The organism is Crossiella sp. S99.2, assembly GCF_023094165.1.
In the GTDB taxonomy this organism is placed as follows: Bacteria; Actinomycetota; Actinomycetes; order Mycobacteriales; family Pseudonocardiaceae; genus Crossiella.
In genome coordinates, this window is record NZ_JALMDK010000005.1 from 572,371 (window position 1) to 630,041 (window position 57,671).

The window sequence follows — 57,671 nt, forward strand, 5'->3', positions numbered from 1 at the left end:
CGGGTGCGCAGTACCCGGGCCATTGGCGCGTCCGGGGATCACCAGCGCAGGCCGAGTTCCCAGTAGGGGGATTCGAAGCTGGCCGTGGCGGTCAGCGTGTAGTAGCTGGCGGGCAGCACGCAGGTCCAGGACCGCGGCGGGTCGTTGGCGTAGGCGCCGCCCTTGCAGTTGCCGATGGTGAAGCTGAACCAGGTCTCCTGGGCACCCGGCCGCAGGATCGCGTCGATGTCGATGGAGATGGTGCCGCCCGGGAAGAAACCGGAAGGCAGGCTGCAGCTCCGGGACGCGCTCGGCTCGCAGCGCTTGGTCGGGTTCGCGGCACTGGCCGTGCCTGCTCCGACGAGCACCCCGGCCAGGACTGTCGCGGCCACCGTGGCGGTGGACAAGAGCTTCTTCATCGGCTCCCCAGTGATCTTGGGCCCCGCACGGTGCGGAGATCGCCGGGATCGTAGGCAGGAGAACCTGGGCGATGCCGCCCTTTCAGCCTGGGCTGAAGCGGCCCCCTACTTTCGGACAGCACAAAGCCCGGGTGCCAGCACGCACCCGGGCTCCCACACCCCCACATCCCCTACCGGCCAAAGACCTCCCGCACCCCGGCGATCACCGCGGTGACCTCCTCCTCGGACATGTGCGGCCCGATCGGCAGGCTCAGCACCCGCTCGGCCACCTGCTCGGCCACCGGCAGCTCCCCCCAGGAGCCGGCCGCGTACGCGGGCGAGCGGTGCACCGGCACCGGGTAGTGGATCAACGTGCCGATCCCCAGCCCGGTCAGTCGTTCCTGCACCGCGTCCCGCTCGGCACACCGCACCACGAACAGGTGCCACACCGGCTCGGCCCACTCGGGCACCACCGGCAGCACGAGGCCGTCGATCCCGGCCAGTTCACGCAGGTAGCGGTCGGCGATCTCCCGCCGCCGGGCGTTCCACCGGTCCAGCGCGGGCAGCTTCACCCGCAGCATGGCCGCCTGCAGCTCGTCCAGGCGGGAGTTGGTGGCCTGGATCTCGTGCTGGTACTTCACCCGCGACCCGTAGTTGCGCAGCAGCCGCAGCTTGTCCGCCAGCTCGGCCGAGGAGGTCACCACCGCTCCGCCGTCGCCCAGCGCCCCCAGGTTCTTGCCCGGGTAGAAGCTGAACGCGGCCGCGATGGACCCCGCCCCGACCCGGCGACCCTTGTACCGGGCCCCGTGTGCCTGCGCCGCGTCCTCGATCACGTGCAACCCGTGCTCAGCCGCGATCGCTTCGAGCGCGTCCAGGTCGGCGGGCTGCCCGTACAGGTGCACCGGCATGATCGCCTTGGTGCGCGGGGTGATCGCGGCCTCGACCTGCTTGGGGTCGATCAGCAGGGTGTCCTCGTCCGGCTCCACCGGCACCGGGGTGGCGCCGGCGGCCGAGACCGCGAGCCAGCTCGCGATGAAGGTCGCGCTGGGCACGATGACCTCGTCGCCGGGACCGATGTCCAGGGCCCGCAGGATGAGTTCCAGGGCGTCGCAGCCGCTGCCCACGGCCACGCAGTGCCCGGCCTCGCAGTAGGCGGCGAACTCGGCCTCGAAGGCGGCGAGTTCGGGGCCGAGCAGGAACCAGCCGGAGTCGACGACCCGGCGGTAGGCGGCATCCAGTTCGGCGCGCAGTTCCTCGTGCGGCGCCTTCAGGTCGAGAAAGGGAACAGGCATCAGAGTTTCCTGGCGTCGCGCTGGAAGTCGGCGTACTCGCGGTAGTAGTCGGCCTCGTCGTAGTGCGTTGAGGCGAGTACCAGACCGACCGCGCCGGGGGAGAAGTTAATCAGGTTCCGCCACACCATCGGACCGACGTAGAGACCACGACTGGGATTGTCCAGGTGGAAACGGTCCCGGTACTGGCCGTCGTCGACGGTGATGTCGAACTTGCCGTGCACCGCGATGATCAGCTGCTCCAGGTTGCGGTGCCCGTGCGCGCCACGGATCGTGGTCGCGGGCAGGTCATACAGGTAGTACACGCGCTTGATGTCGAATTTGATCTCCTTGCCCGCCTCGACCACGCACAGGTTGCCGCGCGGGTCGTTGTGCTCGGGCAGGTCGACCATCCGGCAGGGCTCGACCTTGCCGACGAGAATTCCTTCATCATTTCGGTAGGCGGGCATGAAAAACCCCCAGGGTCTTCGCCGCACAATGCGACGGCGAATGAACGGCGAATTGGTTCGGGAAAATCGTATGCTCGCGAACACCCCTACTTTTAACCCCTAGAAGCCCCTAAGAACTCATTCGCCGTTCCACTTTCGCAGGGGTGTCTTGGCTCATGATCGAGTCGAGAGGTGCTGGTCGTCCGCAACCCGGACCGCGGGTGGGGCATGTGGGCATTGCCCACTTACCCCCAGACGGTAGGTTGACGGTGGAGAGGAGGGCGTGATGACCATGCTTGACGACTTCCGGCCGGTCGCGGAAGTCACCGCGGACGAACGGGCACGCGTTCCGGTGGGCAAGGCGGGTGCGCGCAAGAACGACCGCTACGCCGTCGCGGTGAACAGCGAGGGCGCGATCCTGCTGACTCCGTTGGCCAGCATTCCGAAGCGGGAACTGCTGGTCTGGGAAAACGATGAGCTGAGGGCCTCGTTGTTCCGGGGGCTCGCTGACGCTGCTGAAGCCAAGGCGCGGTCGCTGGACTGGGTCACGGCCGATGCCGACGAAGCGTGACTGCCCCACCGTTCCAGCTGTTGTACACCGCTGAAGCCGAGCAGGTTCTGGTTGATCTGCTTGCCAAAAAGCAGTACAAGGCAAAGCTGAAGAAGGTCCGCAAGGCACTCCGGCTGCTCGCGCAGGCGAGCCCGCGACGTCCTGGCCTGCACTCGCACGACTACAAGTCGATCCCCGGACCCGGTGGCGCCACGCTGTGGGAGTCCTATGTGGAGAACAGGACTCCCTCAGCCTGGCGCATCTGGTGGATCTACGGACCTGACGACGGTCAGATCACCATCGTCACGATCGGCCCGCATCCCTGATCATTGGCGACTACGCGCTGACCGCCGTGTCCGGACTGTGCAACCCGGACGGCAGATCAGCCCGCCTGGTCACGTTCAGCTTCTTGTACACCCGGGTCAGATGCTGCTCCACCGTGCTGATCGTGATGCACAGCTTGCTCGCGATCTGCCGGTTGGTGTGCCCCTGCGCGGCCAGCGCCGCCACCCGCTGCTCGGCGTCGGACAGCGCGGTCACCTTGTCCGCGTCCACCTCCACCGGCGCGGGCGGGGCCTCGGCCTCGACGCCTGCCTGACCCGGCACCAGTTCCTCGCACAACGGCGCCGCCTGGCATTCCCGCGCCAGGTGCCAGGCCCGGCGCAAGGTCATCCGCGCCTGGGTGGAGTCCACCTCGACCTGGGCCTGGCTCAACTCGCCCAGCGCCCTGGCCAGCTGCAACCGGTCGCCGCCCGCCCTGGACAGCTCGACGGCCTCGGTGAGCAGGGCCAGTCGCCGGTGCGGTTCGCTGATCGCGGCCAGCAGCCGCAGCGTGACGCCGCGGATCCGCGGCCGGTTGGTGCAGTCCATCGCGAGCTGCACTTCCAGCAACGCGCGCGCCTCGTGCTGCTTGCCCAGCCGGATCAGCACCTCGGCGGCGTCGCTGCGCCAGGGCACGAACGAGGGCCGGTCCATGCCCCATTCGGCCATCAGCTCCCCGCACAGCCGGAAGTCGCCCAGCGCCGCGTACAACCGGTCCGCGGCCAGGTGGCACCGGCCGCGCGCGGACAGATATTGCAGCCCGAAGGTCGATTCCAGCATGGCGTCCGGGGTGGGCAGGTTGAGCAGTTCCTCGGCCTCGGCCAGCTTGCCCAGCTCGGTCAGCGCCACGATCAGGCACCCCAGGGGACCCCCTACCGCGACCCCCCAGGTGTGCGGGGTGGTGTGCCGCAGCGCGGTGCGGGCGTGCTGTTCGGCGCCGGGCAGATCGCCCTGGCGCAGGGCCAGCGCGGCCCGCACGGAGGCGAACATGGCGTGCCAGCCCGGCGCGTTGCGCTCGGCCGACTCGGCCAGCAGCGCGTCCGCCCAGGGCAGCGCCCGGTCCAGCCGGTCGGCGAAGTAGAGCACCATCAGCGCGGAGACCAGCGCGTCGAAGGTCTTCTCGGACAGCCGGGAGCCCTGCAGCACCTGCTCGGCGTCCATGATCGCGGTCTCCTCCGGACCGACCGCGATCACCTTGCGCAGCGCCAGCCCGGTCTGCAGCCGCGGATCGCGCACCGCGCCGGACTCCGGGGCCAGTTCGGCCGCGGGCAGCTGGGACAGCAGCGGCGGGTGCATGCTGAACATCCACTCGCGGGTGATCGCCAGCTCCAGCGCGGTCTGCTTGTCGGTCTGCCCGACCGTCTCGCTGAGCTGGACCAACGCCTGCGCTGCTTCGGCGTTACGGCCGTGCAGCAGCAGGCAGCGCACCGAGGTCAGCGCGTCCCTGGTGTTCAGCGTGCCCTTGCGCAACGCCTCGGTCAGCTCGGCCAGGTGCCGGGCCACCACCGCCGGGTTCGCCCGCCGGGCCAGCCCGACCAGCATCATCCGGATGGTCGCCCTGGTCTGGTCGTCGGTGCTGCTGCGGTGGGCCAGCTCCAGGCACTCCACCGCGTACTCGACCCGGTCCTCGGTGAGCGCGTGCTCGCCCGCGGTCCACAGCACCTGCACCGCCCACTGCCCGCCGATCCGCCCGGCCGCCAGGAGGTGCTCGGCGATCGGCGGCGGCGGCGCGCCTTCCAGGTGCAGTCGTTCCGCGGCCCGCAGGTGCAGCTCGGCCCGGGAGTCCGGGGACACGTCGGCCAGCACCGCGGCGCCCACCGCGGGGTGGCGGAACCCGCCGCGCCGGGCCAGTCCGGCCTCGACCAGCGTGTCCACGCCCTGAGTCACTGCCTCAGGGGTCAGGTCCAGCAGCCCGCTCAGTGGCTCGGCCTCGGTGCTGCCCAGTACCGCGACGCCCTGCGCCACCCGCAGCAGCAGCGGGTTGCCGCGGTGCAGGCAGGCCAGCACGGCCTGACCGAACGCCTCGCCGACGGACAGTCCGCCGTGCGCCGGCGCGGAATGCTGATCTTCCACCAAAGCCCGTACCAGCAACGGATTCCCGCCGGTCAGCTCATGGCAGTCGGCGGCCAGGTGCGCCGCGCCCGCCAGTTGCTGCTCCAGCATCTCGGCCACTCCGCGCACCGACAGCGGGGTCAGCCGGATCCGCCGGAAGTGCGGTTGCCGCAACAGTTCCGTGCGGAAGGCCGGGTGCGCCGGGCTCGCCCCGGTCAGTTCGGTGAACAGCACCAGCACCCGGTGCGAGCGCAGCCTGCGGGCCAGGTCCACCAGCACCCGCACCGAGGCCACGTCCGCGTGGTCCACATCGTCGACGGTGAGCACCAGCACCGACTCCGCCGACAGCGCCAGCAGGGTGTCGGCCAGGTCGTGCGCGATCCGCGCCTGGACCCGCTCGGTCACCTCGTTGTCCGGTTCGGTGCGGGTCGCGGTGGCCTGGCCCTCGTCCAGCAGGGCCAGCACCCTGGCCAGGGTCTCCGGCGCCAGTGCCGCTCCCCGCAGCAACTGACGCAACACACCCAGTGGCATGTTCCGCTCCGCGCGCGTCCCGGTGGCGGTCAGCACGAGGGCGCCCGCCCCGCGTGCGTGCTCGCCGAAGACGTGCAGCAACTCGGTTTTACCGCTGGCCACCGGTCCCGTGACCATCGCCACCCGGCCGTACGCCGCCGAGGCGTCGGCCAGTAATCGTCGCAGGAAGTCAAGCTGCCCGTCCCGCTCGGCCAAAGCCATGCAGGATTCACCCCATCCCCAGTCCCCAGTGATAGCCCGTTTGGGTGACGGGCTAGTCAGCCGGTACGCGGGACGAGAGCTGCGCCACTCCGCCCACGACCGAAATTCACCATAACAGGCAGTTTCTGCCAGGTTCGACCTTAAGCCCGTGACGTGAATCCCACGCTAAGTCGGCATCGAATATTCGGTACGTCAGGGCCACGTCAAGTGTGTCGGCGGCTGTCAGCTCGGCTGTGCGAAAACCCGGCAGAGCAGGGCGTCCGGGGTCCGCGCCGAACCCACCCGGCCGGTCCAGGCCACCCCGGCCAGGTGCTCGTCGTCGGCGCACTGCCCCTTGTGCCGCCCGTGCGCGAACTCCCCGCCGCCCGTACTGGCCCGGTTGTCGCCCCGATCGAACCAGACCGTCCGGTCCGACCCGCCCAGCGCGCGTCCGGCCGGCGCGCACAGCAGCGCGGAGACCGCCGCGCCGCGCACGCTGTAGCCGATCGCCAGCTGCTGCGGCGGGCACTGGAACTTGGTGTAGCCACCTGCCCAGTCCGCGGTCACGAACCGTTCGTCGGTGACCACCTGGTGCGTGTCCGGTGTCGGCAGGACGCCGCCGGTGTCGGTGCACAGGCCGCGGTTGCCGGTGTGGCTCAGCCCGATCAGCCGCTGCCCGTCCGGGCACACCGCCTTGCGCGCGCCCGAATCCCAGTCCGGCAGCCCGCGCATACGCGCCGACTGCACCAGGTCGCCGTGGTCGATGGCCAGCTGCCGCCATTGCGGCGCAACGGGAACCGGCCCGGTCTTGCCCGCCGCGGCGATCAGCCGCCGCCACGCGGGGGCCCGCCAGTCGTCGCCGTCGTCGAGGAACATCCGCCGCCCGGAGGCGTCCCAGTGCGCGAGGGCCCAGCCGTTGCCGCGCCGGTTCTCATGCCAGCCGACCAGCGGCCAGTAGGCGAAGTCCGCGTCTGCCTTGATCATCTCGTCTACGAAGTTCTCGAACCAGGCCCGTGGTTTGGCCCCGTTCTCCTCGCGTCCGCCCACGCCGAACTCGCTGATCCACACCGGCGCGGTGAAGTGCTGTCCCTGCTCGGTGACGAAGAATGCCTGCCGCCGCAGCACCTCGGCGAGTTCGGCCCGGCTCAGATCCTGGTACCTCGGGTCGCTGGTCTCGCCGATCCCGGTGGCGCCACTGTGATTCGGCCCGGTGTAGCCGTAGAAGTGCGCCGCGTACACCAACTTCCCGGACCGCACCAGGGTGTTGGACAGCAGCCGCATGGGTTCCAGCGTCGGCCGCCCGTGCGGGAACCCGTTGACCGGGATGCCGAACCAGTTGATCCCCTCGATCACGATCAGCAGATCCGGGTTGGCCTCGCTGAGGATCCGGTCCCCGGCCCGCTGCGCCGCGGCGTGCCAGTCCCGCGGATCGCCCAGTCCCCAGTTCGGATCGTCGAGGATGTTGCGCCGCACCTCGTTGTAGAGGTCCGCGCCCACCACCCGGGAGTTGGACCGGTAGCGGCGCGCCATGAACAGCCAGTCCTCCTCCCACTGCTGCGCCGTCTGCGCGGTGTTCCAGCGCTCGTTGCCGTCCACGCCGCAGCACCAGCGGGCGGTCGCGGTGTGATTGTTGAGGAACACGGCGAACTTCGCCGTGGTCAGCGCGGTCACCACTGCGTCATAGATCTGCAATGGGGTCTTCCCGCGCAACTCAGGGTTGGCCGCCACCGCCCGGTCGGGCACCGGCGCGCTCTCCCGGATCATCTGATTGGCGAAGGGCAGCCGGATGCTGTTGAGCCCCAACGCCTGGAAGCTGCCGATCAGCTCGGCCAGCGGCGCCCGGTCCAGCCCGAGCGGGATGCCCGAACTCATCTCACCGGCGTGGTGATTGGCCGGATCGTTGATGTCCCCGCTGCCGTTCCAGGTGCCGCTGGCGCCGTGCCAGTTCCCGGACCGCAGCCGGAAGCGGTTTCCGTCGGCGTCCACGATGTAGCGTCCGCGGGTGCTCAACGGCCCGCGCCACTCCTCGGCAACCGGTTTCCCGGCCGCTGGAACTGTCAGCAGCGAGGCCAGAACTGCCGCCACCACAAGTGCCGAACTGGGCAGATGCCACTTCATACGGTCATGGTGGCGATGCACACAGTGGCCGCGGAACCGACGAACGGTGGCCAGGTGTATGAATGAGTCTGGGGTGGGGACCCGCGCGAACGAGGGACTTGTGGTGATCTTCTGGGACCGGGTCGACAGCACGATCATCGGATACTGCGGGGCTGACCAGGTTGAATGGCTACGCCAGCGGCTGACCGAGTTCGCCGCCCTGATCGACTGGCGGACCGCCCAGTACACCACCGACTACCCCCTCGGCGCCGAACTCGGACTGCCCCTGCCCGCCGGCCCCAGCGGTGAGCCCGCCCTGGAGTTCCTGCTCCGGATGAACCTGGACGAGGACCTGCCCGAGGAAGCCAGACTGCTGTGGGAGCCCGATTTCCTGGCCTGGCTGCGCGAGGGCGTCGACCACGCCGTGCGGGTGCTGCCCGCCGACGGCTCGCCGATCGTGCTGCACGACAACCCGGAGACGTTGCGGCACTGGAACGCCGTGCTGTTCAACCTCCGGGTGGCCTACGCGGTGACCTGGGTCCCCGAGGTCCTGCTGCACGACGAACTGCCCGAGCCACCCGCCGACCTGCGCCCCCGCTACGACCACGCCCGCTGGCTCTGGGAAGCCGTGCACAGCCTCGCCAACTTCGCCGACGCCTAACCCGAGTGTTGGCCGTTCTCGTACACCGAGTTGGCCAAACTCGTACGCCACGTTGGCCCAAGTGGTACGCCGGGTTGGCCCAAGTCGTACGCGGTCAGTCCCGGCAGGTCAGCGGTAGGAGTTGATCAGCCGCTGCATGTGCCGACCGGCCGTCTCCAGTGGCTGCACATCCTGTTTCACCTGCGCTGACACCTCGGCCCCGCTCAACGCGTGCAGCACCGTGCCCGCCAGCTCGCGCGCGAGTCCCTCCGCGAACCCGTTCGACTTCAGCTTCTCGAAAATGATGCTTTCCCAATGGGCGAAGGTCTCGACACAGGCCTGCTGGATCTCCGGTATTTGCCCGGCGGTCTCCAGTGCGGTCGCGGTGACCGGGCAGCCCTCGGCCCAGCCGGTGTCCCGCAGGTAGACGCCGGTCTCCGCGGCCGCCTGGTAGACCGCCTCACCCGGATCCGGGTGCTTGGCCAGGATCGCGGTCAGCATCTCGGCGAACTCGGCGTCCGCGTGCCGGATCGCGGCCACCGCCAGTTCCTGCTTCCCGCCGGGGAAGAAGTGGTACACCGAGCCCAGCGTCGCACTCGCCTCGGTGGCGATCTGCTTGATGCCGGTGGCCGCGTAGCCCTGCCGCTGCATCAGCTTGGACGTGGTGTGCACGATCCGGTCCCGGGTGCCCAGTGCCTCAGTCACCAGCCCAGCTTACTAAGTAGAGCGTTCGTTCTAGTCTGTGCTACGGTCGCGTCACTAAGTAGAACGTTCGTTTTAGAGAGGGGTACACCTGTGGGGAAGGCAGTGACGATCATCGGACTCGGGCCGATGGGGCAGGCGATGGCCGCGACCTACCTGGACCGCGGCTACCAGGTGACCGTCTGGAACCGCACCGCGAGCAAGGCGGACGCGCTGGTGGCCAAGGGCGCGGTGCGCGCGGAGACGGTGGCCGAGGCACTGGGCGCCGGCGGGCCGATCATCCTCATCCTCACCGACGTCGAGATCATGTACACGATCCTGGAGCCCGCGGTCGCCGCGCTCAAGGGACGCACCCTGGTCAACCTCAGCTCGGACACCCCGGCGCGCTCGCGTACGGCGGCCGAGTGGGCCATCGGCCACGGCGCGGACTACCTCAGCGGCGGCGTGCAGGTCCCGCCCACCATGATCGGCTCCCCGGAGTCGGGCACCTATTACAGCGGCCCACGCGCGGTCTTCGAGACGCACCGGGAAACCCTGGAGGTCATCACCAGTGCTGACCACCGGGGCGAGGACCAGGGTCTGGCCGCGCTGTACTACCAGCTCGGCATGACCATCTTCTGGACGAACAACCTCGCCTACCTCCAGGCATTGGCGATGGCCGAGGCCAACGGCATCAGCGCGGCGGAGTTCCTGCCCTACGCGCAGCGGTCCGTCGCGATCGCGACCATGTTCATGCCGGAGACCGCCGAGGAGGTCGACACCAGCACGTACCCGGGCGAGTTCGCCAACATGCTGATGAACTCGGCCAGCACCGACCACGTGCTGCACACCGCGGCCGAGTCCGGAGTGGACACCACGCTGCCGGCCGCGGTGGCGGACGTCTTCCGCCGGACGGTGGCGGCGGGCCACGGCAAGGTGGGCTTCTCCAGCACCTTCGAGGTGCTACGCAAGCCGCGCGCCTAGTCGTACCGGGGGCTGCCCGGCGTACGCCTGGCAGATGACGCCCGAATCCACCTCGCTGTGGACTCGGGCGTACCCCCGGGCTGCCTAGCGTTGGCCGCGACGACAAGCGGAACGACTAGGGAGTGCACATGCGCATCACGCTAGAGGTCTTCGGATGGATCGCCCTGGTCAATGGGGTGGGTTCGCTGCTGAACCGGATGATGAACGGCCAGGACTGGGGCTTCCTGATGCGCCCGCTGGCCGAGTACCAGCCCGGTGCCGCCATCGCGTGCGCGGTCGCCGGGGTGGCCCTGCTGGCCATCAGTTTTTCGATGAAGGGCGCGGAAAAGGAACGCGCACGCGGTTAGTCGGCGGCGCTGAATTTCTTTCTCCTGAGTGGAGACGCCCATCAGTGACCTCGACCGTGACTGGGCTGTGTGCGAACCCGCCTGCATTGTTCGGCAAACCCGGATTCGCCAGTCCCACGATCACCTGACTAAGGCAGTAAACCCGCCGCGCGGGCCGCGAGCACGGCCTCGGCCCGATCGCTCACTTTGAGCTTGCCGAACAGCCGCTGCAAATAGGTCTTCACCGTCGGCTCGGTCACCGAAAGCCGCTGTGCGATTTCCGGCGTCCGATTCCCGGTGGCGACCAGCCGCAGCACCTGCAGCTCCCGCGCGGACAGCCGCGGCGTGCCCCCGCCGTCCTGGACCCGCGCCACCAGCTGGGGCAGCAGATCGGCGGAGATCGGCGTGCCACCCGTGCACGCGCCGCGCACCGCGCTGACCAGGTACTCGCTGCTGGAGGACTTCAGGATGAACCCCCGCGCCCCCGCTTCCAGGGCTCTGACCACCTGGTTACGCGCATTGGAGAAGACCAGCAGTGGCACGTCCGGCAGGGTCCGCGCCGCCCGCCGGATGACCTCGACCCCATCCCCACCCGGCCCCTCGGCCGCCACCTCGACCAGCAACACATCCGGCGCCTCGGCAGTCAGCCCGCCCAGGGCCTGCTCCCAGCCATCGGCCCAGCCGACCAGGTCGATATCCGCCTGATTCCGGAACACCGCGCGCAATCCCTCGGCCACGATCGGCTGCGGATCCACGAGGAAGACCCGGAACTCCGGAGAATGGGTATTCGGCGCTTGGCTGGCCGCTAAGGTGCTGTTCATCGCGTTCCCGGGGGTCGAATGGGACGAATGACAACTGCTGTCATCCGGTGCGGACTACAAGGGCTGTCGTCTTGGCGGCGGACATTTCTTTGTGTTCCGATCACGCGTGCTATTTTGTTTTCGCTTTTTCTGGGTGGAGCGCGCTGCTTCGTGCAGATTTTCCTGAGTGTATCACGATTGTTGAATTACTTAGTAGATGCTTCAAACTTTTAATTCCGCGTAATATAGACCCCCGCTTGAGCGATGTCTACCGCCCCTCCACCCGCTTCCGCCAGTTGGTGAGGTTGTGGCGGGTGATGAGAGTGTCGGGGTGGTCTGGCCCGAGGACGCGGGTGCGGTCGGCCAATACTGCTTCGTACTCGGTGATTGCGGTGGTGGGATCGCCTGCTTGGCCGCGCCAGTCAGCGAGGTTGTGGCGGGTCACGAGGGTGTTGGGGTGGTCTGGTCCGAGGACGCGAAGTACGTCAACGAGTAGTGCTTGAAGTTCGGATGTTGCAGTGGCCGGGTCGCCTGCTTCACCGCGAAAGTTGGCGAGGTTGTGGTGGGTGGTGAGTGTCTCGATGTGGTCTGATCCGAGGATGCGGGTGCGATCAGTAAGTACTGCTTGGAGTTCAGCGATCGCGGTGATGGGATCTCCTGCGCGGCAGTGCCAGATGGCGAGGTTGTGGCGGGTAGTGAGTGTCTCCCGGTGGTCTGGTCCGAGGACGCGAAGTACGTCAACGAGTAGTGCTTGAAGTTCGGATGTTGCAGTGGCCGGGTCGCCTGCTTCACCGCGAAAGTTGGCGAGGTTGTGGTGGGTGGTGAGTGTCTCGATGTGGTCTGATCCGAGGATGCGGGTGCGATCAGCAAGTACTGCTTGGAGTTCAGCGATCGCGGTGATGGGATCTCCTGCTTCATCGCGCCATATGGCGATGCTATGGCGGACACTGAGTGTGTCGGGATGGTCTGATCCGAGCTGTCTCTCAACAGCGGTCCGCAACTGCTCGAAGTAGGCAACGGCCTCGGTAGCTCGTCCCCACTCGCCGAGACTGTCGCCTGCTTGGAAAAGAACGACATGGCCTTCTGATTCCCAGAGGTGAGGCTCGGCGATGGCGTGCAGTGCCATGGTGTTCGCGCGAAGCACCTGGGACTGCGTGGTGTCCGTCTCGATCTCCGGCCACATCTCGGCCAGGGAGTCCGCTGCGCACTGGGCGAGTGACTTCAGCTGAGCGTCGAACAGGCTGTCGCGGGTTGTCCGTTGCACCAGTGCGTGCACCCGGACCGCTCGATGTGGCTTCCGGGCATCGTGGTTGATCAGACTCAGTCGATGCAGGCAGCCCAGCGCATCCCGTGCCCCGGCCGCGGTCACCGGGTGTTCCACGACCTTCGCCAGATACTCCCGAACCGCCTCGCTCACAAAGACATCGCCGGGAATCCCGTTCGGATCCAGCATGCTTGCCAGCTCTAGCAAGGGCTTCGCGAGTCCCGCCGGGTTGAGGTCGTTCGCCAGCTGCACTGACAACGACCAGGTGCGCGCCACCGGTTCCCGATGATCCTCCGGCAGGCAGTCCTGCTCTGGAGCCAGTGACTCCAGCGAGTTTCCCTGGTCCGCCAAGCGTTCCCGGTACTCGGCACAGGTGATGTCCCGATCCAGCACGTAGGCCGCCGCCTGAGCCAACGCCAGCGGCAGGTGCCCCAGATCGTTCGCCAGATACTCCGCCTCTGCCAACAGATGCGGGTGATCGGCGAGCTTGAACTCCAGGAATGCCAACGATTCCACCGGGCTGAACGTGTCGACGTCGACCACCCGCCGGTTCTTCCCGCGCATCACCGAGTCCCGGCGCCGAGTCGTCACCACCACCTGCCCGACCGAAGTCGTCGGCGGCCACAGATCCCGAAGATCCGCCGGAGACTGCACATCGTCGAGCACAACCAGCCAACGCCCGGTCATCGTCGCCAGGTAAGCCAGGAACCGCTTCGCCGGCGCCTCAGGATCCGGCGACTGGTAACCGGTCAAGTCCGCGATGATCGTTGCGTACTCCGCAAGGATCGCCTGCCGCGAAGTAGCAGTGATCCACACCAGCAGATCCACATCCCCAGCCACCGACTCCGCATAATTCGCCGCCAGCTGGGTCTTCCCCACCCCACCCAGTCCGGCCAACACACTCGTCCCACCAGCCGACCCCGTGAGCACCGCCGCCGCCCCCGCGGCCACCGTCGCCGCCAGTTCCTCCGCGACCGCCCGCTCCTGAAAGCAGTCCACCCGCGAAGGCACCACCCCGTACCGCCGCGGCCCACCCGCCTGCTGCGGGACCTGGTTGTAGTGCACGCCGCCATAGATGGCCCCCGCCTGCACGCCTTCCAGCCGCTCGGCCGAGTTGTGCGTGTCCGAACCCATCCCCGAATGATCCCGCACGCTCCGTGTCTACCCAGTCACAGCCCCATACCGCTCCGCTTCTCTAGATGTCCATGACAACTTCAGTGTCGAGTGAAATCACGCCGTTAACACCGAAACCTGCTGCAAGCGTCACAGTCACCGAGCGTTGTCTGGAGAGGAACAAGATCAGGGGAGACGACCGTCACTCTGGGTGGTTATGGTTACTGAAGGTAGCAATCTTGTCCCCGAATTAGGGACCTAAACGCACCCGCTTGGCTCAATCTTGTTTCGGGTAATTGTGCTTCTCGGCCCAATTTATTTACTGATAGTTGGCCTATGTGTGCGCCGTCTCTTGTCCACCGGTGGGCGCTAGTCCGTCTGGCGGTATTGACGCAGGGGGGTCGTGTTGCATTGTTACCGCTGTTCTGCGTTTGATCTGCCTTCGGGAGTCGCGGCCCGATGAGTCATGTCACCGATGAGGGGTCTGTCGTTCCATGTCGTCATACCGCGACGCCTGCGTGGCACAAGTCACTGTTGAGGCCGAGTGGCTGTCCCGCACCCTGTCCACCCTGGTCCGCAAGCACCAGGTTCCTGGCGCCCAGCTCGCTGTGCACGTCAACGGCGAGACCATCACCGCCGAGGCCGGCGAGCTGCGCTACGGCGGCGGCACACCGGTAACCCGGGACACCGCCTTCCCGATCGGCTCGGTCACCAAGGCCGCCACCGCCGCACTGGCGATGCTGCTGGTCGCGGACGACGATCTTGAGCTGGACTCGGACGTCACCGAGCACCTCCCTGAACTCGGCGCGCCGCTGACGCTGCGCCAGTTGCTCAGCCACACCAGCGGGCTGGCCTCCGGGCCGGACTCGGCGGTTGCTGCCACGATGTCCCTGCGCCGCTTCGTCTCCGAGCACTGCCGCACCCCGGAACTGGTGCTGCCTGCCGGCGCGGGCTTCTCCTACTCCAACCTCGGTTACGCCGTCGTCGGGCGGCTGATCGAAGAGGTCACCGGCATGACCTGGTGGGAGGCGATCGAGTCGATCCTGTTCCGCCCGTTGGGTATCCGGCCCGCGTTTGTGGTCGCGCCCAACCCGCTGACCTCGGTGAACGTCGCCAGTGGACACGCGGTCAACACCTCGCACGGACGCACCCGCCCGGTCCTGCAGTCCCTCGCGCTGGGCGAGGCCCCGGCCGGGGCACTCGCGATCAGCGCCGCGGACCTGCTGCGTTTTGGTCTGCTGCAACTGGATCCGGCCGAGTCCGGACTGCCCGAACTGCTCCCGGCCGAACTGGCCGAGGAGATGCGCCGCATCCAGCCGGGCGCGGACCCGATCGGCCTGGCCGACGGGTGGGGGCTCGGGTTCGGCGTCTTCCGCACCGGGGTGCAGCAGTGGGTCGGGCACGACGGCAACGCCGACGGCACCGACGCGCACCTGCGGGTCAACGCCGACAGCGGCCAGGCCATCGCCTTCACCAGCAACGGCAACACCGGCATCGGCCTGTGGGCGGAACTCGTTGACGAGCTGGCCGCGGCCGGGATCGAGGTCGGCAGCTACCGGCTGGACGTGCCGGGGCAGCGCACCACGGTGCCGCCGGAGATCTTCGGCAGCTATCACAACGGCGACACCGAGTACACCGTCACCCCGGCCGAGGACGCCACGCTGCGCCTGGCCATCGACGGCGAGATCGTCGCCCGGCTCACCCCGCACGAAGGGCTCATGTTCGCCCAACAGGACTGGGAATCGGGACAACTCGTCCATCCCGGCCGTTTTCTTCGCGACCCGGTCACCGGTGTGCTGGACCGAATTCAGGTTTCCGGCCGACTGGCCCGGCGCACGGTCGGCAGCGGACGCTGTTAGCAGCGGGAACTGACCCGCTTCAACGCCGTTCCGACTAGCTCCTGCATACGCCGTCTGCTGGCGTGGTTTTTGCCGCGCCTGAAAGGTTTTGAGTTCATGTCCGCACGCGAGGTGTCCCTGCCCGCCCACGCCCTGCCGTCGTCACTCACCGCGACTGAGTCGACCGGCTTCGTGAGCGCGGCGGACTTGCTGGTGGCGCACAACAGGACTGACCGCGCCGTCAGTCAGGCGACCCTGCCGCAGCTGGTCGAGGCCCAGGCCGCGCGCACCCCGCAGGCGGCCGCGCTGCTGGACGACGAAGGGCCGGTGTCCTTCGCCGAACTGGAGCGCCGGGCCAACAGGTTGGCTCATCGGTTGATCGGACTGGGCGCCGGACCTGAGCGGATCGTGGCGCTGCTGCTGCCCCGCTCGGTGGACATCGTGGTGGCGCAACTGGCCGTGCTCAAGGCCGGTGGCGCTTACCTGCCAGTGGATCCGGCCTACCCGGCCGAGCGGATCCGGCTGATGCTGGCCGACGCCGCACCCGCGCTGGTGCTCGACGAGGACTTCCTGGCCGCGACCCCGGACGGCCTGCCGGACACCGCGCCGACCGACGCGGACCGACTGTGCCCCTTGGACTTCGACCACCCGGCCTACGTCATCTACACCTCCGGCTCCACCGGCCGCCCCAAGGGTGTGGTGGTCACGCACGCCGGGCTGGCCAGCTTCTCGGCCGCGGAAATCGAGCAGTACCAGGTGAAACCGGGCGACCGGGTGCTCCAGTTCTCCTCACCCAGCTTCGACGCCTCGGTGCTCGAACTCTGCATGTCGCTGCCCGCCGGGGCGACCCTGGTGGTGCCGCCGCCCGGACCGCTGCTCGGCGACCACCTCGCCCAGGTGCTCGCCGAACGCCGGATCACGCACGCGCTGATCCCGCCGGTGGCCCTGGCCACCGTGCCGGAAGGCGTTGAGCTGCCGGACTTCCGCACGGTGATCGTGGGCGGCGACGCCTGTACCGCCGAGCTGGTCGACCGCTGGGCGCCCGGCCGCCGGATGATCAACTCCTACGGTCCGACCGAGTCCACCGTGGTCGCCACCTGGAGCGATCCCCTCGTCCCCGGCGGGGTGCCCTCGATCGGCCGTCCGATCTGGAACACCCGGGTGTACGTGCTCGATGAGCAGCTTGAGCCGGTGCCCAGTGGGGTGGACGGCGAGCTGTACATCGCGGGCGCGGGGCTGGCCCGCGGTTACCTGAACCAGCCGGGGCTGACCGCGGATCGCTTCCCGCCCAACCCGTTCGGCGCGCCCGGCGAACGCATGTACCGCACCGGCGACCTGGTCCGCTGGACGGTCGAGGGTGTCCTGGAGTTCCGTGGCCGGGCCGACGACCAGGTCAAGATCCGTGGGTTTCGGATCGAGCCCGGTGAGATCGAGACCCTGCTCCGGCGGCAGCCCACCGTGGCCGAGGCCGTGGTGGTGGCCCGGCAGGACCAGGGCCTCAAGCGGCTGATCGGCTACATCGTCCCGGCCAAGGGCCAGGAACCGGACCCGGCGCACCTGCGCACCGTGCTCGCCGAAACCCTGCCCGGCCACATGGTGCCCGCCGTGCTCGTGGTGCTGGCCACGCTCCCGTTGAGCCCCAACGGAAAACTCGACCGCACCGCGCTGCCCGCGCCCACCGGCCCGCTGCCCGGCGGCGAGTCCGCGGTGCCGCCGCGCACTGCTGCCGAACGGGTGCTGGTCCGGATCTGGGCCGAGGTGCTCGGCCTGCCCGAGATCGGCGTCACCGACGACTTCTTCGCCCTCGGCGGCGATTCGGTGCTGGCCTTCCGTGTCTTGGCCCGCATCCGGGCCGCCTTCGACGCCGAACTGTCCCCGCGGCTGCTGTTCGAGACCAGCACCGTCCGCGCCCTGGCCGCCCAGCTGCCCGAACCGTCCACTGTGGACAACACGATCCCGGCTGCACCCGTAGGCCGGGTGCCGTTGTCCTCGGCGCAGCACCGGATGTGGGTGCTGGACAACCTGACCGGCGGCACCGAGTACAACACCGGGGTCGGCCTGCGCCTGACCGGACCCCTGGACGCCGACGCGCTGCGCCGCGCGCTGGACGCCCTGGCCGCCCGGCACGACTCCCTGCGCACCACCTTCACCGAGTCCGGCGGCCTGCCCGAACAGGTCATCGCAGCCACCGGCACCATTCCGTTGCGCACCACCGAGGCTGGTCCGGGCACCCTGGACGATGTGCTCGCGGCCGAACTGGACCGCCCGTTCGACCTGCGCCGCGGCCCGCTCACCCGGGCCCTGCTGGTCCGGCTGGCCGCTGACGACCAGGTGCTCTTGCTGTGCCAGCACCACATCGTCACCGACGGCGCCTCGGTCGCCCTGCTGGTCGAGGAACTCGCCGAGCTGTACGCTGCCGCCAGGGACAACCGCGCCGCCGACCTGCCCGAGCTGCCGCTGCGCTACGCCGACTACGCTGCCTGGCAACAGGATCGGCTCAGCAGCCCGGAACTCGCCGGACAGCTCGCCTACTGGCGGGAACGCCTGGCCGGGGCCGAGGCTCTGCAACTGCCCACCGACCGCCCGCGTCCGCCGGTGCGCACCAACCCGGGCGCGGTGCACCGGCACCTGCTGCCCGCCACCCTGGTCGACAAGCTCACCGCCGCGGGCCGGGATCGCGGCGCGACCCTGTTCATGCTGCTCACCGCGGCGGTCCAGGTGCTCTTCGCCCGCTACAGCAACCGGCAGGACATCGCCGTCGGCACCGCCACCTCAGGCCGCAACCGGGCCGAACTGGAACGCCTGGCCGGGTTCCTGGTCAACACCGTGGTGCTCCGGTCCACTGTGGACCCGAAGCTGCCGTTCGTGGAATTCCTCGGCCAGGTCCGGGAAACCGTGCTGTCCGGCTTCGCGCACGAGGACGCCCCGTTCGACCGGCTGGTGGAGGAACTGCGCCTGGACCGGGACGCCAGCCGTACCCCGCTGATCCAGGCCCTGGTGGTGCTGCAGAACGCGGTGGTCCAGACCCGCGAGATCGGCGAACTGCGGATCAGCGAACAGGATCTGCCCCGGCCGCGAGCCCGGTTCGACCTGGTGTGCGAGTTCTGGCCGCGCGCCGAGGGCCTGACCGTCGCGGTGGAGTACAACACCGACCTGTTCGATCAGGCCACCATTGCCCGCCTCACCGAACACCTGGAAGTCCTGCTCAACGGTGTGCTCGCCACCCCGGAAGCCCCTCTCGGCGAACTGCCGCTGCTCACCGGGGCCGAGCGGCACCAGGTGCTGCGCGGCTGGAACGACACCGCACTGGACGTCGCGCCCACCCTGTACCCGGAGCTGTTCGCCCAGCAGGCCGCCCGCACCCCCGAGGCCATCGCGGTCACCCACGCGCGCCGGCACCTGACCTACGCCGAGCTGAACCGGCGAGCGAACCAGTTGGCCCGTCTGCTGATCAGCCGTGGTGCCGGACCGGAACGGTTCGTGGGCATCGCCATGCCGCGCACCGAGCACACCATCGTCGCGCTGCTGGCCATCCTCAAATCCGGGGCCGCCTACCTGCCGATCGACCCGGCCTACCCGGCAGACCGGATCGAGTTCATGCTCACCGACGCCGCCCCGGCGCTGGTGCTCACCGCCGAGGAGATCGAGCGGATCCGGCCCGAGCTGGCCGGACTGTCCGATGTGGACATCACCGACGCGGACCGGCTGCGCCCCCTCGATCCGGCGCACGCCGCCTACACCATCTACACCTCGGGCTCCACCGGCCGCCCGAAGGGCGTGGTCATCGCGCACGAGAGCCTGGCCGACCTGACCGCCTGGGCCGCCCGTGACTTCGGGTTCACCGGACTGTCCACAGTGGTCGCCTCCACCTCGCTCAACTTCGACGTCTCGGTGTTCGAGATCTTCTGCCCGCTGGTGCTGGGCGGGGCCATCGAGGTGGTCGACAACGTCCTCGCGCTGGGGGAGGAGCGCGCCGAACCGTGGCGGGCCAGCCTGGTCAGCGCGGTCCCCTCCGCACTCGCCCAGGTGCTGTCCCAGGGTGCGGTCACGGTGTCCGCCGATCACGTGGTGCTGGCGGGCGAGGGCCTGTCCGCGCACGCCACCAGGGAGATCCAGGCCGCGCTGCCCGGCGGGCGGATCGCCAACATCTACGGGCCGACCGAGGCCACCGTGTACGCCACGGCCTGGTACTCCGACGGTGTCGAGCGGGACACTGCGCCGCCGATCGGCAAGCCGGTCAGCAACATCCAGACCTACGTGCTCGACCCGAACCTGCGCCCGGTCCCGATCGGCGTGCCCGGTGAGCTGTACCTGGCCGGGCGCGGCCTGGCCCGCGGTTACCTCAACCGGCCGGGCCTGAGCGCGGACCGGTTTATCGCCAATCCCTATGGCACGCCTGGCGAACGCATGTACCGCACCGGCGATGTGGTGCGCTGGAACGCCAACGGCGAAATCGAGTACCTGGGCCGGGCCGACGACCAGGTCAAGATCCGCGGCTTCCGGATCGAACTTGGCGAGGTCGAGGCGGCACTGCTGAGCCACCCCGCGGTCACCGACGCGGTCGCGGTGGCCCGCACCGACGGCGGCCACCAGCGCCTGGTCGCCTACGTGGTCGCCGACATCCCGGTCGACTCGGCTGACCTGCGCACGCACACCGGCGGACGGCTGCCCGAGTACATGGTCCCGGCCGCGGTGATCCAGCTCGACCGGCTTCCGTTGAACCCCAACGGAAAGCTCGACCGCCGTGCCCTGCCCGCCCCGGACTGGGCCGCCGTCGCCGGTGGCGAGTACGTGGCCCCAGGCAACGCCACCGAGCGGGTGCTGGCCGACATCTGGGCCGAGGTGCTCGGCCTGGACCGGATCGGCGTCACCGACAACTTCTTCTCCCACGGCGGCGACTCCATCCTGAGCATCCAGGTGGTGGCCAAGGCCCGCGCCGCCGGACTGCAACTCACCTCGCGCGATTTGTTCCTGCACCAGACCATCACCGCGCTGGCCCCGCAGGTCACCGCGGTGGTCACCCGCCGGATCGCGCAGGGCCCGGTCACCGGCGGCGCCCCGCTCACCCCGATCCAGCACTGGCTGTTCGAGATCCAGCCCGAGCACCCCGAACTCTTCGCCCAGCACCTCACCGTCACCCTCGCCGAGGGCGCCGACGACCGTGCTCTACGCACCGCGCTGTCCGCACTCGTCGAACACCACGATGCCCTGCGCATGCGGTTCGAGCGCACGGAATCCGGCTGGCAGCAGCACAACGCGCCCATCGGCGACACCGAGATCGGCAACGCGCCGCTGACGCTGGCCGGGGAATCCCTGCTGCGCGCGGAAATCCGCGACCTGCCCGGTGGGCGGCAGGCCCTGTTCCTGGCCGTGCACCACCTCGTCGTCGACGGCGTGTCCTGGCGCATCCTCCTCGAAGACCTGGCTACCGGCTACGAACAGGCCGTGCGCGGCGAACCGATCCGGCTCGGCGCGAAGACCACCTCCTTCCGCGACTGGGCGATCCGCCTCGCCGAGCACACCGAGTCCGGCGGCTTCGACGCCGACCTGGAGCACTGGACCGCCATCGGCGACCAGACCCCGCTCCCGGTCGAACGCACCGGCCCGAACACCGTGGCCAGCACCGAGGTCGTCACCGTCCGCCTGGACGAGAACCAGACCCGCGCCCTGCTCCAGGACGTGCCGGCCGCCTACCGCACCCAGGTCAACGACGTGCTGCTCAGCGCGCTCAGCCGGGTGCTCACCCGGTGGACCGGTCGGGACCGGGTGCTGGTCGACCTGGAGGGCCACGGCCGCGAGGAACTCTTCGCCGACCTGGACCTCTCCCGCACCCTCGGCTGGTTCACCACCATGTTCCCGGTTGCACTGTCCACACCGGACACCGACTGGGGTCGCACTCTCAAGGCGGTCAAGGAACAACTCCGCGCACTGCCGCACCGTGGCCTGTCCTACGGCGCCCTGCATCGCCGCACCGATCAACTGCCGGACCAGTCCGCACCGCAGATCAGCTTCAACTACCTCGGCACCTTCGAGGCCCCCGCCGCCGCCCTGTTCGATGGGCTGCACGAAGAACTGGCCCTGGCAGCCGACCCGGCCGCCACCCGCCCGCACCTGCTCGATGTGGTCGGCCGGGTGGACCGCAAGTCCCTGGAGTTCAGCTGGTTCTACTCAACCGACCGGCACACCGAGGCCACCGTCCGCCGCCTGGCCGAGGACCTGCTCACCGCACTGCGCGAGATCATCGAGCACTGCACCCGATCCGGCGGCCGCACCCCGTCCGACTTCCCACTCGCCCGGCTCGACCAGTCCACTGTGGACACACTGGTCGGCGACGGCCGGGACGTCGAGGACATCTACCCGCTCACCCCGACCCAGGCCGGCATGGTGTTCCACCGCCTGGCCCAGGGCGACACCGGCGTCTACTTCCAGCAGCTCACCTTCCAGCTCGACGGCGTCGCCGACCCGCACCGGCTGGCCGAAGCCTGGCAGCAGGTCAGCGACCGGATGCCGGTGCTGCGCAGCCACATCGTCTGGCAGGGCGTGCCCGAGCCGGTGCAGCTGGTCCGCACCCAGGTCCGGGTCCCGGTCCGGCAGCTGGACTGGCGCGGCCTGGACGACGCCGGGCGGCAGGCCGAGCTGGACGCGTTCCTGACCGCGGACCGGGCCGCCGGGATCGCGCTGGACCAGGCGCCACTGCAACGGATCGCGCTGGCCAGGATCAGCGACACCGAGGTCCAGGTGGTGTGGACCTTCCACCACGTGCTGCTCGACGGCTGGAGCGTCTTCCAGGTCCTCGATGACGTCTTCGCTGCACACTCCGGCCGTTCGCTGCCCAACCGCCGTCCCTTCGGCGACTACCTGCGCTGGATCGACCGCCAGGACCGCGCGGAAGCCCTGGCGCACTGGCGATCCGCCCTCGCCGGGATCGCCGACCCCACCGCGCTGCCCTACGACCGGCAGCCCGCGGAAAGCCAGCATCACGAGTCCACCGCCAGCGTGCTGCGCTCCCTGGACACCGGCACCACCACCGCGCTGCGCGAACTCACCCGGCTGCACGGACTCACGCTGAACACCCTGGTCCAGGGCGCCTGGGCACTGCTGCTGGCCCGGCACAGCGGTCAGGACGACGTGCTCTTCGGCGCCACCGTGTCCGGCCGCCCCGCCGACCTGGCCGGGGTGCAGGACATCACCGGCATCTTCATCAACACCCTGCCCGCCCGGGTACAGATCCACAATGGACAGACGCTGACCGGGTGGTTGCGCGCGATCCAGGACGCCCAGTCCGCGGACCGCCGCTACGACTTCCTGCCGCTGCCGCAACTGCGCGCCTGCACCGACCTGCCGGAGCGGGCCAGTCTGTTCGACAGCATCGTGGTGTTCGAGAACTACCCCTTCGACGACACCGCCGCCGCCACGCACGGCCTCGGCCTGCGCGAACTGCGCGGGGTGGAGACCACCAACTACCCGCTCACCCTGGTCGCCTACCCGCACGCCGAGTTCAAGGTCAACCTCGGCTACGACCCGGCGCTGTTCGAGCCCGCCACCGCGGAACGCCTGGCCGAGCACCTGCTCACCATGCTCGCCGCGATCCCCGCGCACGCCGACCGACCGGTCGGTGAACTGCCGATGCTGACCGAGGCCGAACGGCACCGGGTGCTGGTGGAGTGGAACGACACCGCCACCGCACTGCCTGCCGGCACGGTGCCGGAAGCCTTCGCCGCCCAGGTCAGGCGCACCCCGCACACCACCGCGGTGATCACCGACAGCGGCAACCTGACCTACGCCGAACTCGACGACCGCAGCACCGCCCTGGCCCAGCACCTGATCGGCCTCGGCGTCACAACCGAACAACCGGTCGGCCTGCTGCTGGCCCGCTCCGCCGACGTGGTCATCGCCGAACTGGCCGTGCTCAAGGCCGGAGCGGCCTACGTGCCCCTCGACGTCCGTGCCCCCGCCGCCCGGCTGACCCGGCTGCTCACCGAGACCGGCGTGCGGGTGCTGCTCACCGACCAGACCTGGGCCGCCACCGCTCAGGAAGTCCACAGTGGACAGATCCTGCGGGTGGACGAGGCGATCATCACCCTGGCCGTGCCGCTGCCCACCGTGCACGCGGACAACCTCGCCTACATCACGCACACCTCCGGCTCCACCGGCATCCCCAAGGGCGTGGCCGTCCGGCACCACGACATCCTCGCCCTCGCCGCGCACCGCCGGTTCCACCAGGGCGGGCACGCCAGGGTGCTGCTGCACTCCCCGCTGGCCTTCGACGCGGTCACCTACGAACTGTGGATGCCGCTGCTGTCCGGCGGCCAGGTCGTGGTCGCGCCGGACGGCCATGTGGACGCCGAGGTGTTCCGCCGCATGATCGGCGAGCACGGCGTGACCGCGATCTTCCTCACCGCGGGCCTGTTCCGGCTGATCGCGCAGGAAGATCCCGGCTGCTTCGCCGGTGCCCGGGAGGTCTGGACAGGTGGCGAGGTGGTCCTGGCCGAGTCGATGCGCCGGGTGTTAACCGCCTGCCCCGGCTTGCTCGCGGTGGATGTCTACGGCCCCACCGAGACCACCACCTTCGCCACCCACCACGATCTGCCGGTCGCCGCCGAGGTGCCGGAGCTGCTGCCGATCGGCCGCGCCCTGGACAACATGCGGCTCTACGTGCTCGACCGCGCGCTGCGCCCGGTGCCCGCCGGAGTGCCCGGTGAACTGCACATCGGCGGCTCCGGGGTGGCCCGCGGCTACTACGGCCGCCCGGGGCTGAGCGCGGCTTGCTTCGTGGCCGACCCGTTCGGCGCGCCCGGCGAACGCATGTACCGCACCGGCGACACCGTGCGCTGGAACCGGAACGGCGAGATCGAGTTCCTCGGCCGCACTGACGACCAGGTCAAGATCCGCGGTTTCCGGATTGAGCTGAGCGAGGTCGACAACGCGCTGCTCCGGCACGAAGCCCTCGGCCAGGTGGTGGCCGCGGTGCTGCTGGACGGCTCCCGCCGCAAACGCCTGGTCGCCTACCTGGTCCCGGCCGAAGGTCACCCGGTGCCCGCGGCCGCCGAACTGCGCGAGTTCCTGGCCAAGTCCGTGCCGGACTACCTGGTGCCCTCGGTGTTCGTGCCGCTGGCCGCACTCCCGTTGAACGCCAACGGAAAGGTCGACCGCCGCGCCCTGCCCACCCCGGACTGGGGACTGGTCGCCGCGGCCGGATTCGTGGCGCCCAGCACCGAAACCGAACGGGTGCTCGCGGACATTTTCGCCACCGTGCTGAACCTGCCCAGGGTCGGTGTGGAGGACAACTTCTTCGAGCTGGGCGGCGATTCCATCGTCAGCATCCAGGTCGTCTCCCGCGCCCGCCAGGCCGGAATCGGCCTGATGCCAAGGGATCTCTTCCGCACCCCCACGGTCGCCGGACTGGCCGCCACCGCCACCGAGACCACCCGGCCCAGCACCGACCAGGGTCCGGTCACCGGCGAGGCCCCGCTCACCCCGATCCAGCACTGGTTCTTCGCCACCCAGACCGCGGAACCCGCGCACTTCAGCCAGTCCGTGCTGCTCGACCTCACCGCACGCCCCGACCCGGTGCTCCTGGACGAGGCCCTGCGCGCACTGGTCCGCCACCACGACGCACTGCGCCTGCGCTTCACCGGCGGCAGGCAACAGCACGCGGACACCCCGGCCGAGATCCTCCAGCTCGGCGGCCCCGCCGACCACACCGGCCTGGACCTCGAACACGGCCCACTGCTCAAGGCCGTGCTCCTGGACGGCGACCAGCTTTTCCTGGCTGTGCACCACCTCCTGGTCGACGGCGTGTCCTGGCGCATCCTCCTGGAAGACCTGGACACCGCCTACCAGCAGCTGCGTGCGGGCAACCCGGTCCGCCTGGAGGCCAAGACCACTTCCTTCCGCGACTTCGCCCGCACCCTGACCACCCTGGCCGCCAATGGCGAGTTCGATGCGGAAATCCCTTACTGGAACAGCGTTTCCGCCGACCCGGACATCCCGGTCGACGGCAGCGGCGCCAACATCGTGGCCGGGGAACGGAACCTGACCGTCGCACTCGACGAGCAGACCACCCGCGCCCTGCTCCAGGACGTGCCCGGCGTCTACCGCACCCAGATCAACGACGTGCTGCTCACCGCCCTCGGCCGGGTGCTCGGCGAGTGGACAGGGCGGGACCGGGTGCTCGTCGACCTGGAAGGCCACGGCCGCGAGGACCTCGGCGGCGACATCGACCTGTCCCGCACGGTCGGCTGGTTCACCACCATGTTCCCGCTCGCCCTGCCCGGTTGCCCCGGCCTCGGCTGGGGCGAGGCACTCAAGACGGTCAAGGAACAACTCCGCGCGATTCCCCGGCGTGGCTTCGGCTACGGCGCGCTGCGCCACCTCACCGACCGCCTGCCCGCGCAGCCGACCCCGCAGGTCGGCTTCAACTACCTCGGCCAGTTCGACCGTCCACAAGGGACCGACGGCCTGATCGCCGGAATGCCCGACGGCCTCGGCGGCGAGTCCGGGGCAGGCAACCAGCGTCCGCACCTGCTCGACGTCATCGGCAGCGTCGAGTCCCGGCGGCTGACCTTTACCTTCTCCTACGCCCAGGGCAGCCACTCCGAGACCACCATCCGCACCCTGGCCGAGGCTTTCCGCGCCGCGCTGGCCGAGATCGTCGAGCACTGCGCCCAGCCCGGCAGCGGTGGTCGTACCCCGGCGGACTTCCCGCTGGCCCGCATCACCCAGTCCGAAGTGGACACCCTGGTCGGCGACGGCAAGGAGATCGCCGACCTCTATCCGCTGACCCCGATGCAGGCGGGCATGGTGTTCCACAGCCTGATGGAAGAGGGCAGCACCGCCTACTTCAACCAGGTGCAACTGCGGCTGACCGGCGTCACCGACCCGGCCGCCTTCGCCACCGCCTGGCAGCAGACCGCCGACCACAACCCGGTGCTGCGCAGCCGGATCGTCTGGGAGGGCGTCAGCGAACCCCTCCAGCTGGTGCCGCGCACCGCCGTCATCCCCACCCGGCACCTGGACTGGACCGGCCGCACCAACACCGAAGCGGACCTGCGCGAACTCCTGGACGCCGACCGCGCCGAAGGCTTCGACCTGGCGAACGACTCGCTGCTGCGGATCGCGGTGATCACGCTGTCCGGTAACGAGATCCTGCTCGTCTGGACCTTCCACCACGTGCTGCTCGATGGCTGGAGCGCGGCCCAGGTCTTCGGCGAGGTCTGCGCCCGCTACGCCGCGCTCACCGGCGGAACCCCGCTGCACCCGGTGTCCCGCAGGCCCTTCCGCGACTACCTGGACTGGCTCGCGAGCCAGGACTCCGAACAGGCCGCCACCTACTGGCGGAACGCACTGGACGGCTTCAGCACTCCCACGCCGTTGCCGTTCGACCGGCAGTCCCGGGAGGCGCACCGCGCCGCGTCTTCCGGGACCGTCCGGGCCCAGCTCAGCACCGCCGACACCACCCGGCTGCGCGAGGTGGCCCAGCACAACGGACTCACCCTCAACACCGTGTTCCAGGGCGCCTGGGGCCTGCTGCTCTCCCGCTACAGCGGCGAGTCCGAGGTGGTCTTCGGCAGCACCGTCTCCGGCCGCCCCGCCGACCTGGCCGGGGTGGAGGCCATGGTGGGCCTGTTCATCAACACCATCCCCACCCGAGTCGACATCCACAGTGGACAGTCGCTGCTGCCCTGGCTGCGCGAACTGCAGACCGCGCAGGCTGAGTCCCGCCGGTTCGACTTCGTCTCCCTGGCCCAGTTGCAGAGCTGGCTGAACCTGCCCGGCGGCACCGGACTGTTCGACAGCATCGTGGTCTTCGAGAACTACCCGTTCGACCCGGCCGCCATCGCCGCCACCGGCCTGACCATGGCCGAATCCCGGGACGAGGAACCGACCAACTACCCGGTCAGCGTGGTCGTCTCCCCGGGCGCCGAACTGTCCTTCGCCCTGGACTACGACCCGGACCTGTTCGACGCAACCACCGTGCAGGCCATGGCGGACCGGCTCGCGCTACTGCTCACCGGCATCGCCCGCGACCTCGAACGCACCCCGGCCCAGATCTCCTTGCTCACCGAGACCGAACGCCACCGGGTGCTGGAAACGTGGAACGCCACCGTCTGCCCGCTGCCCACCGGCAGCCTCGGCGAGTTGTTCACCGCCCAGGCCACCCGCACCCCACATGCCGTCGCACTGGCTTTCGACGGCGGCCAGCTCAGCTATGCCGACCTGGAAGCTCGCGCGAATCGCCTGGCACACCGGCTGATCGCGCTGGGCGTCTGCCCGGAGCAGCCGGTCGCCCTGCTCGCCGAACGCGCCCCGGAACTGGTGGTCGCCGAACTGGCCATCGTCAAGGCCGGTGGCGCCTATGTGCCGCTCGACCTGCGTGCCCCCGCCGACCGGCTGCGCCTGGTGCTCGCCGAATCCGGCGCCACCGTGCTGCTCACCGACCAGCATTGGATCAGCGCCGCCGCCAAAGTCCACAGTGGACCCACGCTCCGGATCGACGAACCCCTGGACGGTCCGACCGAACCGCCCACGGTCACCGTGCACGGCGACAACCTGGCCTACGTCATGTACACCTCCGGCTCCACCGGCACCCCCAAGGGCGTTGCGGTCCGGCACCGGGATGTCAGTGCGCTCGCACACGACCGTTGCTTCCGCGGTGGCGCGCACGAGCGGGTGCTGCTGCACTCGCCGACCGCCTTCGACGCCGCCACCTACGAGGTGTGGGTGCCGCTGCTCAACGGCGACCGGGTGATCGTCGCCCCCAGCGGCGACCTCGACGTGGACACCCTGCGCCGTCTGGTCACCAACCACGGCATCACCGGCCTCTGGCTCACCGCGGGCCTGTTCCGGCTGATCGCGCAGGACGCCCCGGACTGCCTGCACGGCGTCCGCGAGGTCTGGACCGGCGGCGACGTTGTGCCCGCCCCCGCCGTGCGCCGGGTCCTCGCCGCCTGCCCCGGACTGTCCGTTGTGGACGGATACGGCCCGACCGAGACCACCACTTTCGCCACCCACCACCGCATCCCGGCGGGTAGCCCGGTCCCGGACCTGGTGCCGATCGGCCGCCCGCAGGACAACATGCGGGTCTACGTGCTGGACGCCGACCTGCACCCGGTCCCGCCGGGCATCGCCGGTGAACTGCACCTCGCCGGAGCGGGCCTGGCCCGCGGCTACCTGAACCAGCCCGGCCTGACCGCGGACCGCTTCCTGCCCGACCCCTTCGGCCCCGCCGGAACCCGGATGTACCGCACCGGAGACGTGGTCCGGTGGACTGCCGTGTCAACGCTCGACCCCGCAAGCGGGTCTTCGGAAGGCGTGCTGGAATTCGTGGGCCGCGCCGACGAGCAGGTGAAGATCCGCGGTTTCCGGATCGAACTCGGCGAGATCGAGGCCGTGCTCGCCGCACAGCCCGGCGTCACCGAGGCGGTGGTGCTGGCCCGCGCCGACCAGGGCGTCAAACGCCTGGTCGCCTACCTCGTCGGTGCCGACCTGGACGTGGCCGCGATCAAGGCCACGGCCGCCGAAGTGCTGCCCGACTACATGGTCCCGGCCGCGTTCCTGCTGCTGGACCGGTTGCCGCTGAGCCGCAACGGCAAACTCGACCGCCGCGCCCTGCCCGCCCCGGACTTCGCCGCACTGGCTGAAACCGGTTATGTGGCACCGCGTTCCGAGACCGAACAGGTTCTCGCTCAGGTGTGGGCCGAGGTGCTCGGCCTGCCCAGGGTCGGCGCCGCGGACAACTTCTTCGCCCTCGGCGGCGACTCCATCCTGAGCATCCAGGTGGTCTCCCGCGCCCGCCAGGCCGGCCTCGGCTTGATGCCCAGGGACCTGTTCCGCGCCCAGACCATCGCCGACCTCGCCGTGCTGGTCGCCGACGCGCAACCGGACACCGCCGAACAGGGCGAGGTCACCGGCGAGGTCCCGCTCACCCCGATCCAGCACTGGTTCCTGGCCGGCGCAACCGCGAACCCGGGCCACTTCAACCAGGCCATGACCCTGGACCTGGCCCCCGACGTGGACGAGTCCGCCCTGCACACCGCACTCGCGACCCTGGTCAGCCAGCACGACGCGCTCCGCCTGCGCTACACCCGCGACGGCGACACCTGGCGCCAGCACAACGACCCGGTCAGCGACAGCGATCTGAGCACCGGACAGCCACTCGGCGAGTTCGACCTGGCCGGCCCGCTGCTACGTGCCCACCGGGACGGCGACCAGCTCCACCTGTGCGTGCACCACCTGGTCATCGACGGCGTGTCCTGGCGCATCCTCCTGGAAGACCTGGACACCGCGTACCGGCAGGCGATCGCGGGGGAGACCGTCCACATCGGACGCAAGACCACCTCCTTCCGCGACTGGTCGCACCGCCTTGCCGAACACGCCCGCACCGGCGGCTTCGACCACGAGCTGGACCACTGGACCAGCACGAACATCGACACGAATATTCCGGCAGACCTCAATGGTCCCAATACCCTGGCCTCCACCGCCTCGGTCACCGTGCACCTGGACGAGACCGAAACCCAGGCGCTGCTCCAGTCCGTGCCGCCGGTCTACCGCACCCAGATCAACGACGTGCTGATCAGCGCGCTCGGCCGGGTGCTCGCCGAGTGGACCGGCCAGGACCGGCTGCTGATCGACCTGGAGGGCCACGGCCGCGAAGACCTGTTCCCCGGCGTCGACCTCTCCCGCACGGTCGGCTGGTTCACCACCCTGTTCCCGGTCGCACTGTCCACACCGGACACCGACTGGGCAGTGACCCTCAAGTCGGTCAAGGAGCAGCTGCGCGCCATCCCCGGCCGCGGCCTCGGCTACGGCGCGCTGCGCTGGCTCACCGACCGGCTGCCCGGCATCGCCCCGGCCCCGGTCAGCTTCAACTACCTCGGCCAGTTCGAGTCCGGCACCGGCGCCGGACTGGTCCGCGGCAGCAGCGGCATCCAGTCCGATGTGTCGTTGGACGGCGACCGGGACCGGATCTTCGACATCGTCGGCGCGGTCGAACAGAAGCAACTCCAGCTCACCTGGTTCTACTCCACCAACCAGCACACCGAGGCCACCGTCACCGCCCTGGCCGAGGGGTTCCGCACCGCGTTGCGCGAGATCGTCGAGCACTGCGCCCAGCCGGACGCGGGTGGCCGCACCCCCTCGGACTTCCCGCTCGCCGGACTCGACCAGTCCACAGTGGACAAGCTGGTGGCCGCCGGTGACGTCGAGGACATCTACCCGCTGACCCCGATGCAGACCGGCATGGTCTTCCACGGCCTGTCCCAGCAGGAACAGGGCGTCTACTTCGAGCAGGCCAAGTTCGTGCTCGACGGCGTCACCGATCCGCGCCGCCTGGCCGCCGCCTGGCAGCAGGTGGTCGACCGCACCCCGGTGCTGCGCAGCCGGATCGTCTGGTCCGGCGTGCCCACGCCGCTCCAGGTCGTGCAGACCAAGGTCACCGTCCCGGTCACCCACCTGGACTGGACCGGACTGTCCGAAGAGGACCGCCGCACCGCCCTGGCCGAACTGCTGGAGCAGGACCGGGCGACCGGACTCGACCTGACCGCGGCCCCGCTGCTGCGGGTCACCCTGGCCAGGCTGTCCGAGAACTCGGTGCAGGTCGTCTGGACCTTCCACCACGTGCTGCTGGACGGCTGGAGCGTCTTCCAGGTGCTCTCCGACGTCTTCGCCGCGCACGCCGGCCACGCGTTGCCCAGCCGCCGCCCGTTCGCGGACTACCTGCGCTGGCTGGACGCCCAGGACCACGGCCAGGCCGAGGTGTACTGGCGCGAGGTGCTCACCGGCTTCGACACCCCGACCCCGCTGCCACTGGACCAGCCGAAGACCGCCGCGCACAACACCCGCTCCGGCACCTGGACCGGGTTCGCGCTGCCGGAGACCGAGGCGAGCAGGCTGCACGAGTTCGCCAAACGGCACCGGCTCACCCTCAACGCGGTGGTCCAGGGCGCCTGGGCACTGCTGCTGTCCCGGTACAGCGGACAGGCCGATGTCTGTTTTGGCGCAACGGTCTCCGGCCGTCCCGCGGATCTGCCCGGCGGCGAGGACATCACCGGCATCTTCATCAACACCCTGCCGGTCCGGCTCACCGTCGACCCGGCCGCCGACCCGGTCACCTGGTTGCAGGACCTCCAGTCCGCCCAGGCCGAATCACGCAGGTTCGACTTCGTGGCCCTGTCCCAGCTCCAGTCCTGGAGCCAGGTCGAGGGCGGCACCGAACTCTTCGACAGCATCGTGGTGTTCGAGAACTACCCGATCAACGACGAGGTGGCCGCCGCCAACGGCCTCGGCGTCCGCGAACTGGAAGCCATCGAAACCACCAACTACCCGATCAGCCTGGTCGTCTCGCCGGGGGAGAAGTTCCACCTGGAGTTCGGCTACGACCCGGACCTGTTCACCGCGGGCACCATCGAGCGGATGGCCGGACACCTCACCGAGGTCCTGCGCGCACTGGCCGCCGACACCCGGGAACCGTTGTCCTGCCTGGATATCCGCACCCCGGCCGAACGTGAGCAGCTCCAGTCCTGGAACAACACCGCCGCCGACACCGTGCCCACGGTGTTCCCGGAGCTGTTCCAGGACCAGGTCGAACGCACCCCGCACGCGGCCGCACTGGTCCTCGGCGAGGGTGAGATCACCTACGCCGGACTGGAACAGCGCGCGAACCGGTTGGCACACCGGCTGATCGGCCTGGGCGTGGGCCCGGAGACGATCGTCGCGCTGCAGCTGCCGCGCTCGGCGGAGATCGTGATCGCCCAGCTCGCCGTGCTCAAGGCCGGTGGCGCCTACCTGCCGATCGACCCGAACTACCCGGCCGACCGGATCGAGTTCATGCTCACCGACGCCAAGCCGGTGCTGGTCATCGACCAGGACTTCCTCGCCGAGGAGGGCACCCGCACGGACGCCCCGACCAACGCGGACCGCACCGCCCCGCTGCGCCCGGAACACCCGGCCTACGTCATCTACACTTCCGGCTCCACCGGCACCCCCAAGGGCGTGGTCGTCACCCACGCCGGGCTCGCCAGTTTCTCCGCGGCGGAAATCGAGCACTACCAGGTCAATCCGGGTGACCGGGTGTTGCAGTTCTCCTCACCCAGCTTCGACGCCTCGGTGCTCGAACTCTGCATGTCCCTGCCCGCCGGCGCCGCTTTGGTTGTCCCGCCGGAAGGTTCGCTGCTCGGCGAGCAGCTCGCCGAAGTGCTGCGCGACCAGCGGATCACCCACTCGCTGATCCCGCCGGTCGCACTGGCCACCGTGCCCGAAGACGTCGACCTGCCGGACTTCCGCACAGTGATCGTCGGCGGCGACGCGTGCACCGCAAAACTCGTCGACCGCTGGGCCCCGGGCCGCCGGATGATCAACTCCTACGGTCCGACCGAGTCCACCGTGGTCACCACCTGGAGCGATCCGCTGACCCCCGGCGGGATTCCGCCGATCGGCCGCCCGATCCGCAACACCCGGGTGCACGTCCTGGACGGCGACCTCAACCCGGTCCCGGTCGGCGTGCCCGGCGAGCTGTACGTGGCCGGGTCCGGACTGGCCCGTGGCTACCTCAACCGCCCCGGCCTGACCGCGGATCGCTTCCTGCCCAACCCGTTCGACGCCCCCGGCGAACGCATGTACCGCACCGGCGACCTGGTCCGCTGGCGCACCGACGGCCAGTTGGAGTTCCTGGGACGCGCCGACCAGCAGGTCAAGATCCGTGGCTTCCGGATCGAGCCCGGCGAGATCGAAACCCTGCTGCGCCACCAGGAAGGCGTCACCGACGCGGTGGTGATCGCCCGCGAGGACGACGGGGCCAAGCGCCTGGTCGCCTACCTGGTCGGCGACAGCCCCAGTGTGCCGGAACTGCGCGCCACCCTGGCCGGGCGACTGCCGGACTACATGGTCCCGGCCGCCTTCGTCACCCTGGAAGCACTGCCGTTGACACCCAACGGCAAGCTCGATCGCCGCGCCCTGCCCGCGCCCACGGCGGGGCTGGTCGCGCAGACCGGTTACGTGGCACCGGAAACCGAGACCGAGGAAGTGCTGGCCGAGATCTGGGCCGAGGTGCTCGGCCTGGACCGGGTCGGCATCGAGGACAGTTTCTTCGACCTCGGCGGCGACTCCGTGCGCAGCCTGCAGATCACCGCCAAGACCAAGGAAGCCTTCGACCTCGCCCTCACGCCCAAGGACGTGCTGACCGCCCGCACGGTCGCCGCCCTGGCCGAGCTGGTGGAGGAGAAGGTCCTCGCCGAACTGGAACGCCTCGCCTTCGGTGACGGCACCGGCAACGAACTCTGAAGGGGGACAACCAGCAATGCCGTCGTCGAAACAGAGCCGCACCGCAGCCCTGCCCGCGCACCTGCAGGAGCTGATGCGCAAGCGCCTGGCCGGAAAGGCCCAGCGCACCGACACCATCCCACCTGCCGAGCGCACCGGCGAACCGCTGCCGCTGTCCTTCGCCCAGCAGCGACTGTGGTTCCTGCACGAGTTCCAGCCCGGCGGCGCCGAGTACAACAGCGCACTCGCCCTGCGCCTGCGCGGACCCCTCGATGTCACCGCGCTCGCCGACGCGGTCGCCGCGCTGGTGGCCCGGCACGAATCCCTGCGCACCACCTTCGACGAGGTGGACGGCCGGGGCGTGCAGATCACGCACCCGCACCAGGACATCGCCCTGGCGACCGCGGTCACCAGTGAGGCGGAACTGCCGGAGCTGCTGGCCGCCGAGTACGCGCGGCCGTTCGACCTGCGCCGCGGGCCGTTGTTCCGGGCCGCGCTGTTCGAGCTGGGCGCCCAGGACCACGTGCTGCTGCTGGCCGCGCACCACATCATCATCGACGGCTGGTCCATGGGCGTGCTCGGTAGCGAACTGGCCGCCCGGTACGCGGGCCAGACCGAGCTGCCCGACCTGCCGATCCAGTACGCCGACTTCGCGGTATGGCAGCGCGACCGGCTCACCGGCGACGCCCTGGAGCAGCAACTCGCACACTGGACCGAACGGCTCAAGGGCGTCGAACCCCTTGCCCTGCCCACTGATCGCCCGCGTCCGGCGGTGCGTAGCTCGGCGGGTGCCCGGCACGAGTTCGCCTTCCCGGCCGAGGTCAGCACCAAGCTCGCCGAGTTGGCCCGTGCCGACGAGACCACGCTGTACACCGCGATCGTGGCTGCCACCCAGTTGCTGTTCGCTCGCTACTCCGGGCAGCGGGACATCGCCATCGGCACCGTCACCGCGGGTCGCAACCGGCCCGAACTGGCCAAGCTGGTCGGCTTCTTCGTCAACACGGTCGTGCTCCGGTCCACTGTGGACGACGAGCGCAGCTTCCGGGAGTTACTCGCGTCCGTCAAGGACACCGTACTCGATGCTTTCGCTCACGATGAAGCCCCGTTCGACCGGCTCGTGGATGCCGTTGGCGGCGAACGGGATCTGAGCCGCAACCCGCTGTTCGACGTGATGGTGCTGCTGCAGAACGCCCAGGGCGAAGCCCCGGTGTTCCCCGATCTCCAGGTCGAGCCGGTCTCGCTGACCCGTGGCACCGCGAACTTCGACATCACCGCCGAGTTCGAGGAAGGCCCGGACGGCCTGGCCGGGGTGTTCGAGTACAACACCGACCTGTTCGAGGCGGCCACCATCGAGCGGATGACCGGCCACCTGGTCCGCCTGGTCACCGAGGTGGTCACCCACCCCGACCGCCCGCTCACCGAGCTTTCCCTGCTCTCCGAACAGGAACGCCACCAGGTCATCGTCGAGTGGAACACCACCGACACCGAACTGCCCACCGGCACCGTGCCCGCGCTGTTCGCCGAGCAGGTCAGCCAGGACCCGGCCGCGACCGCGCTGATCACCGAACACGGCCCGGTCACCCGCGGCGAACTCGCCGACCGCGCCAACCGCCTGGCCCACCACCTGATCGCCCTCGGCGTCCGGCCGGAACAGCGGGTCGGCGTGCTGATCGAGCGCTCCGCCGACCTGGCCGTGGCCGAACTCGCCGTGCTCACCGCCGGCGCTGCCTACGTGCCCCTGGACCAGCGCGCCCCCGCGGACCGACTGCGTTTGGTGCTGGCCGAGTCGGGCGCCCAGATCCTGCTCACCGACCAGACCTGGCAGGCCACCGCCGCCGAGGTCCACAGTGGACTCGTCGAGCTGGTCGACGCCGACCACACCGGCCTGAGCCCCCAGCCGCCCGCGATCGAGATCGACCCGGCGAACCTGGCCTACGTCATGTTCACCTCCGGCTCCACCGGCCGCCCCAAGGGTGTCGCCGTCTGCCACCGGGACATCGTGGCCCTGGCGCACGAACACCGCTTCGGACCCGGCCACCAGCGCGTGCTGCTGCACTCGCCGAGTGCCTTCGACGCCTCCACCTACGAGCTGTGGGTGCCGCTGCTCGCCGGCGGCCAGACCGTGATCGCCCCGCCCGGCGACGTGGACGCGGACCTGATCCGCCGCATGATCGGCGAACACGGCGTCACCGGCATCTTCCTCACCTCCGGCCTGTTCCGCCTGGCCGCGCAAGAAGACCCGGGCTGCTTCGCCGGCGCCCGCGAGGTCTGGACCGGCGGCGACATCGTGCCCGCAGCCGCCATCCGACGGGTGCTCGGCGCCTGCGCCGGACTGCTGCTCAGCGATGTCTACGGCCCCACCGAGACCACCACCTACGCCACCCAGCACCCGATGTCCACAGTGGACTCGGTGCCGGACACCGTGCCAATCGGCCGCCCGCTGGACAACATGCGGGCCTACGTCCTGGACCACAACCTCACCCCGCAGCCGGTCGGTATCCCCGGCGAGCTGTACCTCGCGGGCGCCGGTCTGGCCCGCGGTTACCTGGACCGCCCCGGCCTGACCGCGTCGAGTTTCCTGCCCGACCCGTTCGGCCCGGCGGGCACCAGGATGTACCGCACCGGCGACACCGTGCGCTGGAACGGCGCCGGGAACCTGGAATTCCTGGGCCGCGCCGATGACCAGGTCAAGATCCGCGGCTTCCGGATCGAACTCGGCGAGATCGAGGCCGCGCTCACCGCACACCCGGCCGTCACCGAGGCCGTGGTGCTCGCCCGCACCGACCACGGCCAGAAACGCCTGGTCGCCTACGTCTTCGGCACGGACCTCCCGGACCTGCGGGAACACCTGCGCGCCGGACTGCCCGAGTACATGGTGCCCTCGGTCTTCGTCGCACTGCCCGTACTGCCGCTGACCGCCAACGGCAAGATCGACCGCCGCGCGCTGCCCGCCCCGGAAACCGAGGCGGAGACCGGCGAGTACGTGGCCCCGGCCACCGAGACCGAACAGGCCCTGGCCGCAGTCTGGGCCGAGGTGCTCGGCGTGGAAAGGGTTGGCCTGCGGGACAACTTCTTCTCCCTCGGCGGCGATTCGATCCTGAGCATCCAGGTGGTCTCCCGGGCCCGCAAGGCCGGCCTGCGGCTGACCTCCAAGGACGTCTTCCTGCACCAGAGCATCGCCGAGCTGGTGTCCGCGGTGCCGGATCTGGCCGCGGCCGAGCAGGCCCCGGTGGAGATCATCGAGGGTCCGGCCCCGCTCACCCCGATCCAGCGCTGGTTCTTCACCGAACACGGCGCCCAGCCGCACTTCAGCATGTCCATGACCCTGGAACTGGCCGCGGACACCGACGCCACCGCCCTCGGCCAGGCCGTCGAAACCCTGGTGAAGCACCACGATTCGCTGCGGTTGCGCTTCACCCAGGTCGACGGCGAGTGGTCGCAGGACTCCGCCGAGTCCGAACCGCAGCCCGTGCTGCGCGTCGTTGATCTGTCCACAGTGGAGGATCAGCAGGCGGCCATGAACGCCGAGGCGCTGGCCGTGCAGACCGACCTGCACCCCGGCAGCGGCCCGCTGATCGGCGCGATCCTGTTCCAGCTCGGCCCCAATCGAGCCCCGCAGCTGTTCCTGGCCGTGCACCACCTGGTGGTCGACGGCGTGTCCTGGCGCATCCTGCTCGGCGACCTGGAATCCGGCTACCGCCAGGCCAAGGCAGGCCAGGACATCAGCCTCGAACCGGTCAGCACCCCGTTCACACACTGGTCGCACAAGCTGATCGAGCACGTCGAAGCCGGTGGCCTGGACGCCGACCTCGCCTACTGGACCGCCCAGACCGGTGCCGTGCCCGCCGAGCTGCCGATCGACCACCCCGGCGCGAACACCGTGGCCAGCACCAGATCGGTCACCGCCCGGCTGGACGAGGCCACCACCCGCGCGCTGCTCCAGGACGTGCCCGAGGTCTACCGCACCCAGGTCAACGACGTGCTGCTCAGCGCACTCGGCCACGTGCTGGCCGAGTGGAGCGGGCAGTCCGGCGCGCTGCTGGCCATGGAGGGCCACGGCCGCGAGGAGATCCTGGACGGCATCGACCTGTCCCGCACCGTCGGCTGGTTCACCTCCCAGTTCCCCCTCGCCCTCACCATGCCCGCGGACATGGGCTGGGGCTCGATCCTCAAGTCCGTCAAGGAACAACTCCGCGCCGTCCCGCATCGCGGCCTGTCCTACGGCGCACTGCGCTACCTCACCCCCGACAGCCAGCTCAACGACGGCCCGGCCCCGCGGATCAGCTTCAACTACCACGGCCAGTGGGACTCCGGCTCGGCCAACCCGGAGAGCCTGGTGCGCGGCCGTGGCATTCCGCTCGGCAAGGACCAGGCCGCCGAGGAAACCCGCACGCACCTGATCGACATCGCCGGACTGGTCGACGGCGGCGAACTCGAACTCACCTGGCTCTACTCGGCCAATGTGCACAACGAACGCACCATCAGCGACCTCGCCGAAATGCTGATGGACACCCTGCGTGAGATCACCGAGCACTGCGCCACTCCGGGCACTGGCGGCCGCACCCCCTCGGACTTCCCGCTCGCGGGCATCAATCAGTCCACAGTGGACAGACTGGTCGGGGACGGCCGTGCGATCGAGGACCTCTACCCGCTCACCCCGCTGCAGGCCGGCATGCTCTTCCACAGCCTGGTCGACGCCGACCGCGGCGCGTACTTCGACCAGGCCCGGATGGACCTGTCCGGGGTCACCGACGTCGACGCGCTGGCCCACGCCTGGCAGCTCGTGGTCGACCGCACCCCGATCCTGCGCAGCGCCCTGGTCTGGGAAGGTGTGCCACAACCACTCCAGGTGGTCCGCCGCCAGGTGCACCTGCCCATTGCCCAGCACGACCTGCGTGCACTGTCCGAAGTGGACCGGGACGCCGAGCTGGACCGGATCGTGGCCGCCGACCGGGCCGCCGTCATCGACCTCACCGCCCCGCCGCTGCTGCGCCTCACCCTGGCACGCACCGGCGCGGACGAGGTCGTGCTGGTCTGGAGCTTCCACCACATCCTGCTGGACGGCTGGAGCCTCGGTCAGGTCTTCGCCGAGGTCTGCGCCCAGTACGCCGCCCAGCTCACCGGCACCCCGCCCAACCTGGTGACCCGCAGGCCCTTCCGCGACTACCTCCAGTGGCTGGACCGGCAGGACCCGGCCGCCGCCGACGTACACTGGCGCACCGTGCTGGCCGGATTCACCAGCCCCACCCCGCTCCCGGCCGACCACCAGCCCGGTCCTAACCACGCCGCCGAGTCCGCGGACATGGTCGCCCTGGAACTGAGCGCGGAGCAGTCCACCCAGCTCAGCAAGCTGGCCAAGGCCAACGGGCTCACCGTCAACACCCTGGTCCAGGGCGCCTGGGCACTGCTGCTGTCCCGGTACAGCGGACAGCGCGATGTCGTCTTCGGCACCACCGTCTCCGGCCGCCCCGCCGAACTCCCCGGCGTGGAGGCCATGGTCGGCCTGTTCATCAACACCGTGCCCACCCGGGTCGAAGTCCACAGTGGACAGACTTTGCTTAGCTGGCTGCGTGACCTCCAGACCGGGCAAACCGAATCACGCCGGTTCGACTTCGTCTCGCTGGCCCAGCTGCGTTCCTACAGTGACCTGCCCGGCGGCAGCACCCTGTTCGACAGCATCGTCGTCTTCGAGAACTACCCCTTCGACGACAAGGCCGTGGACGAGACCGGGCTGCGCATCCGCGAGGTCAAGGCCGTGGACACCACCAGCTTCCCGCTCACCCTGAGCGCCTACCTGCTGGACCGCCTCAAGTTCGAGCTGTCCTACGACCCGCAGCTCTTCGAACCCGGCACCGCCCGGGACATCGCGGACCGGCTGGCCCTGCTGCTCACCGAGTTCGCCACCAGCCCTGCTCGCCCACTCGGCCGCATCCCCTGGCTCACCGACGAAGACCGCACCACCACGCTGACCCGGTGGAACAACACCGCACTGGCCACCAACGGCCAGTTCTACCCGGAGTCCTTCCAGACCCGCGCCGCCCAGTTCCCCAACCGCACCGCACTCGTCTTCGGCGACACCAGGTTCACCTTCGCCGAACTCAACGCCCGCGCGAACCGGTTGGCCCACCACCTGATCAGCCTCGGCGCCGCCCCGGAACGCCTGGTGGCCCTGCGAATGAGCCGCTCACCGGAGTTCGTGATCGCGCTGCTCGCCGTGCTCAAGAGCGGCGCCGCCTACCTGCCGGTCGACCCCGACCAGCCCGCTGACCGGATCGATTTCCTGCTCGGTGACGCCAACCCGGTGCTCGTGCTCACCGACGACCTGCTCGCCGCCACCGACCTGAGCGGCCGGCCCGACACCGACCCGGCAGTGCGGATCGACCAGGCCAGCCCGGCCTACGTGATCTACACCTCCGGCTCCACCGGCAAACCCAAGGGCGTGCTGATCGAGCACCGCCAGCTCGCCAACCTGTTGCACAACCACGCCAACGAGCTGTTCCACCCGGAATCCGGCCCCAGCAGGCTCGCACTGACCGCGGTGTTCTCCTTCGACACCTCGTGGGAGGGCCTGCTCGGCATGGCCTGCGGCCACGAGCTGCACCTCATCGACGACCAGACCCGTCTCGACCCGCGCGCCCTGGTCGACTACGTGGCCGGGAACCGGATCGACTTCCTCGACCTCACCCCGTCCTATGCGCAGCAACTGATCCCGGCCGGACTGCTCACCGATTCCCGGCACCGGCCCCGGATCCTGATGCTCGGCGGCGAGGGCACCAGTCCCGCCCTGTGGCGCGAGCTGGCCGCCGCCCCGGACACCACCAGCTACAACTACTACGGCCCCACCGAATGCGTGGTCGACGCGGTCTACTGCCGCGTGGACGAATCACCCCTCCCGGTGATCGGCCGCCCACTGCACAACCTCCAGGCCTACGTGCTGGACCACGACCTCCAGCCGGTCCCGGTCGGCGTGCCCGGCGAGCTGTACCTGGCGGGGGAGCAGGTCGCCCGCGGCTACCTCAACCGCCCCGGCCTGACCGCCGATCGCTTCCTGGCCAACCCCTTCGGCGCACCCGGCTCCCGGATGTACGCCACCGGCGACCGCGTCCGCTGGACCGCCAACGGACTACTGGACTTCCTGGGTCGCGTGGACGACCAGGTCAAGATCCGCGGTTTCCGGATCGAACCCGGCGAGATCGAAGCCGTGCTGGCCGGTGCGGACTGGGCCGCCGAGGTCGCGGTGATCGCCCGCGAGAACCGCCTGGTCGCCTACCTCGTCCCAGCCGAACAGGCGCTGATCCCGGCCATCGCCGACCTGCGCGCCTTCGTCGGCTCCCGGCTGCCCGACTACATGGTCCCGGCCGCGTTCGTCACCCTGGACGCGCTGCCGTTGACCCGCAACGGAAAACTCGACCGCCGCGCCCTGCCCGCACCCGAGTACACCACGGCCGAGCAGGTGGCCCCGCGCACCGAGCTGGAACGCCAGGTGGCCGAGGTCTGGGCCGAGGTGCTCGGCCTGCCCACGGTCGGCGTCACGGACAACTTCTTCGAGCTGGGCGGCGACTCCATCCTCAGCATCCGGGTGATCTCCCGGCTGCGCGCCCTGTTCGGCCCCGAGGTCGCGCCGCGCGCGGTCTTCACCAGCCCCACCGTCGCCGACCTGGCCCGCATCCTGCCCGCCGCTCAGTCCACAGTGGACCTGACCATCCCGGTGCAGCCCAGGGACGGCGCGCTACCGTTGTCCTTCGCCCAGCAGCGGCTGTGGTTCCTGGACCAGTTCGAGCCCGGCGGCCTGGAATACCTGTCCCCGACCGTGCTCCGCCTCACCGGCGACCTGGACACCAACCGCCTCCACGCCGCACTGACTCACCTGGTCGCCCGGCACGAACCACTGCGCACCACCTACACCACCGTCGACGGCCAGGGCCGCCAGTTGATCCAGGCCCCGCACCCGGTCGAACTGCCGATCACCGACCTGGCCCCGGCCGACCTGGACGCGGCCCTGCTCGCCGAGGCGGGCACCCCGTTCGACCTGGCCACCGGCCCGGTGCTGCGGGCCCGGCTCTACCGGCTCGCCCCGGCCGAGCACGTGCTGCTGATCCTGGTGCACCACATCGCCACCGACGGCTGGTCCACCGGCGTGCTCACCGCCGAGCTGAACGCCGTCTACACCGGCGACACACTGCCGCCGCTGCCGGTGCAGTACGCCGATTTCGCCGCCTGGCAACGTAACCAGCTCACCGGTGACCTGTTGCAGAGTCAGGTCGACTACTGGCGCACCCGCCTGGACGCCCTCGAACCGCTGAACCTGCCCACCGACCGCCCGCGCCCGCCGGTGCAGACCCGCAACGGCGCGTTTGTCGAACGCGTGCTGCCCACCGAGATCGCGCACACCCTCACCGCCCTCGGGCGGCAGCACGGCGGCACCCTGTTCACCACCCTGGTCGCGGCCACCCAGCTGTTGCTGCACCGCTGGTCCGGTCAGCCGGACATCGCGCTGGGCACGGTGACTTCCGGCCGAGAGCAGGCCGAGCTGGACCGCCTGGTCGGCTTCTTCGTCAACACCGCGGTGCTGCGGTCTACTGTGGACGGACGGGACTCGGTGGCCGGATTCCTCGGCCAGGTCCGGGACACCGTGCTGGCTGCCTTCGCCCACCAGGACCTGCCGTTCGAGCGGGTGGTGGACGAACTGCGACCCGAACGCGACACCAGCCGGACCCCGTTGTTCCAGGCCATGATCGTGCTGCAGAACACCCCGGACCAACACCCCGGTCTCGGCGACCTCGCCGTCGAGGAACTGCCGATGCCGGTGGTGGCGGCCACCTTCGACCTGCTGTTCCAGTTCGTGCACACCCCGGCCGGCCTGCACCTGGCGGTCAACTACAACACCGACCTGTTCGACCGCGACACCGCCGACCGGCTCGCCGAACACCTCGGCCGCCTGCTCGACGCGCTCGGTCGCGACCCGGAACAGCGCCTGGCCGACCTGCCGCTGCTCGGCCCGGCCGAACGGCACCGCATCCTCACCGAGTGGAACAACACCGGCCCGGACAGCGAAACCGACACCGTGCCGGACCGGTTCGCAGCCCAGGTCTGGGCCACCCCGCAGGCCACCGCGGTCATCGCGGGCGCCGACCGGCTCAGCTACGCCGCCCTGGACACCCGGGCCAACCGCCTCGCCCAGCGACTGCGCACCGCCGGTGTCACCACCGAAGCCCCGGTCGCACTGCTGATGGACCGCTCCGCCGACCTGGTGGTCGCGGTGCTGGCCATCCTCAAGGCCGGTGCGGCATACGTGCCCCTCGACATCCGCGCCCCGCAGGACCGGCTGCGCGCCATCCTGGCCGCCACCGGCGCCCAGGTGCTGATCACCGACGGCGGCTGGGAGAAGAGCGGCCACGCTGTCCACAGTGGACATATCCTGCGCGCCGACCAGCCGGGGGACACCCCGCTGCGCGCCGCACCCGTGGTGACGCCGGAGAACCTGGCCTACCTCATGCACACCTCCGGCTCCACCGGCGAGCCCAAGGGCGTGGCCATCCGGCACCGGGACGTGGTCGCGCTGGCCGCCGACCGCCGCTTCCAGCACGGCCATGACCGGGTGCTGCTGCACTCGCCGACCGCCTTCGACGCCTCCACCTACGAGCTGTGGGTACCACTGCTCAACGGCGGCACCGTGGTGGTCGCCGCACCCGGTGACGTGGACGCGGCCGCGATCCGCGGCTACGACATCACCGGGCTCTGGCTCACCGCCGGCCTGTTCCGGCTGGCCGCCCAGGAAGATCCGGGCTGCTTCACCGGCGTCCGCGAGGTCTGGACCGGTGGCGACATCGTGCCAGCCGAATCCGTCCGCCGGGTACTGGCCGCCTGCCCCGACCTCACCGTGGTGGACGGCTACGGCCCCACCGAGACCACCACCTTCGCCAGCACCCACCGGATGTCCACTGTGGACTCGGTGCCGCCGGTCATCCCGATCGGCCGCCCCCTGGACGGCATGCGGGCCTACGTGCTCGACCCCCAGCTCCAGCCCGTCCCGGTCGGCGTCCCCGGCGAACTGCACCTCGCGGGCGCGGGCCTGGCCCGCGGCTACCAGAACCGCCCCGGCCAGACCGCGAACACCTTCCTGGCCAACCCGTTCGGCCCGCCCGGAGACCGGATGTACGCCACTGGCGACCAGGTCCGCTGGCTCCCGGACGGCATGCTCCAGTTCCTCGGCCGCATCGACAACCAGGTCAAACTGCGCGGCTTCCGGATCGAACTCGGCGAGATCGAAGCCGCCCTGCTCCGGCACCCGGAGGTTAGCGAGACCCTGGTCCAGGTCCGCACCGACAACGGCCGCAAACGCCTGGCCGCCTACCTGGTCGGCACCGCGACCGCGGAAACCCTGCGCCCGTTCCTCGCCGAACAACTGCCCGACTACATGATCCCGGCCGCGTTCGTGACCCTGGACCGCTTCCCGGTCACCGCCAACGGCAAGCTCGACCGCCGCGCCCTGCCCGCTCCGGAAGCCGAGGCCACCGGCAGGATCGCCCCGCGCACCCCGGTCGAAACGCAGCTCGCCGCGGTCTGGGCCGAGGTGCTCGGTGTGGCCGAGGTCGGCATCACCGACAACTTCTTCGGCCTCGGCGGCGACTCCATCCTGAGCATCCAGGTGGTCTCCAGGGCCCGGCAGGCCGGACTTCGGCTGACCTCCAAGGACATCTTCCTGCACCAGACCATCGCCGACCTCGCCCCGGTGGTCAGCGCCGAGGAGATCGCGCGCGCCAGGGTCGAACTGACCGGCCCCAGCGCGCTCGGCCCGATCCAGCGCTGGTTCTTCAGCACCGAACCCGCGCACCGGCACCACTTCACCATGTCCATGCACCTGGAACTGGCCGCCGGCACCGATCCCGCCGCCCTGCGCACCGCGCTCACCGCCGTGCTCGCCCACCACGAAGCCCTGCGCATCCGGTTCAGCGAGCACCAGGGCGAATGGCGCCAGGACAGCCACGAGCCGGGCGAGTTCTTCTCCCAGCACGACCCGTCCACCCTGGCTGAGGCCGCAGCCGAAGCCCAGGCCAGCCTGGACCTGGAGCACGGCCCGCTGTTCCGGGCCCTGCTGTTCGGCACCGAGCGGCTGTTCCTGGTCGTGCACCACCTGGTCATGGACGGCGTGTCCTGGCGGGTGCTGCTCGGCGACCTGGACACCGCCTACCGCCAGACCACCGCCGGACAACCCATCCGGCTCGACCCGGTGGGCACCGGCTTCCGCGAGTGGACCCACTTACTCGACGAACACACCACCGCGGGCGGCTTCGACACCGACCTGGACCACTGGACCGGACTGTCCACAGTGGAACACGCCACCCTGCCGGTGGACCTGGACGGCCCCAACACCGCCGACTCCACCCGCACCGTCTCCGTCCAGCTCGACCGCGGCACCACCGACGCGCTGCTGCACCAGGTGCCGGAGGTCTACCGCACCCAGATCAACGACGTGCTGCTCAGCGCACTCGGCGCCGCCCTCACCGACTGGACCGGCCGGGACCGGGTGCTCGTCGCCCTGGAAGGCCACGGCCGGGAGGAGATCCTGGACGGCGTCGACCTCTCCCGCACCATCGGCTGGTTCACCACCCAGTTCCCGGTCGCGCTCGGCGCGGACGGCGACTGGGGCCGCGTGCTCAAGACAGTCAAGGAACGCCTGCGCGCCGTGCCACACCGGGGCCTCAGCTACGAAGCCCTGCGCCGCCTGACCACGGACAGCCCGCTGGCCGCCGACCCAGACCCGCTGATCAGCTTCAACTACCACGGCCAGTTCGAGGTCGCCGGCGCCGGTGACGGCCTGATCCGCGGCCAGGGCGAAAGCCTCGGCAGCGACAACGCACCCGGCTCGGCCCGCCCCTACCTGATCGACGTAGTCGGTGCGGTCACCGGCGGCGAACTGCACCTGTCCTGGCAGTACTCGGAGAACCGGCACCAGGAACAGACCATCCGCGCCCTCGCCGAGCAGATGACCACCTCCCTGCGCGAGATCGTCGCGCACTGCGCCACCCCGCAGGCCGGTGGCCGCACCCCCTCGGACTTCCCACTGGCCCGGCTCGACCAGTCCACAGTGGACCGGCTGGCCGGGGACGGCCGCGCGGTTGAGGACATCTACCCGCTCACCCCGTTGCAGGCCGGCATGCTCTTCCACAGCCTGGTCGACACCGACAGCGGCGCCTACGTGGACCAGGCCCGGCTCCGGCTCACCGGCGTCCGCGACCCGCGTGCGCTCGGCCTGGCCTGGCAACGAGTGGTCGACCGGACCCCGGTGCTGCGCGGCCACTTGGAATGGCAGGGCCTGGACCAGCCAGTTCAGGTCGTGCACCGCCGGATTGATCTTCCGGTGGAATATTTCGACTGGCGGGCACTGTCCGAAGAGGACACTCGGGTCGAGCTGGACCGGCTGCTCGCCGCGGACCTGGCCGCGGGCATCGACGTCAGCAAGGCCCCGCTGCTCCGACTGAAGATCGCCCAGCTCGGGGCTGACGAGGTGCTGCTCGTCTGGACCTCGCACCACGTGCTGCTGGACGGCTGGAGCACCAGCCAGGTCTTCGCCGAGGTCTCCGAGCAGTACGCCGCCATCACCGGCCACCGCACCCCCGACCTGCCGCTCCGGCGGCCCTTCCGCGAGTACCTGCACTGGCTGGACCGGCAGGACCTGACCGCCGCCGAGGACTTCTGGCGGCAGGCGCTGTCCGGAGTGGACAGTGCCACCGCACTGCCCTTCGACCGGCAGCCGCGCGAGGCGCACCGGGCCGAGTCCACCGGCGAACTCGGCCACCACCTCACCGTCGAGCAGTCCGCCCGGCTGCACGAGGTCGCCAAGCGCAACGGGCTCACCGTCAACACCCTGGTGCAGGGCGTGTGGGCACTGCTGCTGTCCCGGCACAGCGGGCAGACCGACGTCGTCTTCGGCAGCATCGTCTCCGGGCGTCCGGCCGAACTGCCCGGCGTGGAGTCGATGGTCGGCATGTTCATCAACACCGTGCCCACCCGGGTCCGGGTGCAGCCGGACCGGCCGTTGCTGCCCTGGCTGCGTGAGCTACAGGCCGAGCAGTCCGAGGCCCGCCGGTTCGACTTCGTCTCGCTCAACCAGGTGCAGGGCTGGAGCGAGATCCAGGGCAGCCTGTTCGACAGCATCGTGGTCTTCGAGAACTACCCGCTCGGCGACGACTCCCTGGACGGCGCACCCAAGGTCGGGCAGGTCGACATGGTGGACACCACCACCCTGCCCCTCGCACTGGCCGCCTTCCTGGACGAGCGGCTGCGGCTGGAACTCTCCTACGACCCCAGGCTGTTCGACGCCGACACCGTGCGCCGCCTGCTCGACCAGACCACGCTGCTGCTCACCGAGCTGGCCGCGCAACCCGAGCGCACCCTCGCCGAGCTGCCCTGGCTGTCCACAGTGGACCGCCAGCAGGTGCTCGCCGACTGGAACGACACCGCGGGTGAACTGCCCGCGGCCACATACCCTGCCATGTTCGAGGCGCAGGTCCGGCGTACGCCACAGGACCTCGCGCTGGTTTTCGGGGACACCCGGTGCACCTTCGACGAGCTGAACACGCGGGCCAACCGGTTGGCCCGTCAGCTCGTCGTCCAAGGTGCGGGGCCGGAGCGCATCGTCGCGGTCGCTCTGCCCCGCACCGCTGACCTGGTGGTGGCGGTCCTGGCCGTGTGGAAGGCCGGGGCCGTCTACCTGCCGGTCGACCCGCGGCTCCCGGCGGAACGGATCGAGACCCTGCTCGCTGACGCCCAGCCCGCCGTCACCCTCACCGCGGAGCTGTACCACTCGGCCGAATTCACCGCCGCCACCGACATCCAGGACGGCCACGACCTGGACAGTCCACTTCGGACGGACAACGCGGCCTACGTCATCTACACCTCCGGCTCCACCGGCAAGCCCAAGGGTGTCAGCGTCGAACATCACAGCCTGGTCAACCTGCTGCTCAACCACCGCAACGACTTCGTCGCACACGCGGGCGGGAAGTTGCGGGTGGCCACCACCGCGGTGTTCTCCTTCGACACCTCCCTGGAAGGTCTGGTGCTGCTGGCCGACGGCCACGAACTGCACCTCATCGCCGACGAGGTCCGACTCGACCCGCGCGCACTGGTTGACTACGCGCACACCCAGCGGATCGACTTCCTCGACCTCACCCCGTCCTATGTGCAACAGCTCATCCCGGCCGGACTCCTGGACGGCCCGCACCGGCCCAAGGTGCTCATGCTCGGCGGCGAAGCCCTCGGCGAATCCCTGTGGACCGAGCTGAGCAACTCGGAAACGGCCAGCTACAACTTCTACGGCCCCACCGAGTGCACCGTGGACGCCCTGTCCTGCAAGGTCGACGGCGACCGCCCGGTGATCGGCCGACCACTGCGTAACCTCCAGGCATACGTGCTCGACCCGGCCCTCCAGCCGGTCCCGGTCGGTGTGGCCGGGCAGCTGTACCTGGCGGGGGAGCAGGTCGCCCGCGGTTACCTGCACCGCCCCGGCCTCACCGCCGACAAGTTCCTGGCCAACCCCTTCGGCGCACCCGGCTCCCGGATGTATGCCACCGGCGACCTGGTGCGCTGGCGCGGTGACGGCAGCATCGAGTTCCTCGGCCGCACCGACGAGCAGGTCAAGATCCGCGGCTTCCGGATCGAACCCGGCGAGATCGAGTCCGCGCTCACCGCCCTGCCCGGCATCACCGCCGCCGCGGTGATCGCCAGGGAGGACCAGCCCGGCGTGCACCGCCTGGTCGCCTACCTGGTGCGGGACAACGAGTCCACCGACCCGCGGGCCGAACTGGGCCGTGTGCTGCCCGAGTACATGGTCCCGGCCGCCTTCGTCACCCTGGACGCACTCCCGTTGACCCGCAACGGAAAGCTCGACCGCCGCGCCCTGCCCGCCCCCGAGTACACCAGCACCACCGCCGGTTACCGGGCACCGCGCACCGCCGCCGAACAGGCCGTGGCGCAGGTGTGGGCCGAGGTGCTCGGCGTGGACCGGGTGGGCGCGCTGGACAACTTCTTCGAGCTGGGCGGCGACTCCATCCTCAGCATCAAGGTGGTGTCCAAGCTGCGCGCCGCACTCGGCGTGGACGTCTCACCGCGACTGGTGTTCAGCCACCCCACGGTGGCCCAGCTGGCCGCGGTGATCGGCAGCGAGACCACGGAAGCGATCCCGGCGGTGCCGCGCTCCGGCGCGCTGCCGCTGTCCTTCGCCCAGCAGCGACTGTGGTTCCTGGACGAGTTCGAGCCGGACAGCGCCGCCTACATCTCACCCACCGCGCTCAGCCTGGACGGTCAACTCGACGTGCCGGCGCTGCGTACCGCGCTCACCGGCCTCATCGCCCGGCACGAATCCCTGCGCACCACCTTCTCCTCGGTGGACGGCCGCGGCGTGCAGGTCGTGCACGCACCCACCGAGGCCGACCTCGACCTGGTCGACCTGGACGGGGATGCGGAAGCGCTGACCGCCCGGTTGCAGCAGGAGGCGGCCCGGCCGTTCGACCTGCGACACGGGCCACTGCTGCGGGTCCGGCTGTTCCGGCTCGCCGATGACTGGCACGTGCTCAGCCTGATGCTGCACCACATCGTCACCGACGGCTGGTCCACCGGCGTGCTGCTGGCCGAACTCAGCGAGCTGTACCGGGCCGCGACCCTGGGCCAGACCCCGGAACTGCCCGCGCTGCCCATCCAGTACGCCGACTTCGCGGTGTGGGAACGCGCCACCCTGGCCGGTTCCGCACTCAGCGAGCAGCTCGACTACTGGCAGTCCACAGTGGACGGCGCGGTGCCACTCGAACTACCGCTGGACCGCCCGCGCCCGGCGGTGCGCACCAGCACCGGGGCCGAACACGAGTTCGCCGTGCCCGCCGAGGTCGCCGACGCGCTCAAGGCCCTCGGCCGGGCGCACGGCGGCACCCTGTTCATGACCCTGCTGGCCGCCACCCAGCTGGTGCTGCGCCGCTGGTCCGGCCAGGACGACATCTCGGTGGGCACCGTGGTCTCCGGCCGGGAACGCCCCGAACTGGAACGACTCATCGGGTTCTTCGTCAACACCCTGGTGCTGCGTTCCACAGTGGACGGACAACGCACCTTCACCAAGTTCCTCGGGCAGGTCCGGGACACCGTGCAGGGCGCCTTCGCGCACCAGGAAGTGCCGTTCGAGCGGGTGGTGGACCACCTCCAGCCCGAACGCGACACCAGTCGCACCCCGCTGTTCCAGGCCATGGTGGTGCTGCAGAACACCCCGCATTCGGGGGTCGACCTGCCCGGCCTCGCGGTGGACAACGTGCCGCTGCCGCTGGTCAACGCCAGCTTCGACCTCACCGTGGAGTTCGTCGAGCACGAAGGCGGCCTGCACACCGCGATCACCTACAACGCCGACCTGTTCGACCCCGGCACCATCACCCGGTTCGGCGAACACCTCGGCGTGCTGCTGGCCGGCATCGCCGCCGACCCGGCCCGGCCGGTCGACGATCTGCCGCTGCTCGGCGACAACGAGCGGGACCGGTTGTTGCTGGCGTGGAACAACACCGACCAGACGGTGGCCCCGGCGACTCTGGCCGAACTGGTCGAAGCCCAGGTGCAGCGCACCCCGGACGCCCCGGCGGTGATCAGTCCACAGGGGACGATCAGCTTCGCTGAGCTGAACGCCAGGGCCAACCGGCTGGCCCGGTTCCTGGTCGGGCGCGGGGCCGGACCGGAGCGGATCGTGGCACTCGCGCTGCCCCGGTCGGCGGAGATCATCGTGGCTCAGCTGGCCGTGCTCAAGGCCGGCGCCGCCTTCCTGCCGGTCGACCCGGCCTACCCGGCCGAACGGATCGAGTTCATGCTCACCGACGCCAAGCCGGTACTCGTGCTGGACCAGGACTTCCTCGCTGAGACTCAGTCCACAGTGGACCAGTGCCCTGCGCACGATCCGCCCAACGCGGTGGCACTGGGCAATGCCGCCTACGTCATCTACACCTCCGGCTCCACCGGCACCCCCAAGGGTGTGGTGGTCTCGCACGCCGGGCTGGCCAGCTTCTCCGCCGCCGAGATCGACCGGTTCGAGGTCCAGCCCGGCGACCGGGTGCTGGAATTCGCCTCGCCCAGCTTCGACGCCTCGGTGCTCGAACTGTGTATGGCACTGCCCGCCGGCGCCGCCCTGGTGGTGCCGCCACCCGGCCCGCTGCTCGGTGACCAGCTGGCCGAAGTCCTGGCCGCCCAACGGGTCACGCACGCGCTGATCCCGCCGGCCGCGCTGGCCACCGTGCCCGACACCGACCTGCCCGAGTTCCGCACCCTGATCGTCGGCGGCGACGCCTGCTCGGCCGACCTGGTCGCCCGCTGGGCGCCCGGCCGCCGGATGATCAACGCCTACGGGCCCACCGAGTCCACTGTGGTCGCCACCTGGAGCGAACCCCTTGTCCCGGGCGGGGTGCCGCCGATCGGCGGGCCGATCTGGAACACCCAGGTGTACGTGCTCGACCAGCGGCTGCGGCCGGTGCCCACCGGGGTGCCGGGGGAGCTGTACGTGGCCGGGGACGGCCTGGCCCGCGGCTACCTCAACCGCCCCGGCCTGACCGCGGATCGCTTCCTGCCCAACCCGTTCGGCCCGGCCGGCGGTCGGATGTACCGCACCGGCGACATCGTGCGCTGGACCGGCGCCGGGCAGCTGGAGTTCGTGGGCCGCGCCGACGACCAGGTCAAGATCCGCGGCTTCCGGATCGAGCTGGGCGAGGTGGAAGCAGTGCTGCTGCGCCACCCCTACCTCGCCGAGGCCATCGCCGAGGTCCGGGTGGAGGGCCAGCGCAAACGCCTGGTCGCCTACGTGGTCCCGGCCGGGCAGGAGGTCACCGCGCTGGAACTGCGCGAGTTCGTCGCGGCCACCCTGCCCGACTACATGGTGCCCTCCTCGATCACCCTGCTGGAGCGATTGCCGTTGACCCCCAACGGCAAGGTCGACCGCAAGGCGCTGCCCGAACCCGAGGCCGGACCCGAACTCACCGCGGCCTACCGGGCGCCGGAAACCCCGGCGGAGAAGGCCCTCGCGGAGATCTGGGCCGAGGTGCTCGGCCTGGCCAGGGTCGGCACCGCGGACAACTTCTTCGAGCTGGGCGGCGACTCCATCCTCACCATCCAGGTGGTGTCCAGGGCGCACAAGGCCGGGTACGCCTTCACCACCAAGGACCTCTTCGCCAACCAGACCATCGGCGGCCTGGCCAAGGTGGTCACCGAGATCGAGGCCGGGCAGGCGGGTCAGGAAGCCGCGGTCGGCGCGGTGCCGCTCACCCCGATCCAGGACTGGTTCTTCGGCGCCTACCAGGCCAACCCGCACCACTTCAACCAGTCCGCGCTGCTCGAACTCGACCACCAGGCCGACCCGGCCGCGCTGGAGGCCGCGGTGCAGGCGCTGCTGGAACACCACGACGCACTGCGCATGCTCTTCGAGCAGGTCGACGGCCAGTGGCACCAGTACAACCCGCCGTTCACCCCCGGCGAGATCATCCGCCGCCACGATCTGTCCACAGTGGACCCGGCAGACCAGCGGGCCGCGATGGAACGGGTGGCCGACCAGGTGCACGCGAGCTTCAACCTGGGCGAGGGCCCACAGCTCAAGGCGGTGCTCTTCGACTGCGGCCCGGCTCGCCCGCACCTGTTCCTGGCCGTGCACCACGCGGTGGTGGACGGGGTGTCCTGGCGAGTGCTGCTGGACGATCTGGAGACCGCCTACCAGCAGGCCGCCCGCGGCGCCAAGGTCGACCTCGGCCCGCGCTCGACCTCCTTCCGGGACTGGGCGATCCGGCTGTCCGAGCATGTCGTGAGCGGTGGTCTCGACCACGAGCTGACCCACTGGACCCGCGCGCTGGACGGCGCGCTGCTGCCGGTGGACCACCAGGACCGGCCGGTCGAGGAACCCGCCACCGTGACCGTGGAACTGAGCCGGCAGGCCACCGAGGCGCTGCTCTTCGCCGCGCCGACGGTGTACCGCACCCGGATCAACGACGTCCTGCTCACCGCGCTGGCCTGGGCGATCAGCCGGTGGACCGGCCAGGAGCGGGTGTCGGTGGACCTGGAGGGCCACGGCCGGGAGGAGATCCTGGACGGGGTCGACCTCTCCCGCACGGTCGGCTGGTTCACCACCATGTTCCCGGTCGGCCTGGAAGTCCCGGCCACCGGCGAGACCAACTGGCGCACCCTGATCAAATCGGTGCGGCGGCAACTGCGGGCCTTACCCAACAACGGGTTCGGCTTCGGCGCGCTCCGTCACCTCGGCACCCCCGAGGTACGCGAGCGGCTGGCCGCGGACCAGCGCGCGCAGATCGTGTTCAACTACCTCGGCCAGTGGGACAGCGCGGTCCGCGGCGAGGCCGAAGCGGGTCTCTACCACGCCGCGCACGGCTCCATCGGCCAGGAGGAGGACCACGCCAACCAGGGCGAGCACCTCCTGGAAGTGGTCGGCGCGGCCGGTGGCGGACAGCTCCGCTTCGCCTGGCACTACCGGCCGGACACCCACGATCAGTCCACAGTGCAGCGAGTGGCGGCGGACTTCCGCACCGCGCTGGAGCAGATCGCCCTGGACTGCGGAGGAAAGCAGTGAGCAGCACCGACACCCGCCTGGTCCCATTGTCCCGCAACCGGAACTACCAGCTGCTGTGGGTCAGCCAGGCCAGCGCCGAACTCGGCGTCAACATCAGCACCTTCGCCTTCCCGCTGGTGGTGCTGGCGGTCACCGGCTCACCCGCGGCCTCCGGACTGGTGCTGGGCACCATGTCCGCGATGCGACTGCTGGTCGGCCTGCCCGCGGGCGCGCTGGCCGATCGCTGGAACCGCAAGGCGGTGATGGTGCTGTGCGAGGCCGCGCAGGCCATCGCCGCGGCCAGCCTGGTGCTCGCGCTGTGGTGGGATGTGGCCACTGTGCCGCACATGGTCGCGGTCGCCGCGGTGATCGGCATCGCCGCCGCGTTGTTCGAGCCCGCCGAGGAAGCCACCCTGCCCAACCTGGTGCCGGTGGAGCAGCTCGGCACCGCGGTCTCCATCAACGCCGCCCGCGGTTACCTGGCCCAGCTGCTGGGCACCGCGGCCGGCGGTTTCCTGTTCGCGATCGGCCGGGTGGTGCCGTTCCTGGTCGACCTCATCACGCACACGGTCGCCTTCCTCGGCCTGTTGTTCCTGCGCTTGCCCAAGCAGGAGAAGAAGAACGCGCCGATCGGCAAGCTCGGCGGCGAGATCGTCACCGGCGTGCGCTGGGTCTGGCAGCAACGTCCACTTCGGACGATGGCGTTGTGCGCGGTGCTGCTCAACCTGTTCTTCACCGCCTTCTACCTGGTGGTGATCATCCTGGCGCAGAGCCGGAACGTGCCGGCAGGCGAAATCGGTGTGATGGCCGCGATGCTGGGCGTCGGCGGACTGCTCGGCGCGCTGGCCGCCCCGTTGCTGCACCGGGTGATCAGCCCCGCGGTGTCCATCATCGCGGTGTTCTGGGTGCTCGCCGCGCTGACCCCGCTCACCCTGCTGATCCACAGTGGTTACCTGATGGGATTGCTGTTCGCGGGCATGGCCTTCACCCTGCCCGCGGCCAACACCACGATCCACACCTACCAGCTGCTGTTGACCCCGGATGAGCTGCGCGGCAGGCTGGGCGGCGTGATGGGGGTGGCCACCGGCGTCGCGGGCACCGCGGGCCCCGCCCTCGGCGGCGTGCTGATGGAAACCCTCGACGCCCAGACCGCCGTACTGGTCTGCACCACCGGGATCGCACTGGTCGCCTTGCTGGTGACGCTGAGCCCCACCCTACGAAACTTCCCCAGGCCCGATGCGGCCACCACCACGGAGAAAGGGCAGGTCAATGTCTGAGGACGGCAAGTACCAGGTGCTGGTCAACGACGAGGAGCAGTACTCGCTGTGGCCGGTGGGCACCGAGCTGCCGGCCGGGTGGCGGGCGGTCGGCAAGCAGGGCAGCAAGGACGAGTGCATGAAGTACGTCGACGAGGTCTGGACCGACATGCGCCCGAAGAGCCTGCGCGAGCGAATGGACAACGGCGCGCGCTGACCCCGCGCCACGGGGACGTCGGCACCCACCCGGCGTCCCCGATCCGTGGGATCATCCCGCTATGGCGCGGATCCTGTGCATCGGACGTGGCGGCAACCTGGGCCCGGCGGACTGGGCGGTGATCGGCCCCGCCGACCGCGCCACCCGGCAGACCCTGCGGGACCGTGGCATCCGGGCCTTCCTGGACCTCGGCCCGATCACCGACCGCGCCGACCTGGTCGAGCAGGCCGACCGCCTCACCGAGGTGATGACCGCCCTGGCGCCGGAGGGCATCGCCCTGCACCTGGCGCACAACGGCCTGGACGCGGAGACCGCCGCGAACATCCAGTCCGCCGCCGAGTCCGTGCACCCCGCGGTGGAAATGCTGTTGATCTGCACCCAGACCCCGGATTTTGCCGAACTGGACGAGTTCGCCGACCACTACGCCATCCCCGGCGCGGACGCCCGCACCCGAGCCCACACCACCCGCACCATCCTCACCATCACCCCCGCCTCAGCCAAACAGGTCGACGGCGTCTACGTCCCGCACTGACCAGCCCACCGCCGTCGACTTGGCCAAAGTGGTACGCCCAGTTTGGCCAACCAGGCGTACGACTTGGGCCAACTCGACGGCGGGCTGGGTACGGGCCGGACTTGTGGCTCAGCCTCTGGCGCCGCGGCCGAACCGGATGCCGAGCGCCACGAAGATCGCGCCGGACACCAGGGCGTACCAGGCGAGCAGGGTCCACAGCGAGGCTTGTTCGGTGGACACGTTCATCACCAGCACACCGACCACAATGGACAGTGTGCCGCTGATCGCGAAGCCGATCCGGGCGAAGAGTTCCTTGACCCGCACCGCGATCAGCGCCTGCGCGATGCCGTTGATGATCGGCCACCCGGCGCTGACGATCACCACCCCGAACAGCGAGATGAGCGGGGTGATCGCGAAACTCGCCGCGGTGATGGTGATGCCGGCCAGCAGCAGGAAACCGGGTAGCGCGAACAACGTCCGGTCCAGCGCGGGCGCGTCCTTGCCGCGGAAGGCGAACAGCAGCGCGAACACGCCCTCGGCGAGCAGGTAGGCGATCAGCACCGCGAACTGCACCACCCAGTCGGCATCCTCCGGCCAGGCGAAGAAAGCGAGCAGGGCGAACACGATCGCGACCGCGCCGCGGATGGTCATCAGCCGGTGACGGCCGCGCAGGAGTTCCAGCACCCGTCCATGATCTCGCCTGCCCCGGCCCGGCCGCGCACGGGGTTTGTTGCGCACGGCAACATCGCTGGTAGCAGCGTTGCGAGTGGCCCCATTTGGCGGGTTGCGCCGGGCTGGAGTTGCACCTTACGGTGCTGACCATTCGCACATAAATAGGGAGGTTTCTTTACTGTTAACCTAGCGTTCACCCTCGCCGATGCCGGCACCCTGCCGCCGCCACGCGCCGGTTGTCGTCGACACCGCCTCGCCGAGGAGATCAACACCGCCATGAAAATACGTGTCCTTCCCGCGTTACTCGCCACGGTCGCGGTCGCCGCCGCGACCACCCCGTTACTGACCGCCAGCGCCGCCGCTGACACGCTGCTCTCGCTCAACAAACCCACCACCACCTCCACCACCGAGGCCGCCGACTTCGACGGCGGCAAGGCGGTCGACGGGGACAACACCACCCGCTGGGCCAGCGCCGAAGGCGTCGATCCCCAGTGGATATCGGTTGACCTGGGCGGACCGGCCACCGTCAACCGGGTCAGTCTCAACTGGGAAACCGCTTTCGCCAGGGACTACCAGGTGCAGGCATCCGCCGATGGCCGCACCTGGACCACCATCCGCTCGGTCACCGAGTCCGACGGCGGCATCGACGAGCTGACCTCGTTGAACACCGCGGCCCGCTACATCAAGGTCAACGGCACCCGCCGGGCCACCAGTTACGGCTACTCCCTCTGGGAGATCGCGGTCTACGGCACCCGCACCGGCACCGGCGACACCCAGGCGCCGACCACCCCGGCCGGGCTGGCCGCGCCATCGTCCACTTCGGACACCATCACGCTCGGCTGGGCCGCCTCCTCGGACAACGTCGGGGTGACCGGGTACGAGGTGCTGCGTGATGGCAACCTGGTCGGATCCTCGCCCACCACCTCCTTCACCGACACGGGCCTGGCCTCCGACACCGGGTTCAGCTACACGGTCCGGGCGCGGGACGCGGCGGGCAACATCTCCGGCGAGAGCGCCCCGCTGGCCGCCCGCACCAAGCCCGGCGCGCCGGGTGGCACCGTCGTGGTCGCGGCGGGCGACATCGTTCCGGTCTGCGCCGGAAGTTCCTGCGCCAGCACCAAAACCGCGAAGCTGGTGGAGCAGATCAAGCCCTCGCTCATCGTGACCGCGGGCGACAACCAGTACAACAGCGGGACGATCGATGAGTTCCGCAGGTACTACGACCCCACCTGGGGCAAGTTCAAGGACATCACGAAACCGAGTCCGGGCAACCACGAGTACGACGACCCGGCCGGCAAGGGCAAGGGCTACCAGCAGTACTTCGGCGCCGCCGCCACGCCGCTGGGCGGCGGAAAGATGTACTACAGCCATGACGTCGGCGACGTGCACTTCGTCGCGCTGGACTCCATGGCGCAGAAGGCCAACGACAAGGCCCAGCTCGAGTGGTTGCGCGCCGACCTGGCGAAGAACCAGAAGCGCTGCGTCATCTCCTACTGGCACCACCCCAGGTTCAACTCCGGTGAGTACGGTGACAACCCGACCATGGGTCCACTGTGGAACGAGCTGGTGAAGGCCAAGGCGGATCTGGTGCTCAGCGGGCACGACCACCACTACGAGCGGTTGAAGCCGTTGAACGCCAGCGGCAAGGTCGATGAGGTGAACGGCGTGCGGTCGGCGGTCATCGGCATTGGCGGCGACTCGCTCTACACCAACATCAAG

Annotated in this window: 21 protein-coding genes (1 of these 21 running past the window's edge); 12 read left to right on the top strand and 9 right to left on the bottom strand. The window is 70.0% G+C overall.

The window, feature by feature from the left end:
• Nucleotides 1-38 precede the first annotated feature (38 nt).
• The 3 genes from MZC64_RS22140 to MZC64_RS22150 form a co-directional block, all read right to left on the bottom strand.
• Complete coding sequence (locus MZC64_RS22140; RefSeq protein ID WP_247758466.1) at nucleotides 39-398, bottom strand: hypothetical protein; 360 nt, start codon at nucleotides 396-398, stop codon at nucleotides 39-41.
• A 170-nt stretch (nucleotides 399-568) separates the two neighbouring features.
• Nucleotides 569-1,669: a DegT/DnrJ/EryC1/StrS aminotransferase family protein gene (locus tag MZC64_RS22145; protein WP_247758465.1), complete on the bottom strand. Its 1,101-nt coding sequence runs from the start codon at nucleotides 1,667-1,669 to the stop codon at nucleotides 569-571.
• Complete coding sequence (locus tag MZC64_RS22150) at nucleotides 1,669-2,115, bottom strand: FdtA/QdtA family cupin domain-containing protein (protein WP_185003012.1); 447 nt, start codon at nucleotides 2,113-2,115, stop codon at nucleotides 1,669-1,671. The genes MZC64_RS22145 and MZC64_RS22150 overlap by 1 nt, the downstream gene beginning before the upstream one ends.
• A 265-nt stretch (nucleotides 2,116-2,380) precedes the next feature.
• On the opposite strand from MZC64_RS22150, the gene MZC64_RS22155 reads away from it, so the two are divergent.
• Both MZC64_RS22155 and MZC64_RS22160 read left to right on the top strand, forming a co-directional pair.
• Nucleotides 2,381-2,665, top strand: a complete 285-nt coding sequence (locus MZC64_RS22155) for a hypothetical protein (protein WP_247758464.1) — start codon at nucleotides 2,381-2,383, stop codon at nucleotides 2,663-2,665.
• 20 nt (nucleotides 2,666-2,685) lie between these two features.
• Nucleotides 2,686-2,970, top strand: coding sequence for a hypothetical protein (locus MZC64_RS22160; protein WP_247758463.1), 285 nt, complete (start codon nucleotides 2,686-2,688; stop codon nucleotides 2,968-2,970).
• A 10-nt stretch (nucleotides 2,971-2,980) separates the two neighbouring features.
• On the opposite strand, the gene MZC64_RS47945 is transcribed toward MZC64_RS22160, so the two are convergent.
• Complete coding sequence (locus MZC64_RS47945) at nucleotides 2,981-5,749, bottom strand: LuxR family transcriptional regulator (protein WP_282105653.1); 2,769 nt, start codon at nucleotides 5,747-5,749, stop codon at nucleotides 2,981-2,983.
• Nucleotides 5,750-5,971: 222 nt separating this feature from the next.
• The gene (locus tag MZC64_RS22175) at nucleotides 5,972-7,738 is read right to left on the bottom strand and encodes a cellulase family glycosylhydrolase (protein ID WP_308301054.1); all 1,767 of its coding nucleotides are present in this window, start codon (nucleotides 7,736-7,738) and stop codon (nucleotides 5,972-5,974) included.
• A 211-nt stretch (nucleotides 7,739-7,949) separates the two neighbouring features.
• Between MZC64_RS22175 and MZC64_RS22180 the strand changes: the two genes are divergently transcribed.
• A complete protein-coding gene (locus MZC64_RS22180; protein ID WP_247758462.1) occupies nucleotides 7,950-8,486 on the top strand; it encodes a hypothetical protein in 537 nt (178 codons plus the stop codon).
• 108 nt (nucleotides 8,487-8,594) lie between these two features.
• Here the strand turns inward: MZC64_RS22180 and MZC64_RS22185 are convergent, their stop codons facing one another.
• Nucleotides 8,595-9,170 carry a TetR/AcrR family transcriptional regulator gene (locus tag MZC64_RS22185; protein WP_247758461.1) on the bottom strand — a complete coding sequence of 192 codons (576 nt, stop codon included), beginning with the start codon at nucleotides 9,168-9,170 and terminating at the stop codon, nucleotides 8,595-8,597.
• Between the two features lie 102 nt (nucleotides 9,171-9,272).
• Between MZC64_RS22185 and MZC64_RS22190 the strand changes: the two genes are divergently transcribed.
• Nucleotides 9,273-10,130: an NAD(P)-binding domain-containing protein gene (locus MZC64_RS22190; protein WP_247758460.1), complete on the top strand. Its 858-nt coding sequence runs from the start codon at nucleotides 9,273-9,275 to the stop codon at nucleotides 10,128-10,130.
• A 128-nt stretch (nucleotides 10,131-10,258) separates the two neighbouring features.
• Nucleotides 10,259-10,477, top strand: coding sequence for a hypothetical protein (locus tag MZC64_RS22195; protein WP_247758459.1), 219 nt, complete (start codon nucleotides 10,259-10,261; stop codon nucleotides 10,475-10,477).
• A gap of 128 nt (nucleotides 10,478-10,605) precedes the next feature.
• Here MZC64_RS22195 and MZC64_RS22200 read toward each other — a convergent pair whose 3' ends face one another.
• Both MZC64_RS22200 and MZC64_RS22205 read right to left on the bottom strand, forming a co-directional pair.
• On the bottom strand, nucleotides 10,606-11,277 hold the full coding sequence (locus MZC64_RS22200; protein ID WP_247758458.1) for a response regulator transcription factor: 672 nt from the start codon (nucleotides 11,275-11,277) through the stop codon (nucleotides 10,606-10,608).
• A gap of 247 nt (nucleotides 11,278-11,524) precedes the next feature.
• Entirely contained in the window at nucleotides 11,525-13,654 is a 2,130-nt protein-coding gene (locus MZC64_RS22205) for a tetratricopeptide repeat protein (RefSeq protein ID WP_247758457.1), read from the bottom strand.
• A gap of 473 nt (nucleotides 13,655-14,127) precedes the next feature.
• Here MZC64_RS22205 and MZC64_RS22210 point away from each other — a divergent pair, with 473 nt between their 5' ends.
• The 6 genes from MZC64_RS22210 (at nucleotide 14,128) to MZC64_RS22235 (ending at nucleotide 55,301) form a co-directional block, all read left to right on the top strand.
• The gene (locus MZC64_RS22210; protein ID WP_247758456.1) at nucleotides 14,128-15,492 is read left to right on the top strand and encodes a serine hydrolase; all 1,365 of its coding nucleotides are present in this window, start codon (nucleotides 14,128-14,130) and stop codon (nucleotides 15,490-15,492) included.
• A 96-nt stretch (nucleotides 15,493-15,588) separates the two neighbouring features.
• Nucleotides 15,589-33,750: a non-ribosomal peptide synthase/polyketide synthase gene (locus MZC64_RS22215; protein WP_247758455.1), complete on the top strand. Its 18,162-nt coding sequence runs from the start codon at nucleotides 15,589-15,591 to the stop codon at nucleotides 33,748-33,750.
• A 16-nt stretch (nucleotides 33,751-33,766) separates the two neighbouring features.
• The gene (locus MZC64_RS22220) at nucleotides 33,767-53,317 is read left to right on the top strand and encodes a non-ribosomal peptide synthase/polyketide synthase (RefSeq protein ID WP_247758454.1); all 19,551 of its coding nucleotides are present in this window, start codon (nucleotides 33,767-33,769) and stop codon (nucleotides 53,315-53,317) included.
• The gene (locus tag MZC64_RS22225; RefSeq protein WP_247758453.1) at nucleotides 53,314-54,573 is read left to right on the top strand and encodes an MFS transporter; all 1,260 of its coding nucleotides are present in this window, start codon (nucleotides 53,314-53,316) and stop codon (nucleotides 54,571-54,573) included. Before MZC64_RS22220 ends, MZC64_RS22225 begins: the two co-directional genes overlap by 4 nt.
• A complete protein-coding gene (locus tag MZC64_RS22230; protein ID WP_185003027.1) occupies nucleotides 54,566-54,769 on the top strand; it encodes an MbtH family protein in 204 nt (67 codons plus the stop codon). The genes MZC64_RS22225 and MZC64_RS22230 overlap by 8 nt, the downstream gene beginning before the upstream one ends.
• 61 nt (nucleotides 54,770-54,830) lie before the next feature.
• Entirely contained in the window at nucleotides 54,831-55,301 is a 471-nt protein-coding gene (locus MZC64_RS22235) for a hypothetical protein (RefSeq protein WP_247758452.1), read from the top strand.
• Between the two features lie 108 nt (nucleotides 55,302-55,409).
• Here MZC64_RS22235 and MZC64_RS22240 read toward each other — a convergent pair whose 3' ends face one another.
• Entirely contained in the window at nucleotides 55,410-55,964 is a 555-nt protein-coding gene (locus MZC64_RS22240) for a DUF308 domain-containing protein (protein ID WP_247758451.1), read from the bottom strand.
• A gap of 264 nt (nucleotides 55,965-56,228) precedes the next feature.
• Here MZC64_RS22240 and MZC64_RS22245 point away from each other — a divergent pair, with 264 nt between their 5' ends.
• Nucleotides 56,229-57,671: the 5' portion of a discoidin domain-containing protein gene (locus MZC64_RS22245; protein WP_247758450.1), read on the top strand. Its footprint extends 138 nt past the window's final position; 1,443 of the gene's 1,581 nt are visible here — the first part of the coding sequence; its start codon is at nucleotides 56,229-56,231; its stop codon lies off the right edge, out of view.

What these genes read in the sequence shown, in the direction of transcription:
- MZC64_RS22230 (WP_185003027.1), top strand. Translation starts at nt 54,566, where the DNA reads ATGTCTGAGGACGGCAAGTACCAGGTGCTGGTCAACGACGAGGAGCAG.
- MZC64_RS22215 (WP_247758455.1), top strand. Translation starts at nt 15,589, where the DNA reads ATGTCCGCACGCGAGGTGTCCCTGCCCGCCCACGCCCTGCCGTCGTCA.
- MZC64_RS22195 (WP_247758459.1), top strand. Translation starts at nt 10,259, where the DNA reads ATGCGCATCACGCTAGAGGTCTTCGGATGGATCGCCCTGGTCAATGGG.
- MZC64_RS22205 (WP_247758457.1), bottom strand. Translation starts at nt 13,654, where the DNA reads ATGGGTTCGGACACGCACAACTCGGCCGAGCGGCTGGAAGGCGTGCAG.
- MZC64_RS22200 (WP_247758458.1), bottom strand. Translation starts at nt 11,277, where the DNA reads ATGAACAGCACCTTAGCGGCCAGCCAAGCGCCGAATACCCATTCTCCG.
- MZC64_RS47945 (WP_282105653.1), bottom strand. Translation starts at nt 5,749, where the DNA reads ATGGCTTTGGCCGAGCGGGACGGGCAGCTTGACTTCCTGCGACGATTA.
- MZC64_RS22235 (WP_247758452.1), top strand. Translation starts at nt 54,831, where the DNA reads ATGGCGCGGATCCTGTGCATCGGACGTGGCGGCAACCTGGGCCCGGCG.
- MZC64_RS22155 (WP_247758464.1), top strand. Translation starts at nt 2,381, where the DNA reads ATGACCATGCTTGACGACTTCCGGCCGGTCGCGGAAGTCACCGCGGAC.
- MZC64_RS22145 (WP_247758465.1), bottom strand. Translation starts at nt 1,669, where the DNA reads ATGCCTGTTCCCTTTCTCGACCTGAAGGCGCCGCACGAGGAACTGCGC.
- MZC64_RS22210 (WP_247758456.1), top strand. Translation starts at nt 14,128, where the DNA reads ATGTCGTCATACCGCGACGCCTGCGTGGCACAAGTCACTGTTGAGGCC.
- MZC64_RS22150 (WP_185003012.1), bottom strand. Translation starts at nt 2,115, where the DNA reads ATGCCCGCCTACCGAAATGATGAAGGAATTCTCGTCGGCAAGGTCGAG.
- MZC64_RS22220 (WP_247758454.1), top strand. Translation starts at nt 33,767, where the DNA reads ATGCCGTCGTCGAAACAGAGCCGCACCGCAGCCCTGCCCGCGCACCTG.
- MZC64_RS22140 (WP_247758466.1), bottom strand. Translation starts at nt 398, where the DNA reads ATGAAGAAGCTCTTGTCCACCGCCACGGTGGCCGCGACAGTCCTGGCC.